The 57,671-nt window shown below is 46.0% G+C and carries 38 protein-coding genes and 1 riboswitch (2 of these 39 cut by a window edge); of the genes, 13 read left to right on the top strand and 25 right to left on the bottom strand.

Going from position 1 to position 57,671, the window contains the following annotated elements:
- The 6 genes from KTG12_RS08545 to KTG12_RS08520 form a co-directional block, all read right to left on the bottom strand.
- Window positions 1–697, bottom strand: partial view of a glycoside hydrolase family 16 protein gene (locus KTG12_RS08545; RefSeq protein WP_005637541.1) — the 5' portion only. It extends 92 nt beyond the left edge of the window; only the first 697 of its 789 coding nucleotides appear in the window; its start codon is at window positions 695–697; the stop codon falls past the left edge of the window.
- A gap of 109 nt (window positions 698–806) precedes the next feature.
- Window positions 807–3,467 carry a glycoside hydrolase family 2 TIM barrel-domain containing protein gene (locus tag KTG12_RS08540; protein ID WP_155143587.1) on the bottom strand — a complete coding sequence of 887 codons (2,661 nt, stop codon included), beginning with the start codon at window positions 3,465–3,467 and terminating at the stop codon, window positions 807–809.
- Window positions 3,468–3,794: 327 nt separating this feature from the next.
- On the bottom strand, window positions 3,795–5,846 hold the full coding sequence (locus tag KTG12_RS08535) for a family 20 glycosylhydrolase (protein ID WP_138272804.1): 2,052 nt from the start codon (window positions 5,844–5,846) through the stop codon (window positions 3,795–3,797).
- A 137-nt stretch (window positions 5,847–5,983) separates the two neighbouring features.
- The gene (locus KTG12_RS08530; RefSeq protein ID WP_005646977.1) at window positions 5,984–7,534 is read right to left on the bottom strand and encodes a RagB/SusD family nutrient uptake outer membrane protein; all 1,551 of its coding nucleotides are present in this window, start codon (window positions 7,532–7,534) and stop codon (window positions 5,984–5,986) included.
- Window positions 7,535–7,547: 13 nt separating this feature from the next.
- Window positions 7,548–10,838 carry a TonB-dependent receptor gene (locus tag KTG12_RS08525; protein ID WP_122116070.1) on the bottom strand — a complete coding sequence of 1,097 codons (3,291 nt, stop codon included), beginning with the start codon at window positions 10,836–10,838 and terminating at the stop codon, window positions 7,548–7,550.
- A 256-nt stretch (window positions 10,839–11,094) separates the two neighbouring features.
- On the bottom strand, window positions 11,095–12,042 hold the full coding sequence (locus KTG12_RS08520; RefSeq protein ID WP_046452228.1) for a FecR family protein: 948 nt from the start codon (window positions 12,040–12,042) through the stop codon (window positions 11,095–11,097).
- A 564-nt stretch (window positions 12,043–12,606) separates the two neighbouring features.
- On the opposite strand from KTG12_RS08520, the gene KTG12_RS08515 reads away from it, so the two are divergent.
- From KTG12_RS08515 to KTG12_RS08470, 10 genes are all read left to right on the top strand, one after another.
- Window positions 12,607–12,855 carry a hypothetical protein gene (locus tag KTG12_RS08515; RefSeq protein ID WP_138272803.1) on the top strand — a complete coding sequence of 83 codons (249 nt, stop codon included), beginning with the start codon at window positions 12,607–12,609 and terminating at the stop codon, window positions 12,853–12,855.
- 51 nt (window positions 12,856–12,906) lie between these two features.
- Window positions 12,907–13,491 carry an RNA polymerase sigma factor gene (locus tag KTG12_RS08510; protein ID WP_022322207.1) on the top strand — a complete coding sequence of 195 codons (585 nt, stop codon included), beginning with the start codon at window positions 12,907–12,909 and terminating at the stop codon, window positions 13,489–13,491.
- Between the two features lie 79 nt (window positions 13,492–13,570).
- A complete protein-coding gene (locus tag KTG12_RS08505; protein WP_122342789.1) occupies window positions 13,571–14,782 on the top strand; it encodes a FecR family protein in 1,212 nt (403 codons plus the stop codon).
- A gap of 167 nt (window positions 14,783–14,949) precedes the next feature.
- Window positions 14,950–18,264 carry a TonB-dependent receptor gene (locus KTG12_RS08500; RefSeq protein WP_227225755.1) on the top strand — a complete coding sequence of 1,105 codons (3,315 nt, stop codon included), beginning with the start codon at window positions 14,950–14,952 and terminating at the stop codon, window positions 18,262–18,264.
- Window positions 18,265–18,284: 20 nt separating this feature from the next.
- A complete protein-coding gene (locus KTG12_RS08495; protein ID WP_155143583.1) occupies window positions 18,285–19,757 on the top strand; it encodes a RagB/SusD family nutrient uptake outer membrane protein in 1,473 nt (490 codons plus the stop codon).
- Window positions 19,758–19,866: 109 nt separating this feature from the next.
- A complete protein-coding gene (locus KTG12_RS08490) occupies window positions 19,867–22,635 on the top strand; it encodes a glycoside hydrolase family 2 TIM barrel-domain containing protein (RefSeq protein ID WP_138272802.1) in 2,769 nt (922 codons plus the stop codon).
- Window positions 22,636–22,913: 278 nt separating this feature from the next.
- Window positions 22,914–26,114 carry a TonB-dependent receptor gene (locus KTG12_RS08485; RefSeq protein WP_122116073.1) on the top strand — a complete coding sequence of 1,067 codons (3,201 nt, stop codon included), beginning with the start codon at window positions 22,914–22,916 and terminating at the stop codon, window positions 26,112–26,114.
- 14 nt (window positions 26,115–26,128) lie between these two features.
- A complete protein-coding gene (locus tag KTG12_RS08480) occupies window positions 26,129–27,613 on the top strand; it encodes a RagB/SusD family nutrient uptake outer membrane protein (protein ID WP_122116074.1) in 1,485 nt (494 codons plus the stop codon).
- 141 nt (window positions 27,614–27,754) lie between these two features.
- Entirely contained in the window at window positions 27,755–30,040 is a 2,286-nt protein-coding gene (locus KTG12_RS08475; RefSeq protein WP_122116075.1) for a GH92 family glycosyl hydrolase, read from the top strand.
- Window positions 30,041–30,221: 181 nt separating this feature from the next.
- Window positions 30,222–30,788 (top strand): RNA polymerase sigma-70 factor, encoded by a 567-nt coding sequence (locus KTG12_RS08470; protein WP_005646953.1) that lies wholly within the window; start codon window positions 30,222–30,224, stop codon window positions 30,786–30,788.
- Between the two features lie 159 nt (window positions 30,789–30,947).
- Here the strand turns inward: KTG12_RS08470 and KTG12_RS08465 are convergent, their stop codons facing one another.
- From KTG12_RS08465 to rimP, 8 genes are all read right to left on the bottom strand, one after another.
- A complete protein-coding gene (locus KTG12_RS08465; RefSeq protein WP_005637574.1) occupies window positions 30,948–31,328 on the bottom strand; it encodes a VOC family protein in 381 nt (126 codons plus the stop codon).
- A 9-nt stretch (window positions 31,329–31,337) separates the two neighbouring features.
- Window positions 31,338–32,681 (bottom strand): Fe-S cluster assembly protein SufD, encoded by a 1,344-nt coding sequence (gene sufD, locus KTG12_RS08460; protein WP_046452220.1) that lies wholly within the window; start codon window positions 32,679–32,681, stop codon window positions 31,338–31,340.
- 62 nt (window positions 32,682–32,743) lie between these two features.
- Window positions 32,744–33,499: a Fe-S cluster assembly ATPase SufC gene (sufC, locus tag KTG12_RS08455; RefSeq protein ID WP_046452219.1), complete on the bottom strand. Its 756-nt coding sequence runs from the start codon at window positions 33,497–33,499 to the stop codon at window positions 32,744–32,746.
- 88 nt (window positions 33,500–33,587) lie between these two features.
- On the bottom strand, window positions 33,588–35,033 hold the full coding sequence (sufB, locus tag KTG12_RS08450) for a Fe-S cluster assembly protein SufB (protein WP_122116076.1): 1,446 nt from the start codon (window positions 35,031–35,033) through the stop codon (window positions 33,588–33,590).
- A 33-nt stretch (window positions 35,034–35,066) separates the two neighbouring features.
- A complete protein-coding gene (locus KTG12_RS08445) occupies window positions 35,067–35,558 on the bottom strand; it encodes a CvpA family protein (RefSeq protein ID WP_005637581.1) in 492 nt (163 codons plus the stop codon).
- A gap of 2 nt (window positions 35,559–35,560) precedes the next feature.
- Window positions 35,561–38,533 (bottom strand): translation initiation factor IF-2, encoded by a 2,973-nt coding sequence (gene infB, locus KTG12_RS08440; protein ID WP_005650621.1) that lies wholly within the window; start codon window positions 38,531–38,533, stop codon window positions 35,561–35,563.
- Between the two features lie 20 nt (window positions 38,534–38,553).
- The gene (gene nusA / locus KTG12_RS08435; protein ID WP_005637585.1) at window positions 38,554–39,828 is read right to left on the bottom strand and encodes a transcription termination factor NusA; all 1,275 of its coding nucleotides are present in this window, start codon (window positions 39,826–39,828) and stop codon (window positions 38,554–38,556) included.
- 7 nt (window positions 39,829–39,835) lie between these two features.
- Window positions 39,836–40,303: a ribosome assembly cofactor RimP gene (gene rimP, locus KTG12_RS08430; protein ID WP_173022981.1), complete on the bottom strand. Its 468-nt coding sequence runs from the start codon at window positions 40,301–40,303 to the stop codon at window positions 39,836–39,838.
- A gap of 215 nt (window positions 40,304–40,518) precedes the next feature.
- A riboswitch (TPP riboswitch) is annotated at window positions 40,519–40,634 on the top strand.
- Between the two features lie 58 nt (window positions 40,635–40,692).
- Between rimP and KTG12_RS08425 the strand changes: the two genes are divergently transcribed.
- The 3 genes from KTG12_RS08425 to KTG12_RS08415 are packed head-to-tail and all read left to right on the top strand — an operon-like array spanning window position 40,693 to window position 44,140.
- Complete coding sequence (locus KTG12_RS08425) at window positions 40,693–42,900, top strand: TonB-dependent receptor (protein ID WP_155143581.1); 2,208 nt, start codon at window positions 40,693–40,695, stop codon at window positions 42,898–42,900.
- Between the two features lie 3 nt (window positions 42,901–42,903).
- The gene (gene pnuC, locus KTG12_RS08420; protein WP_155143593.1) at window positions 42,904–43,518 is read left to right on the top strand and encodes a nicotinamide riboside transporter PnuC; all 615 of its coding nucleotides are present in this window, start codon (window positions 42,904–42,906) and stop codon (window positions 43,516–43,518) included.
- Window positions 43,502–44,140: a thiamine diphosphokinase gene (locus KTG12_RS08415; RefSeq protein ID WP_122116078.1), complete on the top strand. Its 639-nt coding sequence runs from the start codon at window positions 43,502–43,504 to the stop codon at window positions 44,138–44,140. The genes pnuC and KTG12_RS08415 overlap by 17 nt, the downstream gene beginning before the upstream one ends.
- 173 nt (window positions 44,141–44,313) lie before the next feature.
- On the opposite strand, the gene KTG12_RS08410 is transcribed toward KTG12_RS08415, so the two are convergent.
- The 11 genes from KTG12_RS08410 to KTG12_RS08360 all read right to left on the bottom strand — a co-directional run.
- Window positions 44,314–44,658, bottom strand: coding sequence for a hypothetical protein (locus KTG12_RS08410; RefSeq protein WP_005637594.1), 345 nt, complete (start codon window positions 44,656–44,658; stop codon window positions 44,314–44,316).
- 101 nt (window positions 44,659–44,759) lie between these two features.
- Entirely contained in the window at window positions 44,760–46,226 is a 1,467-nt protein-coding gene (locus KTG12_RS08405) for a DUF3868 domain-containing protein (protein WP_122299701.1), read from the bottom strand.
- A gap of 8 nt (window positions 46,227–46,234) precedes the next feature.
- Entirely contained in the window at window positions 46,235–46,792 is a 558-nt protein-coding gene (locus KTG12_RS08400; protein ID WP_005650631.1) for a DUF3575 domain-containing protein, read from the bottom strand.
- A 233-nt stretch (window positions 46,793–47,025) separates the two neighbouring features.
- Window positions 47,026–47,421, bottom strand: a complete 396-nt coding sequence (locus tag KTG12_RS08395) for a hypothetical protein (RefSeq protein ID WP_005637603.1) — start codon at window positions 47,419–47,421, stop codon at window positions 47,026–47,028.
- Between the two features lie 118 nt (window positions 47,422–47,539).
- Complete coding sequence (locus KTG12_RS08390; RefSeq protein ID WP_155143579.1) at window positions 47,540–49,651, bottom strand: VapE domain-containing protein; 2,112 nt, start codon at window positions 49,649–49,651, stop codon at window positions 47,540–47,542.
- A 484-nt stretch (window positions 49,652–50,135) separates the two neighbouring features.
- The gene (locus tag KTG12_RS08385; RefSeq protein WP_229092713.1) at window positions 50,136–51,644 is read right to left on the bottom strand and encodes a hypothetical protein; all 1,509 of its coding nucleotides are present in this window, start codon (window positions 51,642–51,644) and stop codon (window positions 50,136–50,138) included.
- Between the two features lie 53 nt (window positions 51,645–51,697).
- Window positions 51,698–52,786, bottom strand: coding sequence for a hypothetical protein (locus KTG12_RS08380; RefSeq protein ID WP_155143575.1), 1,089 nt, complete (start codon window positions 52,784–52,786; stop codon window positions 51,698–51,700).
- 222 nt (window positions 52,787–53,008) lie between these two features.
- Window positions 53,009–54,346: a fimbrial protein gene (locus KTG12_RS08375; RefSeq protein WP_155143573.1), complete on the bottom strand. Its 1,338-nt coding sequence runs from the start codon at window positions 54,344–54,346 to the stop codon at window positions 53,009–53,011.
- Between the two features lie 57 nt (window positions 54,347–54,403).
- The gene (locus KTG12_RS08370) at window positions 54,404–55,519 is read right to left on the bottom strand and encodes a fimbrial protein (RefSeq protein ID WP_046452211.1); all 1,116 of its coding nucleotides are present in this window, start codon (window positions 55,517–55,519) and stop codon (window positions 54,404–54,406) included.
- A gap of 18 nt (window positions 55,520–55,537) precedes the next feature.
- The gene (locus KTG12_RS08365) at window positions 55,538–57,520 is read right to left on the bottom strand and encodes a fimbrial protein (protein WP_173022980.1); all 1,983 of its coding nucleotides are present in this window, start codon (window positions 57,518–57,520) and stop codon (window positions 55,538–55,540) included.
- A 36-nt stretch (window positions 57,521–57,556) separates the two neighbouring features.
- A protein-coding gene (locus tag KTG12_RS08360; RefSeq protein WP_039849980.1) for a FimB/Mfa2 family fimbrial subunit crosses the window boundary here: on the bottom strand, window positions 57,557–57,671 show its 3' end. It continues 788 nt past the right edge of the window; the window shows 115 of its 903 coding nt (coding positions 789–903); its start codon lies off the right edge, out of view — the gene reads right to left on this strand; its stop codon occupies window positions 57,557–57,559.

The raw sequence follows: 57,671 nt of genomic DNA, 5'->3' as shown, positions 1-57,671 counted from the left end.
ACTGCATATCGAGCAACAGATAAAACTTTTTGTCTGTGAACGGGAACTGGCCTTCCTTGTCCGTCTCAATGCGAGGATAAGCGAAGGTGCGGGTTTCGTTGATAAAGAAAACGAGACTATCCTGATACATTTCTACACTATAGACATTATAATCATCGCGGTTGATAAAACCGATACCGCCCTGCTTCGGGTTATCTTTGATTCCCAAAGTGTACGTATAGGCAGAATGAACGGTCTGATAAGCAATCGTATCATTATTCAAGCGTTCCATGATGTCGATCTCGCCACCATTCGGCCAACCCTCATTTTCTGGCAACAACCAGAATGCTGGCCATGCGCCAGTTGCTCCATACAACTTGGCACGGATATCCAGGCGCCCGTCGGAAAAACCGACCTTGCCCTTCGTATAAACGCCCCCCGTGATAAAAGGAGCCGTGTCAGCCGGCAAACTGTAATTGACTAATCCACGCAAAACCAAATTGCCATCGCGCATAGTATAGCAGGAATCGAAGTCCGACATATAATTATTCCAGTCTGACTTTCCACGCGGTATCTTACTCCACGAAGCCTCATCGAAATGATCCTCCTGGTCGAAGTTTTCCTCCCAAACCAATTTCCACCCTTCCTGTTGCGACCGGCAACCTGCCATAATCGACAGAGCCACTGACAGTCCTAATGTGAATAATCCTTGCTTCAATATTATCAACCTATTTTTATTTTTTTGCAAAAATAGTTCTTTTCAACGCAAAGGTACAGAGAATCCTGTTCATTTTAAACATCCAACTCCATACCTCTGCATTTTATAACTACTCTTTTTCACCAAACTCCGACTGCTGCCGTTCCACCTCTTTAAGTTTCAAGGTGTTCAACTCCTTGCGCAGACGTTCCACTTCCCGTTCTGCATCCGTTTTGGAAGCGGTGTTCTGTCCGGCCGAAGCACTACCAAGCGGGATGCGGGCAGCATCCGCAGCATCATAGACCAACGGGAAAACAGACGGCTTCGATTCGAACTCAAGTTCACCACTTATCGGCATTTGCAAACCTTCGAACAGGACACTCGCCGTAATCCGTATCTTACCCGGTTTCAAGGTAGACTGAACCAAAACAGGCGCAGTTCCCCATTTTACGGGAACCGGATTTGCCAGTACTCCTGGACCACCTAACAAACGTCCTTCACCTTCAATAGAAAAACAGATATTATAGTTATTCAGCCGTTTGATATTCCCATTCTTATCAGCAACAGCTGCCACTACCGTAACGAAATCGGAACCATCGGCTTTCAGGTCCGTGCCTTCATTATCCATCCACAACAGGATTTTTTCGGGGCGACGGGCAGGTACGACTTTATGTGTAGCAACGACCTTGCCGTCGATCAAACCCTCGGCAAGCAGATAGACATCATCTTGTTTTTGAGTTCTTGAAAAAGCCTTGTCCACCATAAAATCATAGACATCCGGGAAAGTGATAACCGGAGAAGGCATTCCGGGACGATTCTTGTCTTTCTTATAAGTATAAGTCTTTCCACCCTTGTTGAACGTGAGACGAACCTCGTCACAATTGGAATAGACCGTTACATCCTTGCCGGAGAAAGGCGTCATCTCATGGGCGATATACACCATCGGCCCGCTTCCGGCATTCCGGTCATTCTTGACTGCCGGACGTTGCGCCATAAACATATAATATGAATATTTCGGCTGGCGGAAGACATCCATCAAACCACCATAGAAAGGATCAGGATGGTAACCGCGCTGATGGTCGAACGAATGCCAGAGACAACCGCCGACATGCTGCGGAGACTGCTTATAAAGAACATCGTAGCTGGTCACCGGATAATAAGGGCAGGCATAATGCTGTGCCTGTACGCGCATCGGCTGTTCTCCCCAGTTACGGGCTACACGACTCGGCGAATTGTGTGAGCTCCAATCATCCACATTGTCGCCCCATTCGCGGGTAAAGTAGGTCTTCGTCGGATCGATCTCTTTCGAAGCATCCTGCATATTGGCGGGATGGGCAAAATAGACCGGGAAATTCTCATGCCCGCGTGCTTCGCTGTCACTTCCGCTATAACAATAAGGATACGGATATTCGGCATCCACGATATCACGGGGGTTCTTGGCGAAATCAGCCGGATACCAAGTCTCGTTCAGGATCGGTTCCCACAGCCAGACCGAAGGGTGGTTGCGGTCGCGGCGCACGACATTGCGGATATCGCTATACACACGCTGTGCAAATTCGGGCGCGTCATTCCAGAACTGCCAGCCGGGCGTATTGACGATCACGAACAAGCCCAACTCATCGCAGGCGTCCATAAAAGCCGGATCTTGCGGACAGTGAGCATTACGGATGATCTCCATCCCGACATCTTTCAGTTTCTTGGCATCCCGCCAATGAATACTATTTGCGACAGCGTTTCCGACAACCGCAAAATCCTGGTGGCGGTTAGCTCCGATCAACGGTTTGCCGTACGGTCTGCCATTCAGGAAGAAGCCGTCTTTCCCTTTAAACTCAATGCTGCGGATTCCGATACGGCGGCGGTAACCGTCGATCACATTTCCTTCCTTATCAAGTACCCGCACCAGCAAGTTATACAAGGTCGGTGTCGAAGGGGTCCAAAGCATCGGCTGCTTCACCGGCATCCGGTCGGAAACAGTAGTTGCCCTACCCGCCTTCACCTGTATCTTGTCACTCAGCCGGGCGACTTCGGTGCCATCCGGCTGCAACAGCATATATTCCACCCGGCCGGAAAAAGGGTTCTTCGTAGCATTGCGCACATGTATCTTTAACTGAACTTCCGCCAAGGCATCCGAAACCTTTCCGAAAGCGACGAACAAGCCGCCTCCTGCTACCTCGTTTTCATAATTTGGATCGGTGATAAACACATTGTTATGCGCGATCAACCAGCAATCCCGGTAGATGCCGCCGAAATAGGTATAGTCCAACACATCCTGCGCCTTTCCGGGAGGATAGGAAGGATCGTCGCTGTTATCCGCCCAGACGGCAATCACATTATCGCCATTCCAATCCAGTACATCCGTCACATCGACTATGACAGGCAGGTAACCGCCGAAATGCTCCGTCAACAGTTTGCCGTTCACGAACACCTTACTTTTGCCCATAATGGCCTCGAAATGCAGAAAAAGTTTCTTCCCTTTCAGAGCGGCATCGGGCATAAAATGCTTACGATACCAGACCTCCCCTTGGTAATTGATACAACCACTCGCCTCGGTCGGCAAATATTCGATACCGTCCGGCAGGGAGACAACCGTCCAGTCTTTATCATTAAATTCTTTTGTTTCCGCACCTTCCATTGCACCTTTATGGAAGCGCCAGGCAGGATTCATCGAATAGACTTCCCGCCCGCTATTATCGAGGCGGAAAAAACCGGCTGTCGAAAACTCCGGCTGCCGGGCTGCCCACAGGGACAGGCTAAGCCAGACAAACAGGATACTGAATGTAATTTTCTTCATGATATGAATATTTATAATTTTTCATTAAGTGATATATTAATATAATGACGTACACATAAATGATGATTTATACCATTTTATTTTTATGCATCATTAGAACAGATCGTTTGTTCTTATTGTCGCCCGACAACGCCCCCGAAATCTCCAGTGAGGCCATTGAAGTACTTCAATGAGGCCAAAATATTTTTTTGAACGTTTTGAAGCTGTACAAAGTGTTCAAATTATTTTGAGGGGACGTTTTGTAAGCCACAAAGTGTCCAATTCATTTTTTGAAGGGTTTGAAGTCGTACAAAGTGTCCAAATTATTTTTTTGGTCATTCCGTACGACTATTTCATCCACGCGCGGACTTTCTTCACCATCGGAATCTCGTAATAATACCACCAATCGCTATTGTTCGTTTTAGAAGCCAGATGATTGTGATGGTTCAGATCAGAGATGAAACCTTCGGGCTGCTCCATGAAGCGAGTTTCGGAATAGACCGATTCCAGGTTGGAGCGCATGACATCGAAATAACTACACACCTCTGCGACTTTCTCCAAAGCCGCTTCCCGGGCTGCATCGTCCTTTGCCGTGTCATAAGCGTTCAAGGCCAGGATGAGGCGCACCGGATAGTTTTGCAGGTTATTCGTCTGTTCATAGACTTGCAGCGTATAGCGATTGCGTAATGCCTCCGCCTCTGCCGTTCTGATACCCTGGACTATCTTCTCGTAACGTCCGGCTTCAATCTTTGCCTGTGCAATTTTATCTTTATACAGTTCGCTCCATGCCCCCGGTTTCGTCTTGTCCGGCAACTCCATCAATGTGAAAGCAGTCGTGCCCCACGCCGGATTGCGGCGTCCGGAAGTCACCAACGCGCCATCGAAGAAAAAGACCGCCTTCTCCAGTTCATCCAGAAAGGCCATCCGGTTATCCTCCGGGCGAAAACCATATTCCCGCTGTGCATGTGCTTTTTTAAACGCTTCGATATCCCGTGCCGACGGATTCCAACCGAATTCTCCTTGTGCAATGAACCCCCTCCATACCGTTTCCAGATGCGGCGAACCGTCATCCCAAGCAGTCGCCAATATTCCTTCCAGTTGATTGTCGGCAACCAACTGGCTGAATCCTTTCACGTATTCCGAACGGGTATTCCGGCGCGGCATAAAAGGCGAGTCACCGGCAGAAGCAGCCGTCGCCCCCATCACCTTCAACCCCTTATCATGATACCATTCCAAAAGGCGCCGATGGGCAGGCGTCGTCGCATCCTCATATTTCCAACGCATATACACGCATTCTTTCGGAAACAAACCGATCGCCTCATCCAGTTTGTCGGTGTTCCAGACCTTCACCACTTCCTCTTCGGATTTATCGCTTAACGCAAGTTCCCATATACCGGCATATTTTAACGGCATATCATCCCAAAATATAGGAATACGACCATGGTCTACAGCAAACTGGCAGACATTCTTCAACCAGATCATCTGCAATTCGAAAGCAGTCTTGCCTGTAGCCTTGCAACGGTCATCGATTCCGATCGCCGTGATCTCATCCCCACCGACATGCAGGTATTTCCCGTACGGCATGGCTTCAAGCGCATCCAGATAAAGATCGAACTGCACCTCGTATGTACGCGGATCGGACGGACAGAATTCCCAATCGCTGTCCGGATTCTCACGCAGTTCCCAATGATGTTTCAATATAAAACCGGCATGGCCGAGTCCTTGCACAAGTGGGCAGATCTCGACATTCCGTTCCTTCGCATACCGGCAGAGTGCCTGCATCTCCTGCTTGCTGATCGCATTCGGAGCTGCGACTTCCGGCCGGCGAGTAAAGCGCAGTTTATCTTCCAGTTCCCAGATAATCGCATTCACTTTATAACGTGCCAACCTGTCGATCATCCGGTAATAATATTCCATCCGGTCCAGATGATGCTTCGTATCAAGATGGACGGCACGGTAGGCGATAGCCGGATAATCAGTTATCTTCATCTGCGGAATTTCCAGGTCAAAATCCCGGCTATCTTCCAACAACTGCTCCAACGTTTGGCAACCGTAAAACAGTCCGGCTTCCGTGCGGGCCATGACTGTCACACCTTTATCATTCACCTCCAAAACATATCCTTCGGGCGAATCAGGCACGTTCGATTCGGAAAGTTGTAAGAACAATCCCTTTCCCACATGTCCTGCACGGGGAAGGACATCCGTCAACGCTCCCAATATAGGGACAAGTGTGTCTGATGCGGCCGATACAAATTTAAGATCGGTATACATAATTCCTTTTCCCGGAAGCAGTTCGACAGATTGAGGTTGGGGCAGGAGCTGAAACGCCTTGTCCAAGCCACGGGCACAGAGGCCATTTGTCATAAACAACAGACTTATGATTAATAGTTGTATTTTCATGATATACGTTATTTTTATCAAAGATACGGGACTCAAAAAGAAAGTCCTAATAAATAAAAGAAGAAAAGGGCCAGCCATAACATGTTTTACACCATTACAACCGACCCTTAGAATAATACCTATTAAAAAACGGTCAATCACCAACCTTCATTCGGGGTACATAACGGATTTGTCTCCAACTCCTTGGATGGTATAGGATAATAATAATAACGATTCGTATCCCCGACCTTACCAGTCATTAATTGTTTATACCGAACTTCATTACAAGTCTGCATACGCTTTTCCAACAATCCCCAACGGCGAAGATCGTAAAAACGTTCCCCTTCCACAAAGAACTCGATGGCACGCTGACGCTCCAAATCATTAAAGACAGCCTCATACGTCTGTGCTCCGCTATAGGGGTTCAAATTAGCCCGTTCACGAATCTGATTCAAATACCCGATTGCCATCGGCAAATCCTGCTTTCCACGCAAATAAGACTCAGCAAGCAGAAGAAGCACATCTGCATACCGTATCGCCCGTTCATTGATGCAAGACATAGGCGGATCAGCCTCCGATTCGGCCGTATTCCAATTCTGATATTTCAAAATCCAATATGTATTCCATCTGTCTTCTGCAAACTTCTCCCGAAAAGGCTTCAAATAATACATACATCCTTCATAATCCCAAGCAACCGATGAACGTGCACGATAATCAAAATTTCCATCTTTATCTTTTTCTTCCAAGAAATAATCCATTATTTGCGGGGTCGGATTTGCCTCATACCAACCACTGGCTTCCGGTGCCGCATATTCTTTCGGACGTGTATTCGTTTGAGTCGAATTGATATTCTCTCCATCTCCCCAAATATCCGTTCCACCAACCGGCTCCATCAACAATTCGAAAATACTCTCTTCATTGTTTTCGTGTACATCATCAAAATTCCATGCAAAATCCTCCACCAAACGATACGTATAAGGTGATTTTGTCAAAGGTTCCAATATTTCAATTGCCTTATCAAAGTCTTCTTCATATACATATATTTTACCCAACACAGCATACGCTGCACCTTTTGTCGGTTTTCCGATAACATCATTCTTCACAGGCAACAAAGAAGCCGCAGTAAGCAAATCCTGTTCAGCCTGCGACCATATCTCGGCCTGAGAAGACTTTTCCAAAGGGAATGTAGAAGGAGACTGAGAAGCTGTCAGACGCAAAGGTGCATTTTTAAACTCTTTTCCTAATTGGAACAAATAGAACCCGCGAATAAACAAACACTCCGCCTTCACCTTATTGACGAAATCCTCTCCGAATTCTCCTTGCTTCTCTTCCAGCTTCTGCATGATTGAATTCGTTCTATACAATGCATTATAGAATTGATAAAACATCCCTTGTGAAAGAGAATTTCCATTTGTATTTGTAAAATAACAGGCTTGAAAGACATCGCTGATATCGTTTCTAAACTCCACTTCGTCCGCACGAGCAATACGCATCATTACACCACGAGTTCCATAATATCCCCCGTTTAGAGCATTTTTCAAAGGAGTATAGCATGAAGTCAAAGCCAATTCAAAATCAGCTTCGGTCTGCCAGAAAGTATCTTCGGTCGCCTTGTTCGGATTCATCTGCTCCAACTGAGCGTCGCACGAAGTACACAAACCTGTAACAACCATTATACAAGATATAAAATATAGATATATTCGTTTCATACTGTTATTTTATTTAAAATGTGACATTCAAACCAAACATAAATGTACGATTAGAAGGATATATAAATTCATCGAAACCACGAGAATATACATCTGAAGAATTCACGTCCGGCGTATACCCCGAATAAGAGGAGATCGTAAAGAGATTCTCCGCATTGACATACACACGAGCTTTCTGGACAAAGCCATGAAACCAAACCGTAGGCAAGGTATAACCTACCTGAAGATTTCTCAAGCGGAAATAAGAACCGCTCTCCAAGTAACGGTCGGATTCGGAACGGGCATTCCTATTCGGGTCGGTCCAAATCAGCCGAGGAGAGGACGCATTTTGATTTTCAGGCGTCCAATAATCCAAAGTACTTGCCAAATAGTTCGTACCACGGGTCACATCCGTCAATTCCAATTTCGTCGCATTATAAATTTTATTACCAGTGACACCTTGGAAACCAATCGAAAAATCAACATTCTTATACGTAATATTACCATTGATCGAATAGGTGAATTTCGGGAATGGGCTGCCACAATACACACGATCCTCATCATTAATCGTTCCGTCATTATTTGTATCCTTGAAACGAATATCGCCGGGTTCGGCACTCGGCTGAATCAGAACCCCATCTTTCTGATGAGCTTGCACCTCTTCCGTGCTATTAAAATAGCCGTCAGTAGGAATCAACCAAAAACCACCTATAGGATAACCGGCCAACGTTCTGCTCGTATAAGTTCCTCCATGAATCGTCCCACCGGTAATTACCTGCGATTCTGCCCCCATTTCCACCACTTCGTTTTTATTATAAGTTCCAAGGAAACTTACACCATAGGACAGATCCTTATTCAAAGACTCATTCCATCCCAAATTAAATTCAAATCCTTGATTACGGATCTTACCTGCATTACGAATCGGATCATTAGCACCTCCCGTAGAAATAGGAATAGGCACATTCAACAAGATATCTTTCGTATTCTTTACATACCAATCAGCAGTCAAAGTCAAACGATTACGCAGGGCCATAAAGTCAATACCGACATTCGTCATCGCCGTTTCTTCCCATTTGATATCCGGATTAGCAAACGTTTTTGGGAAAGCACCTTGTATCAGTCCACTCTTTCCATCCGGATAATTAATGCCGGTCGTAACAACAGACACATATTGATAGTTATCAATTTCCTGATTACCTAGCACCCCATATCCGCCTCTCAACTTCAACTGATCCAACCAAGATACGCTATTCTTTACAAAATCCTCTTCTGCAATATTCCAACCAACAGATACCGATGGGAAATTACCATACCGATAATTGGAACCGAACTTAGAAGAACCATCACGGCGAATGGTCGCAGTCAACAAATAGCGATTCTTATAAGAATAGAAAGCACGTCCTAAAATGGAAGTCAACACGCTGCGGCTTGAATTACCACTTACGGCCAATCCTTGAGATGCGGCATCTATTTCAGTAATTCCTGTCGGCATTCCTTGCCCGGAACCTTGCATATAACGATACCGGGAATCCTGATATGTATATCCGACAAGAGCCGACACCTTATGGTCTCCGAACGTACGATCAAAAGTCAGCAAGTTTTCGACCAAAATATTACGTGTACGGGTCTGCTGTTCCGTCACCGCTGTTATATCATGTTTTGCCAGCCCGAAATCAAACAGGCCTTCATAACTATTATAGCGATAAAATTGGAAATCCGGAGTCAGGTTTAACTTATATTTCAGACCTTTCATTAATTCTACGGAGACATAAGCATTTGCAAATATTTTTACATTATCACTATATCTCTTCATTAAATTATCGTCCACCATACCTAACGGATGAGTCAAATTCACAACGTCTCCGTACAAGCCACCATATCCACCTGTCCGGTTTTCATCATATTGTTCCCATGTCGGAATAGCCTGCAACGTATGTCCGACCATTCCCCCTCTAATGACCGAATATAAAGGATTGCTTTGATCATAAGTCAACACGACATTTGTCCCAGCCTGGAAAATACCCTTCTTGAAATCCTGTTTGCTCTGCAACGTGTAACGCTGGTAGTTCGTGCCTTTCATCACGCCGTCCTGATTCGTATACCCCACACTATTATAGTAGGTGGAATATTTACCTCCTCCCTTCACAGAAAGCGCATAGTTTTGCATCAATGCCGGACCAAACATCAAGTCCTGCCAGTCATTATCCGGTTTTGAAGCCAAATCCTGTGCCATTTCGAGCGGACTCAATCCGGCAGCCCTTCTGGAAACGGTCGTCACTTCCGCCCAGCCGGCAGCATCCAATAAATCCAGATATTTGGAAGGCGAACTGACGCCGACATTGGCCGATAGATCGATAATCGGTTTCCCTTCCGTATTGCTTCCCTCTTTTGTCGTTACTATAACGACGCCGTTAGCTGCACGTGAACCGTAAATCGCAGCCGAAGAAGCATCTTTCAACACATCGATACTGGCAATATCGTTCGGATTGATATGATCGATTCCACTCATATACATACCGTCCACGATATACAAAGGAGAAGAATTGTTCAACGTTCCGATACCACGGACCATGACACGGGTACTACCGCCCGGCGCACCACCCTGCGAAACGATATCCACACCGGCAATCTTACCTTGCAAGGCCTGCCCGATAGTAGTGTTGCTCTGTGTATTCAAATCATCTGTGCTCACGTTAGCTACAGAACCGGTCAAGTCCGCCTTTTTCTGCGTACCGTAACCGATCACGACAACTTCATCCAGCGTTTTCGTATCTTCCAATAATACGACATTGATTGTTTTTTGGTTACCGACAACGATCTCCTTTGACAGATAACCAATATAAGAAATATTCAAAACCGAATTAGGATCGGCCTCGATAGAGAAATTACCATCTATATCGGTAACCGTACCATTTGTAGTACCTTTCACCACCACGTTCGCTCCAATGATCGCTTCGCCGTTATTATCGACAATCCGACCGGTTAAGACATGTGTCTGCTGTTGAGTGGCAGCGATCGCATCCCGGCTTTTCGAAGACAAAATAATATGAGTTCCTTCCATTTCATATTCGATACCCGCATTCTTGAACAGGTTATCCAATACCTCTGAAACAGGTTTCGTTTTCGCCTTTACCGAAACTTTCCGGTTAACATCTACCTGGTTATTATAGATAAACAAATAATCTGTCTGACTTTCAATCTCATTTAGAATTTCCTCTAATTGAGAATTGTTCTTGTTAATACTAACCCGGGCATTCTGCGAATGTGAATCTTCAGCATACGAACAGAATACGCAGGCTCCCAAAAGGAATGTGGATATTCGCATAGTTCTCAAGATTTTTTTACCTGACGGAGTTTTCGGATAATATCCCCCCGACAAAAAGTTTTTTTTCATACCTTTGTAACTGATTTGAAGTTAATACAATGAATTAAAATTGTGTTGATTGGAATGCCGGTAAATGCCCCCCAGCGCTTGCCGGCATTTTTCTGTTATTGACTGCCTGTTTTCATGTTTCCTTCTTATTTTATAAGGTTAATACTAATTATTGTGTTTTTTATTTCTGTTCTTCTATTACTTGTGTTCACCTAATATAAATAATCTGATTTTCATCGTCCCGTTCATACTTGAAACGGATATCCCTCTGCAATACCCTCAACGCATAATCGATACCGTCTGCTTGCCTGAACTTTCCCGTGAAATAGTATTTCAATACATTCTTATTCTCAACAACTATGCTGACTCCGAAATATTTCTCCAGATCATTCATGATCGAGAGGAATGATTCGTTCCGAAAACATATCAGTCCTTCTTTCCAACGATAGGGATTGTAATCGTCAACCGGAATGACTTTCAGCCTGCCGTCCTTTTGCAGGCAAGCTTTGCTGTCCGGTTTCAACATCAATGTATCCCCCAGACCGATACGGGAGGCAACGCGCACACTTCCTTCCATCAACGTAACCTCAAAATCGTCTTTATCGGAATAGCCTTCCACATTAAATTTTGTTCCCAGTACTTCCATATTACATTTGCCCGTTTCCACGATAAAAGGCCTTTTCTTATCTTTGGCCACATCGAAATAGGCTTCTCCGTCTACCGCTACCTGGCGTACGGACTTGTCGAACACAGCCGGGTAAACGATCTTCGTCCGAGCATTCAGCCAGACATTCGTCCCGTCCGACAGCGTGATGTTCACCCGTTGTCCGGTGGGGACATAAATGGATTGCATCGGCACAACTCCATTTTTATCTGAAACAAATTGATATAATAAGCTAAGCCCCAATGTCACAGCGACAGCTGCCGCAATCTTGATTAACTCAGTTCCGAGAGAACTCAAGCTCCATGACTTGTGTCGCATCTTTTCTTCGATCGTTTTTTCATCGCCAAGAAGCAACATCGAGTCGAATATCTTTCTCTCTTTCAAGAATTCTCGTCTGTTTTCCGGGGAATGTTCCATCCATTGCCGGATCCGGACTTCTTCTTCATAAGAAGCGGCTCCTTCAAAGAACTTATATAACGTTTCCCTGTCCATTTTTCATCTTTTTACTTATGCTTACATAATACTAACAGTTCACAAGCCTATATCCCCAGTTGAAAATGGAAAAAATTTCATTTTTATATTTTTTCTTCCGGTATCGAATACCATAGTTCTCTCGGAACTACGTTCTTTTTCAAGAAATATCCGTTCCAACCAGAACCCCTGTTTGTCATCATTCACAGTCTTGGAAACCTGCAATAATAGCTCCTTCCAAGAAGGATCGGGAATATTTTAAAATACTCTCCTGAAAGATTCCGAAGCTCTGAACGAAGTTGTAGTGTAACCGCACCAAAATCATAAGGGACAATCAATCCTTGTCTTTAGTACGGGTATTTCTATATAAAGTTTTTTGAGCAAAACAACTATCATACTATCATAATCAAATTTATATAATTGTAAAACAGCATGTTACTCCATGATAGTTCCTGTTTTTAACTATCATTTATCTATCATAACTATCATGGGTAAAAATAATAAATCATTATATATCAGTATTTTATCAAATTTCAGATATATTCTGAAGCCAATACAAAACAGATTAAATAGGCTCGTTTTTTCATGAAAACAAGCTACTTTTTTACCAAAAACAACTTGAAAAGTTTCTTCAGACCCGGGTGGAAGGGCATGGGAGATCCGGGTGTGGAGGAGGTGGAGACCCGGATCTTCGTGAAACCGGAACGGGGATGTGGAGCTGTTTATCTGCCTTGTTTGAGGAGATTTTATGCACTGTTTCTGATTATAATCCAGTGGAATACCTGCTTTTTTAACCACGGTTTTGGTGAGGTTGCCCTAACGAAGTTGCGGTAAGTTTCCGTTATTCTAACAAAAATATTATATTTGCGACCATACAGCACAATTATGCAGGAAGATGAAAGCAAAATAAAATGGAGTCAGTTCCTAGCCGGCGATAATGAGGCTTATTGCTGGATATACAAAGTCTACATACAAATGCTGTTCCGTTACGGACACAGCTTTACCTCCGATACGGAACTTATAAAAGATTGCATCCAGGATGTTTTTACCGGATTATACAAAAACAGGAAACAACTGATCACACCTAAAAATATAAAAGTCTACTTACTTGTCTCCCTTAAGAATAGCCTGATCAATGCACTTTACCGAGAAGACCGCTACACATCTTACAATCATGAAACTGTTTCCTTTACCCTCGGACTAACGGTCGAAGAACAATATGTCACGGACGAACTGTACACCAACCAACAAAGGAAGATACAGGAAATTCTGAATGTACTGACTCCACGCCAAAAAGAGATCATTTACTATCGCTATATACAAGAACTTAGCTTCGATGAAATCTGCATCATGATGGACATGAATTATCAGTCCGCACAAAACCTTATCCAGCGCTCCCTAAAGAAAATACGCGACCTATACGGGCCAGCGGAAGTATTCCTCCTGCTCCTATCCATTTCCGTCCAATAAGAAAAATAAAAAAAGTTTACTTCCGGTGAGTATAAAATGGAAGCGACCTTGTCCTTTATATAGAATGCTCATCGGAAAAATGGATAAAGACTATACAACATACAGTGCAGACCAACTGCTGAACGACGACTTTTTCATTCAGTCGGAATTACACCCGACTGAAAAAAGCCGGGCTTTTTGGAGCGATCTTCAGATAAAAAGTGCCGCATTATCCCAAGAGATCGAAAATGCCCGTCTCTTCCTACACACTATTAAAATAGACAGAAATTGTTCATCCTTGGCAGCCAAGGATGAACATGCGTTATGGCAACGCATCGAATTAAAAAATAAAGAAACAGAGAGAAAAGCGAAGCGTAAACAATTCATCCGTCTTGCTATCAGCACGGTAGCCTCTCTTCTTTTGTTATCAGCAATCGGCTGGTATGCCACCCTACGGCCGAAAGATGCCGAAATAGACTATCTGGCAATCATCCAAGCCAATCCGGCACCAGACAGTACAAATGAAAAAGTGCAACTGGTCCTTTCCAACAACGAGAAGCTGACCATTGACGGGACGGAAACCCAACTCGAATATAAAAAGGAAGGAAAGGTAAATGTCAACTCCAAACAAGTGGACCTCAGTCCAAAAGGCAATCCGGCACAGGCACAGGAATTTAACCAACTGATCGTACCTGTCGGCCGGCGTTCGTCCATCACATTCGCCGATGGGACCCGGCTCTGGGTAAACTCCGGCTCGAAAGTCGTGTATCCAGTCAAATTCGCAAAAGAGAAAAGAGAAATATTCGTAGAAGGAGAAATATACCTGCACGTCAGCCGGGATGAACAAAAACCTTTCATCGTCAAAACACATCAGATGGATATAAAGGTATTAGGAACACAATTCAATGTCACGGCCTATGAAAACGAAGCGAATATGCAGGTGGTCCTAGTCAGTGGAAAAGTTGAAGTAAACCTCGACAAATGCAAGAATGTCCTGGCTCCTAACCAGATGTTTTCCTACGACAGCAAAATACATAAAGGGAAAATCACAACAGTCGATACCGACAATTATGTGGCTTGGAAAGACGGATATTACCAGTTCCACCAACAGCCGCTCAAAGAAATCGTGAAAAAGCTTTCCCGCTATTACGGAGTCCGTATCTATTGCAAAGAGCCGGCCGACAAATTGTCCTGCAGCGGAAAACTAGACCTGAAAGAGAGTCTGGACGAAATGATGAAAGCCTTGAAAGAAGCGGCCCCGATTCAAATAGAAAACAAATATGAGAGTATAGAAATAAAAGTCAAACATTAAAAACCATACAGTATGGATCCTTAAATCACAACGACACAGGAAGGGAACACACTTCCTTCCCACACAAAGATGAGAACTATAAAAACTCTTTACCAACTTAAATCATTACAAGCGATATGAAAAATAACACAAGGTTTAGTATTTGTCTACTTTTTTTGTGGATGAGTATGAGTTTCTGCCTAGCAGCAGAGACATACTCGCAAGAGACATTCTTCACCATCGAATCGAACAACCTCACGGTGAAAGAAGTATTTAATAAAATCGAGAAAGAGAGCGAATATATCTTTTTCTATCTGGACAACTCAGTCGACCTGAACCGAAAAGTATCCGTCAAGGCACGGAAAGAACAGGTAAGCAAGATTCTCGATCAGATATTCGAAGGAACCGACACACATTATTACATCTCCGACCGACAGATCATCATCTCGAAAGACGAAAAAGCCGCTCCGGTCAGTTTACAACAAAAAGGACAAACCATCACCGGTATCGTAAAAGATGCGACAGGCGAACCGGTCATCGGAGCCAATATCGTAGAAAAAGGAACGACCAACGGTACGATTACCGACATGAACGGACAGTTCACCCTCACCGTTAATCCGAAAGCCGTGTTGCAAATTTCCTATATCGGTTTCAACACGCTGGATATGCCGGTGGGAAACAAATCATCGCTGACGATCAAACTAACGGAAGACACAAAAGCGTTGGATGAAGTGGTCGTCGTAGGCTACGGTGTGATGCGTAAAAGCGACTTGACGGGTTCCGTCGGCTCCGTAAAGTCGGACGTAATCCAGAAACAGGCGATTTCATCTTTCGACCAGGGCTTACAAGGCAAAGTGGCCGGTGTGCAGGTTATGGCAACTTCCGGTTCTCCGGGCGGTGTTGTCGATATTCGCATTCGTGGCGGCAACTCATTGACTTCAGGTAACCAGCCTTTATACGTAATCGACGGTTATCCTGTTACGGCAGGCGGTTCGGCCGGTGGTTCCGGTGCCGGACAGAACCCGCTGGCGACTTTGAACCCTGGCGATATCGAAAGCATGGAAATCCTGAAAGACGCTTCCGCCACTTCCATCTATGGTTCACGTGGAGCCAATGGCGTTATCCTGATCACGACCAAAAGGGGTAAACAGGGGAAAACGACGGTTACTTATGACGGTTATGTCGGTTTTCAGCATGTTGCCAAGAAACTGGATATGATGAACGCTACAGAATGGGCTGAAATGGTAAACGAGGGAGCTGAAACCGATGGTCGTCCCATTTATTACTCAAATACATCTTCTGACCCTTTGTATCCTGCAATGAGTCAATTGGGCGAAGGGACAGATTGGCAAGATCAAATTTTCCGTACTGCTCCTATACATAGCCACAACGTTTCAGTAAACGGAGGAAGCGAAAACACAAAATTTGCTGTCGTTGCAAGTTACTTTGGACAAGAAGGTGTTGTTAAAAATCAAGATTTCAACCGTGTATCCTTGCGAAACAACATCGATACGAAAATCTCTAAAGTTGTCGACCTGTCCACCAGCCTTACGATCAGCCGTGTTTTTGCCAATACCGGGCGTGAAAACGGAGATGGAGGAGGAAACACTTCCATCATCAATGCATCACTCGTCATGCCGCCTACAGTTCCGATATACGATCCGACAACTGGAGAATACGTCCGTTTAAACTATCTGCCAGGATCTTCTACCGTTCCGAATCCGGTTCCCTACGTTAAACATCTTCAAGATAAAGGGACCATCGATCGTATATTGGCTTCTGCTGACCTGACATTCCACATCATCGACGGACTGACACTAAAAGTCAGTGGAGGAGCAGATATGTCAAACGCGTCACGTGAAGTGTACGAACCGAAAGAGACGTACAGAGGCTACAATGCTAATGGCATTGCAGAACAACAAAGCCGTAGAAGTAGTTCCTATTCAAATGAAAACGTATTGACTTATATCAAAAAAATCGGCCAACACTCTCTGAATGTCATGGTCGGTTCTTCTCTGTTGTACGAAGAAAACAAGACCGGTTCTATGACTGCACGTGATTTTATCAGTGACGTATACGGATATAACAATTTAGATGCCGGTGCACAATGGGACAAACCAAATACCGGAAGGAGTAAAAGCACATTATTATCTGGTTTCGGCCGTATCAATTATGTCCTAATGGACAAATATCTTTTCACTGTAACAGGACGAGCCGATGGAAGCTCCAAATTTGGTGCAAATAACAAATGGGCATTCTTCCCCTCATTCGCCGCTGCATGGCGTATCAATCAAGAAAAATTCATGAAAAATATTGATTGGATCAGCAATTTGAAAATCAGAGGTAGTTGGGGTGTGACAGGTAACCAAAATATTCCGGCTTATTCGTCTCCCGAAAAGATGAATACATATACATACCCAATCGGAGGGGTAACCAGTGTTGGTATCGGTGCCGGTAACATGCCAAATCCTGATTTGAAATGGGAAACCACTGCCATCACCGATATCGGGATCGACTTGGGAGTATTCAACAATCGCATCAATTTCACAGCAGACTATTACTATAAAAAGACAACCGATCTGTTATGGAACATTTCCGTTCCATTGACAACTGGTTTCGGTACTGTTTTGAAAAATATTGGCAGTTTGCAAAACAAAGGTCTTGAACTAAGTCTATCAGCCGATGTTCTGACAGGTCCATTCAAATGGAACACCATGCTTAACTGGTCAACCAACAAAAATAAAGTGCTGGAAATCCCCGGATATATCCCGACCCAGCAAGGTACGATCTCCGGACACCTGAAAGTAAACGGTAGCTGGCTTGAGCCAGGATTACCAGTCGGTGTATGGAACTTGTTGAAAACAAACGGTGTGATGCGTACGGAAAAAGAATGGCAAGACGCTGCTCGTGTTGCAGATTCCAACTTCGACAAAATAGGAGATATGAGTTTTGTGGATAAGAATGGAGATGGCAAAATCAGTTTTGGAGAAGACCGTCAGATCGTTGGCGACCCGAATCCGGATTTCATCTTTGGTTGGACCAACAATTTCTCTTATAAGAATTTTGATTTATCTGTTTATATCAATGGTTCCGTCGGTAATGACATTTATAATGTATTACGTGCAGAAACAAATATCGTCAGTGCATGGGGTAATCAGCGGGCAGAAGTGAAGGACCGTTGGACTGTCAACAACCCGAACGGTAAATACCCGCGTGCTCACGTGTTAGTAAACCAAAACTTGTTACAGTCCGACTATCTGATTGAGGACGGTTCCTTTTTACGCATACAAAATGTCACTTTAGGTTACACATTCCCCAAAGTTTCATTCCTTCGTTCTTTACGTATTTATGCAACCGCACAGAATTTACTGACTATCACCGGCTACTCCGGGTACAATCCAGAAGTAAATAGTCAAGGACAAAGCAATCTTCAGTTAGGTGTGGATTACAATGCCTACCCGACTGCTCGCTCTTTCATTCTTGGTGTAAACATTGGTTTTTAATCATTTAAAACGAATTGAATATGAAACTACATAAATTTATAATCGGATTAGCATTACTGGTGTCCTCTTCCTCTTGCAACTTTCTGGATGAAGAAGCATATGAATTCATCACACCCGACAATTTCTACAAAACGGAAGCCGATGCAAATGCTGCACTGACAGCTGTCTACAATACATTTGCCGATGAAAAAAGCTATAGGCGTTATATTTGGATGGGAGCTGATTTTCCCGGCGAAGCGGCCAATGCCAATGCAAGCGCTCCTTCGCGTGTAGAAATGGACAATTTAACTTGGACACCGACCACTGATTTTTGTAAAAACATTTGGCAAATCTCCTATTCTGCCATTCGGCGTGCAAACAATTTATTACTGAACATCGATAATATCACATTCAAATCAGAAGAGGTAAGAAAGCAGATTGTCGGACAAACAAAATTCTTACGCGCTTTAGCTTATTTTGATCTGATACGCTTTTATGACCATATTGTTGTCATCCGAGAAACCGACAACTTAAATGATGAAGCTCCTTCCAACCAAGGAACAGATGACGCAGCCTGGGCTTTAATTGAAGAAGACTTATTGTATGCAGGTTCTGCTCTACCGATAAAATGGGAAGATTCGAATGCCGGACGTGCAACAAAAGGTGCAGCAATGGCTATGTTGGCAAAAGTCTACCTGACACAAGCCGGATGGCCTTGGAACAAAAGCGGTTTTTGGGAAAAGGCAGCTTCTCAAACAACTGATATTATTAATAATGAAGGGACTTTTGGTTATGGATTGGAAGAAAATTTCCGACGAATTTTCGACGTGACAAACGAACATGGAAAAGAGTATATTTTTGATATCGAATTCCAAACAAACATCAATGGAAACGACTCACCTGCCATAACTGGAATGCGTGGTTATAACATAAAAAAAACGGACGGATGGTCTTCATTCATTTCTACCCCGGAATTTTATAAATCATATGAAGTGGAAGACAAACGAATCTCCACTACGTTTGTTACAGAATTTACCGATATAAATAATGGCAAACAATATGTTTATGACCCGGATAATATAGCAGAACCCTCTTTTCCTCTTTGCCACTTTGCTAAATATCTTGATCCGAACGACAATCAATCAACTTCGGCCGGAGACTATAGTTGCAACAGAAAAATCATACGCTACGCAGATGTTTTGTTAATGCAGTCCGAAGCCTATTGCGAAATGAATCGCATCGGAGATGCACTGACAGGTATCAATCGGGTACGGGCAAGAGCCGGACTCAATCCGATCCCTTCATCCATTTCACAGACAGATTTGCGGAAAGCAATCATACAGGAACGTACTTGGGAGTTCGCAGCCGAAGGACATTCCTTATTCGACATGAAACGGCAGCATTGCATGGCAGAGCGCTTGGGCAGAGCTGTAGATGATAAATATTATTCATTACCTTTGCCTCAGGACGAAACGGATAAAAATCCGAATCTGAAACAGCATCCGCTGTGGTAATTCGATAATTGATGATTTATCTGTTACTTTTGGCTTGACCCAAAAGTAACGGGTAAATCATCAATTACCATCCCTATTTTTTAGATAACCTTTTAATTCTTACTATATAATGAAATGTTTTTATTCTTTTTTATTTTTATTAGGTAGCCTGTTAGCAAGCGGGCAGACCACTGATGTAAAATACCTGTCAGGACAAGGCTCGGACGATGCGGTCGAATGGGACTTCTTCTGTACCGGTGGCAGGAAAAGCGGGGAATGGAATAAGATCAAAGTTCCCTCCTGCTGGGAAATGGAAGGATACGGAACCTTCAATTACGGACATGACAAGCCGAAAGCCGACGAATCCGGATTGTATAAAACAACATTCGAAGTACCGGCGACATGGAAAGGCAAACGTATATTTATCGTTTTCGAAGGTTCCATGACCGATACGGAGATTAAGGTAAACGGAAAACAGGCAGGTACTCCCCATCAGGGAGCTTTCTACCGATTCAAGCGAGAGATAACCAAACTGGTCCATATGAACAAGGAAAACCTTTTGGAAGTCAAAGTGAACAAAATGTCATCCAATACCAGTATCAACGAAGCAGAACGGCAATGTGATTTTTGGGTATTCGGAGGCATATTCCGTCCGGTTTACCTCGAAGCTGTTCCTAACAACTTCATCGAATATACGGCGATCGATGCCCGGCAACATGGCGAACTGAACGCAGATATATTTATAGACAAGAAACTTTCCGACATAAAAGCAGAAATAGAGATCAAAGATGTCCAGAACCAGACGATAGGGAAAATCACATCTGCTCCCATAAACGAAAAAACAGGCAAAATATCCCTCTCTGGCAAGATCGACAATATCAAACCCTGGTCAGCCGAAGACCCACAACTGTACACCGCCATAATCACCCTTCGCCAGAAAGACAAGGTACTGCATACCGTAACCGACCGGATCGGGTTCCGCACAGTCGAAGTGAAACCGAAAGACGGTGTCTATATCAACGGTGTGAAAATGCGCTTTAAAGGGGTGAACCGCCACTCTCACTGGCCCACTACGGGACGAACGACGAACAAGCAGCTTAGTATTAACGACGTCAAGCTGATGAAAGAAATGAACATGAATGCAGTCCGCATGTCACACTATCCACCTGACAAACATTTCCTGGAAGTTTGCGACTCTCTGGGGATGTATGTGATCGACGAACTGTGCGCCTGGCAATATCCTCCTTATGATACGAAAGTCGGGACCATTCTAGTTGGGGAAATGCTGAAACGGGATCTCAACCGTCCATCTATCATTTTTTGGGCAAACGGGAATGAGGGAGGCTTCAATTTTGACCTCGACCCGCTATTTCCACAATATGACCCGCAAAAACGAGCTGTCCTGCATCCCTGGGCGTTATCGGGAAATATCAATACGGTACATTACATCAAATATAATTCTGGAATCGGCAATATGTTCCACGGAAGGGATATCTTCATGCCGACAGAAATCCTGCACGGATTATACGACGGTGGACACGGAGCCGGACTCGACGACTACTGGGACCTGATGCTTTCCAATCCGCTTTCAGCCGGAATGTTCCTTTGGGACTTTACGGACCAGGCAGTTGTTCGCGAAGATAAAAACGGATTCTACGATACCGACAAGGATCACGGAGCCGATGGCATAGTAGGACCATATCGAGAAAAAGAAGGCAGCTTCTTTACAATCAAAGAAATATGGTCGCCTATCCATCTGCCGGAACACTATCTTACACCGGGATGGGATGGTCGTTTCGAAATAGAAAACAGATATGCGTTCACAAATGCGAACGCTTGTAACTACACATACCGGCTGGCTAAAATCAACTCGCTTGCGCAAAAGACCATACAATCGGTTTCCGGCAAGATCGCTTCCCCTGATATCCGTCCGGGAGAAAGAGGGTATTTGCAACTTGAACTTCCCTCCGGCTGGCAGGAATACGACTTTCTATATGTTACGGTAAAAGACCGTTACAACCAAGAGTTATTTACCTGGAGCTACGAGATCGGCACACCCGACCGTCTTGCCAACCGTCTGCTGCCACAGGAAGGTAGCACACCGGCTGTAAAAGAAAGCATCGATAACTGGTATTTTTCGGCTGCCGGTACGGAAGTAACGTTCGACAAACAAAACGGCCTGCTCCGGTCAGTCACTTCCGGAGGTAAAGCAATCCCGTTGAACAATGGGCCGGAACTGATATCCAATCAAGATATTATTTGTAAATCAGTAGAATATAAGCAAGTGGAAGGAAATCCTCAACTGATTGCCACTTATACGTCCCGAAACGGAAAAAATACAGTCTACACATTCACTTGGACCATACTCCCTTCCGGCATCGTAGAACTGGACTACAATTACCGCCCCCAGGACATGGTCAAGATGGCGGGTATCACGTTCGATTTCCCAGAAAAAGAGATCGCCGGAGCCACTTTGCTCGCCAACGGACCATACCGTGTATACAACAACCGGATGAAAGGCGGTTCGCTGAATATCTGGGAAAAGAAGTATAACAACACTATCACTGGTGAAAGTTGGGACTATCCGGAATTCAAAGGATACTATTCTTTATTCTACGGGATGAAGCTCGATTGCCCCACTCCATTCGAAGTTTACAGCGGAAAAGAAGATGTCACCTTGCATCTCTTTACCCCAGCCGTACAAGAACAATACGATCCGAAACGCAACCACACGATTGTCGACTATCCAAAAGGAAACCTCTCTTTCATGAATGCAATTCCGGCTGTCGGAACCAAATTCGGAAAAGCGGAAGATTTCGGTCCTCAATCTCAACCGCATCGTGCCAGAGGAAACGGACCGGAAAATAATGTCAGTGGAAAATTGTATTTCCGCTTCTGATAGAAGCAAAAACAATTGAAATAAATTAACAGTTATACTCGGAACACCCCGAAATAACTGTTAATTTTTTCTGTTTAATAATAACTTTATCTATATTTGCAGAATATTGAATGAAATCAGAGATCGTGAATAAACAGCATCTAATAAATATAAACCTAAATCAGTTATCCAATGGGACCATGAAGTCAAAGAATCTTTGCATATAGAGAATAACCACGGCTATTCTTAATATTTATACAGTTAACTTATTGAGTAGTAACTTAAATCACCATGTAAACATGAAAAATAACAAAATGGCAATAATTTGCCTGCTTTCTCTTTTGCCCAGCATCAGTGTTCTGGCAAATGAGAATTACATCACGGACCCTGCAACGAGCCTGCGGGGAAAATCGGACTCGGCAGTTCCTACACGTTTGCAACAAAACGGAAAGACCATCACAGGAATCGTACAAGACGCACTCGGCCCTATAGCCGGTGCCAACATTATCGTAAAAGGAACGACAAACGGGAACATTACGGACATGGATGGTAAATTCACGCTTGAGAATGTGCCCGCAAACGCTACTCTCGTTATCTCCTACATCGGATTTACTCCACAAGAAATACGCGTAGGGAATCAGACCACCTTTAATATTACTCTCCAGGAAGACTCCGAAGCACTGGACGAAGTTGTAGTAGTCGGCTACGGTGTCATGAAGAAAAAAGACTTGACAGGAGCCGTTTCACAATTGAGCAGCAGTTCGATGAAAGACCTCAAAGTGTCGCATCCGACAGAAGCTATGGCCGGAAAACTGGCCGGTGTACAGGTACAACAAGTCGGAGGGCAACCGGGACAAGCGGCCACAATCCGTGTGCGCGGGTCCGGCTCCATCACGGCATCCAGCGCCCCGTTGTATGTTGTCGACGGATATCCGCTGGGAGAACAAAACTTGAATGCGATCAACCCGAATGATATCGAATCTATCGAAGTATTGAAAGATGCTTCGGCAGCCGCTATCTACGGTTCGCGTGCAGCCAACGGTGTCGTATTGGTCACAACCAAGTCGGGAAAGACCGGCAAGGTCAGTGTAAGCTTGGATATCTATGCAGGTTTCCAGAACGTAACAAAGAAGATGGACCTGATGAACGCGCAGGAATTTGTCGAATTCAGCCGGGAAGCCTTCAATAACAACTACATCAGCAAGGTTCCTGGAGCATCCGCTAGCGATCCGCTGAGTATGCGTCCGTCCGGAAACCGTTATCGTTACCCGGCTATCTACGACGATGCCGCCTATATTGCCTCTTTAGGTGCCGGTACGGATTGGCAAGACGAAATTTTCCGCACTTCCCCCGTACAAAACTACCAGTTGACAGTAACTGGTGGCGATGAAAAGACTAAATATATGTTCTCTGCCGGCTATTTCAACCAGCAAGGTGTCGTTATCAACAGTGATTATGAACGATTCTCGGCAAGAGCCAAAATCGACAGCGAACTGAACAGTTGGTTGAAGCTGGGTGTCAATCTGGCTCCGACTTACATGAACGCGAACAAGACAACCCAAGGCCACTGGGCAAGTGACGGTGTCATCAATGCAGCTTTAGCGACATCTCCCGTAGTACCTGTATACAATGAAGACGGTACATGGGCTTCACAGTCCATGTACGCCGTCGCTAGCGACGGATTGACCGGTGTACCGAATGCTGTGGCCTTGACACATATCCACAACTACGACACAGATCTCCGCCTGTTCAGCAACGGTTATATCGAACTTTCCTTGTTGAAAAACCTGAAACTGAAATCTACCATCGGTGCCGATATCCGCGAATACAGAGGCGAATACTTCCGTCCGGCAACCATTCCTAATAACGGTAACGTGGCTCCTCTCCCTTCAACGGAAAGAAAAGCGACAGAGAAGTCAACCGAAGTTATCAACTGGCTGAACGAAAATACGATTACTTATTTCGAATCGTGGGGTAAGCACGAACTCGACGCTGTTGCCGGTGTCACTGCACAGAAAAACATCTACCGCTACACAGAGGCTACGGGTTCCGATTTCCCGAATGATAAAATACAGACACTCAACAATGCAACAGTAAAAAGCAGCAAGTCAGAACGCAAGACCTGGACATTACTCTCCTATCTGGCACGTGTCAACTATCGTTATAACAACAAATACTACCTGACCGCATCCATCCGTGCGGACGGTTCTTCCCGTTTCGGCAAAAACAACCGCTACGGTTATTTTCCTTCCGGATCAGTAGCATGGCGTCTGTCTCAGGAAGACTTTCTGAAAGATGTAAAATGGTTGTCGGACATGAAGATCCGCGCAAGCTACGGTATCACAGGTAACAATAATATCGGTGATTATGCGTCGATCGGTATCATGGAAAATGCTAACTATGTATTGGGAACGGGTACGGGTAATATCGTAAACGGTGCAGCCCAAAAGAGCTTCTCCAACGCTGACCTGACTTGGGAAAAGACACGCCAGACTGATCTCGGTTTCGAAATCTCCGTTTTGGACAGCCGTCTGTCTTTGTCTCTGGACCTATACTACCGTAAGACTACCGACCTGTTGATGGATGTAGATATTCCGACAATCACCGGATTCGAAAAGGCTATGCAGAATATCGGAAAAATGCGTAACAAAGGTCTTGAAATCACCCTTAGCGGTACTCCGTTCAGAGGCAAAGACTTTACTTGGGATGCAACCGGGAATATTTCTGTCAACCGTAACAAAGTATTGGCTTTAGGACCGACAGGAGATCCGATCTTCAGCGACGGCGGTGCCGGAACAACCCACGTCACAATGGTAGGCCAACCGATCGGTGCTTTCTACGGGTATAAAATGCTGGGAATCTTCAAAACGAAAGAAGAACTGGATTCATATCCTCATCTGGCCGACACGCAAGTGGGTGACGTCATGTTCGAAGACGTCAACGGAGATCATAAAATCGATGCCGACGACCGCACAATCATCGGTAACAATATGCCAGACTTTACCTGGGGTATGACACACTCCTTCACCTTCAAGAACTTCGATGCCAGTATATCCCTACAGGGGGTTGTCGGAAATGAAGTACTACACTTGGGTAGACGCTTCTACACACAGGGCGAAGGAAACCAGAATCAGCTGAAAGAGATGATGGGACGCTGGCAATCAGAATCAAACCCGGGTAACGGATGGATTCCGAGAGCCAACTCACAGCCGACCGGGCAGAACAATGCCATTTCCTCACGCTGGGTAGAGGACGGTTCTTTCCTCCGTGTAAACAACCTGACTGTCGGTTATACGCTGCCTGAAGCATTCACCAAGAAATGCAGCATCCAACGTGCCCGCGTATATGTTTCCACACAAAATCTGCTGACGATCACAAGTTATAGCGGCTACAACCCGGAAACAAGTTTCAAGGAAGACAACGTGACGGCTCCCGGTACCGACTACGGTATGTACCCGCTGTATCGCACCTGTACTTTCGGTATTAACGTAACCTTTTAAATAGCAGACAAATTATGAAACTAAAATATAATCTGATCGCAATAGCCCTTCTGGGATTTAGCTTCTCATCCTGCAGTGACTTCCTGGAACAGAATCCGCAAACGGATTTAAGTGAAAACGATTTCTACAAAACGGCCGACGACATCCTCTCGGCAGTAAACGGAGTCTACTCTTCTCTACAGGAAGGTGACATATACGGTAACTGGTATGTTTTCGGAGAAATCCCCTCCGACAATACCCGCAACCAACTCTCCGGTTCAGTAACCACTCAGAATGAGTTCGACCAGTTCTACATCGACACGCAGAACAGTATGATCGCCAATTTCTGGAAAGCAGCCTACAAAGTTATCAACCGTACCAATACGGTCTTAGGACGTATCGACGGAATCGAAATCAATACTGAATTGGCAAACCGGTATAAACTGGAATGCAAGTTTATCCGTGCCTTGATGTATTTTAACCTAGTACGCGTCTACGGTGATGTACCATTGGTACTGAAAGAGATCAGCATCTCGGAATCTTACGACATCCTGCGTGAACCAAAAGAAAATGTTTACAACCAAATCATCGCCGACCTGAAAGAGGCACAAGATCTCCCTGTTTCCTATTCGACAGCCGAAGACGGGCGTGCAACCCAAGGAGCAGCCAAAGCATTATTGGCAAACGTCTACATGACTTTGCACAAATATGCAGAAGCGGAAACTATCTTGGCTGAAATCATCAACAGCGGACGGTACAGTTTGTTGGAAAATACGCCGGGCAGCCTGAACATCGACGGCTACAAAAATGTGTTCAGCCCAGTTAACCACAACAGCAAGGAAGGCATTTTCGAAATCCAGTTCCTGAAAGGCGGCTATGGCGAAGGTTCCAACTATGCCAATAACTTCGCACCTGAAAACTCAGGAACGAATGTGGTGGCAGTCGGTGGTACAGGTGGTAATAATATCCCGGAAATGGACATCTACAATGCTTATGAAGAAGGCGACCTTCGCCGTGATTTCTCCATGTCCCTCGGATATTACGATAACCGCAAAAACAACGAATGGGTGGAATCCCGCTATGTCTGCAAGTTCATGGATGTTCCTTATCAGAACAATGATGCCAGCAACAACTATCCGGTAATCCGCTATGCCGATGTGATCCTGATGTATGCCGAAGCATTGAACCAGAACGGAAAGACGGCAGAAGCCTGCAAATATCTGAATATGACACGCCGGCGTGGTTTCGGTTATCAGACGACAGAGACCAGCCCGGTCGACCTGCAGACAACCGACAAGGCCCAGTTCGCCCTGATGGTAGAACAGGAACGCCGCGTGGAACTGGCATTCGAAAATCATCGCTGGTTCGACTTAATCCGCACCGGACGTGCTGTTGAAGTGATGAGAAGTAAAGGATTCTCCCTAAACGAAACAAACCTTATCTGCCCGATTCCGCAAAAGCAGATCGATGTCAATCCGAAACTGACACAGAACGACTATAGAATCGAATCCCGAAATTAATCGAAAAGAAAGTGTATCAAAATCCCCTTGTTCCCGCGCTTGATATAATGCGATCCCGCGTCAAGCGCGGGAACAAAGGATAGTTTTGATACACTTTTCTGCTTTTTTTCTATCTTTACAGCATACCTAAAATAATATAACATGAAGAGCTGGACAATTTTATTAAGTACGTTGTGTTTATTCTCATGCAACCAACAGGAAAATAAATTTGAAAAATATGTAGACCCGCTGATCGGTACAGATATCCGCATCGTACAAGGAAAAGACAAGAACTCGACGGAAGAACGCGGACAAATCATGCCGGCAGTCGGGGTTCCACACGGTATGACCAACTGGGTGGCACAGACACAGGCGACCGAACAGAAATGTCATCCTCCCTACTATTATTTCCAGGATGCAATCCAAGGATTCCGGGCCAGCCACTGGATGAACGGCTCCTGTACACAAGACTACGGCAGCGTCACAATTATGCCGCTCAGCAACAAGCTCGAAATAGACCCGGTCAAACGCGCCTCCACTTTCGACCACACTCAGGAAACAGCAACTCCCTCCTATTATTCGGTCGACTTGAACGACTATGACATCCATGCCGAATTGACCGGACTCTCCCGTGCAGGCATCATGCAATTCTGCTTCGAACAGGATGGCGACCACTATATCGTGATCGAACCCAATAGTGATGAAGGTGTCGCCTTCGTCGAAATCAATCCGGAGAAAAAAGAAATTACCGGTTACAACCCCGTACACCGCATCTACCAAGGATACGGTAAGGAAGCCGGATTCAGCGGACATTTCGTGATTCAGCTGAATGAAGAGATTGCCGACTATGGCGTTTGGGACAGCACCACGATCATCCCCGGACGAAAATCGGCAAAAGGACAAAAACATGCTGTCGGAGCTTGGATCAAGCTGGCTTCCGATAAGCCGGGGAAAATACTGGTCAAAGTTGCCACTTCCTTTACGAGCATCGACAATGCCCGCAAAAACTTGGCTGCCGAAATTCCGGGATGGAACTTCAACGAAGTGCGACAGGCATCCTCCGACATCTGGAACCAGGCATTGGGGCAAATCGCAGTAAAAGGAAACAACGAAAAAGAAAAGGTCAAATTCTATTCAGCTCTCTACAACGCACACTTCCTGCCCCGCACGTTCAGCGACGTGGACGGCTCCTATCCGAGATTCGACGGTGACGGACAGATTATGAAGATGGACCACGGAACCTACTATTGCGACTTCTCGCAATGGGATACCTACCGTGCCGTCCACCCTCTATTCTCCATCCTCACCCCTTCCCGCAACGGGGATATGGCACATTCGCTCGTGTTAAAAGGACAGCAAGGCGGTTGGTTGCCCATCTTCCCGTCCTGGAATAGCTACACGGCTGCCATGATCGGTGACCACTGCATCGCCATGATCGGAGACGCCATCGTCAAAGACACTCCGGGTTTTGACTATGAAGAAGCTTACACGCTGATGCGCAAAAACGCTTTCGAGGCCAATCCGGACTCCGCCAGCTATCGCGACGGGAAAGGCCGACGGGCAATAGAGTCTTACCTGAAATACAATTACGTGCCGTTAGAGGATCAAGTAACGGAAGCATTCCACCGTCGTGAACAAGTATCCCGCACACTGGAATATGCCTATGATGATTTTGTCCTTGCACAGGTTGCCAAGAAGTTAGGCAAGACAGACGATTATAAAGCACTCATCAAACGGGCGGAAAACTACCGGAACGTAATCGACCCCGAAACAGGCTATGCCCGTGGACGCCATGCCGATGGAACCTGGATCGAGCCGTTCGATCCGTTTGCCTCCACTTCGTTCATCTGTGAAGGGACTCCTTACCACTACACCTGGTATGCTCCCCAGGACATAGCCGGACTGATCCGGCACATGGGCGGAAAAGAACGTTTCATCAACCGTCTGGACAACTTCTTCGAAGGAAACTATTACTGGCATGGCAACGAGCCGGGACACCACATCGCCTATCTTTTCGCTTATGCCGGTGAACCTTGGAAAACACAAAAATGGGTACATGATATCATCAACCGCGAGTATTTCACGACTCCCGACGGACTATCCGGCAACGACGATGCCGGGCAGATGTCATCCTGGCTGGTCTTCAGCATGGTCGGCTTCTATCCGGTCTGTCCGGGCATGCCCTACTACGTGATCGGCAGCCCGTCATTCGAAGAGAGCGTTATCACACTTGAAAACGGCAAGAAGTTCACGATCGAAGCCCCAGGAGCATCGGACAAGAATATCTACATCCAGTCCGCTACCCTCAACGGACAGCCGTACGACAAGAGCTATATCCTCCATACAGACATTATGAACGGAGGCAAACTCTCGTTCGTCATGGGAGATAGCCCCAATAAAGAATGGGCTTCTTCCGCCGGATCGCTTCCACCTTCAATGGGGTTATAAAGAACGACGCATAAAAAAATCATTTACATATTCCTGCTCTGCCTCACCGTCCTACCAGACACAGGGCAGGAATTTTCAATATAGAGAAGAAAGCGGTAAAAACCGGAAAGGTAATCTACGTAGAATAAATATAGCTTTTCTTTTAAATTTTATTATATTTACGCGCTAATCGATAGGGTATATGGAATATTCAGCAGATTTAAAGGCCTTCAATCAATTATTCGCAGATTATCAAGGACGGTTCATCCGCTTTGCGAATATATATGTGAGGGATATAGCTGTTGCCGAAGATTTCACTATAGAAGCGCTGATGCAATACTGGGAAAACCGGAACACGCTGAAGGCCGATTCCAATGTTCCGGCCTATATACTCACGATCATCAAAAACAAATGTATCAACTACCTGCAACATATACAAGTCAGGGAAGATGCCAGCGAACACCTGAAGAATCATGCCGAATGGGAACTGAACACCCGCATCTCCACCCTCGAAGCCTGCAACCCGGAAGAACTGTTTACAGCCGAGGCACAGGAGATCGTAAACAAAACACTGGCCACCCTCCCTGAACAGACCCGCCGTATCTTCATCATGAGTCGCTACGAAAACAAACCTTACAAAGAGATCGCAGAAACGCTCGGCATGACAACCAAAGGCGTGGAATACCATATATCCCAGGCCCTGAAAAAGCTACATGCCAATCTGAAAGACTACATACCTCTATTGGTATTCTTATCCTATATGAACTGATCCGGCCTTTCCGCCCATACACGGCTGTCTGGCTTTACTGAGTACCGAAAACAAAAGAGCGCAGAATCATGCGGACTCATCTTACCAATGATGTCCGCATAACTCAGCGCCCTTCCGTATTTATCTGCGTCTGGTAATATCAATCCCGGTACGTTTCCGTCAAGCGATCACCTCAACAATGTTACCATCCGGATCCAAAACAGCTCCTTCATAATAACCGTCACCAGTAATACGCGGCTCGCCTACGATCTTGTAACCGTCCGAACGGAACTGTTCGATCATGGCATCCACCTTCTCTTTCGATCCGGTAGAAAAGGCAAAATGGGCAAGTCCGATGAAGACATCTGCCGTTTCTTTGGTAATATCGGTCCGCTGCATAATTTCAAGCGAAGCCCCTCCCTCGAAAGTGACGAAATAAGAGGCAAAGCCTTTCTTCGGATTCACATACTTCTCGTTGCTTTTCCCGTTGAAATACTTGATATAAAAATCACGCGAACGTTCCAGTTCATTCGTCCAGATAGCGATATGAGTCAATTGCATATGTTATTCTTATTTACAAATCCGGCAACCGGCGCATCTCGCCAGTTCTCCACGAAAACGTTTTTCTACTAATTTGTGCAAACGGTCTTTCAAGGCATCCAGACGTACGTAATCGATCACGTCCGCGGTGAAAGCTACGCTTAACAACATGCGTGCCTCGTCACGAGGAATGCCGCGGCTCTGCATATAGAACAAAGCAGTTTCGTCCAACTGTCCGGTGGTCATACCATGCGAACATTTCACATCGTCGGCATAGATTTCCAACTGGGGCTTGCTGTACATGCGGGCTTCACGGGTCGCGCAAAGATTGCGATTCGTCTGATAGGCCGCTGTCTTCTGTGCATCTTCCTTCACTAATATACGGCCGCTGAACGCACCGACCGCATGATCGTCCAAAACATTCTTGAACAGTTCGTTGCTAGTACAATGAGGTACGGCATGCGTAATATGGCTGTAGGTATCAAGCTGCTGTTCTTTGTCCAGGATCGACATACCGCACAAAGTCGCTTCAGCCTGTTCGCCGTTCAGTTCGATATAATAGTTGTTACGGGTAAGGCCGTTATTCAGCGTGATACCATTCACCAAAACATTACTTCCCGCTTCCTGCTTCACATGCACGGAGGCAAAACGAGTAGTCGACATGCTGCTCTCTTCGAGGTCGTAATAATCGAAGAAGGCACCTTCACCCGCAAAGATCTCGACAACCTGCGTGGCTAAGAACTTGACATCGTCGATGCTATGATCGCACACCAACAGCTTGGCTTCCGAACGAGGCTCCATAATCACCAGGATACGGCGGTTCGCCATCGTGTCTACATCGCTGCGGAAGATATTCACCAACTGGATCGGACGCTCCACTACGACACCTTCCGGCACATAGACCACAAAACCATCCTGGGCCAGCATAGTGTTCAAGGCAACAATACCATCCTTACCGGTTGGTGCCGCCTTGCCATAATAGCGGGATGCCACTTCGGGATACTTTTCCATGAAAGTACGCATTCCCCCGGCATAAACACCTTCGGGAAGATGGGCTTTCGGTAACATCTTGTCATAGAAAGTATCATTCACCACAAAATAAAGCGAGGTACTCAGGTTGGGGACATCACAACGGAACACGTCGTACGGATTGACCGGGATATCAAGACGATTGATATTCACCCCGTAATCCGGAGCAAAAGCCTGCGCCACATCTGTATATTTATAATCTTCACTCTTCACCGTCGGAAAGCCCAACCGTTCCAAATCAGCCAAAGCCTCTGCACGCGGCAAATTCATCAACCCCGCCGCATGCCGGCAAATCAGATCCTCATAATGGGTGAAAAGATCGATATATTGTTGTTCTGCTTTCATTACTATCTAATTTTTTGGCATGGATTACACGGATTTCGCGTGTAATCCGTGCCTAATTATTCTTATTCTTCTCCCATCTCTTTCTTGATCCAGTCGTAGCCTTTTTCTTCGAGTTCGAGAGCCAGTTCGGGACCGGCGGTTTTGACAATACGTCCTTTGTAGAGGACATGGACCACGTCGGGCTTGATATAATCCAGCAGACGTTGGTAGTGCGTGATCACGATAGCCGCATTCTCTGGCGTACGAAGTTGGTTGACACCATTTGCCACGATGCGGAGGGCATCGATATCCAGACCGCTATCCGTCTCATCGAGAATCGCCAGCTTCGGTTCGAGCATTGCCATCTGGAAGATTTCGTTCCGCTTCTTCTCACCACCCGAAAAACCTTCGTTCACGCTGCGGCTCGCCAGCTTATTGTCCAATTCCACAATCGCACGCTTCTCGCGCATCAGCTTCAGGAAGTCGGTAGCCGAAACAGGTTCCAGCCCTTTATATTTACGATGTTCGTTCAAGGCGGCACGCATGAAGTTCACCATGCTGACTCCCGGAATCTCCACCGGATACTGGAAACTCAGGAAAATACCTTCACGGCTACGGTCTTCCGGTTCAAGATCCAACAGGTTCTTACCGTTGAAGATCACCTCCCCTTCCGTTACTTCGAATGCCGGATTACCGACCAACACACTGCTCAAGGTACTTTTTCCGGAACCGTTCGGCCCCATGATGGCGTGTACCTCACCCGCCTTGACAGAAAGGTTGATCCCTTTCAATATCTCTTTGCCATTGATATTGGCATGTAAGTTCTTTATCTCTAACATGACTTTATAATTTATGATTTATGCGATTTATGATTTATGATTTATGATTTATCATCGACGCATAAATCATAAATCATAAATCATAAAATCATCCTACGCTTCCTTCTAAAGAAATAGTCAGCAGCTTCTGTGCCTCCACGGCAAACTCCATAGGGAGCTTGTTCATTACCTCGCGGGCATACCCGTTGACGATCAGACCGACAGCTTCCTCGACCGAGATACCGCGCTGCTGGCAATAGAACAACTGTTCTTCGCTGATCTTGCTCGTCGTCGCTTCGTGTTCCACTACCGCCGTCTCGTTCTGGATATCGGCATAGGGGAAGGTATGGGCACCGCAAGTCGAACTAAGCAACAGGCTGTCGCACTGGCTATGATTACGGGCGCCTTCGGCACGGGGAGAAACTTTCACCAAGCCGCGATAGCTGTTCTGACTATGCCCGGCGGAGATACCTTTCGAGACGATCGTACTGCGAGTATTCCGTCCAAGGTGGATCATCTTCGTACCGGTGTCGGCCTGCTGGTAATTGTTGGTGACGGCCACCGAGTAAAACTCGCCTACCGAATTATCACCGGCCAGAATACAGCTTGGGTATTTCCAGGTAATAGCGGAACCAGTCTCCACCTGTGTCCAAGAGATCTTGCTCCCTTCGCCCTTGCACAGTCCGCGTTTAGTCACGAAGTTGTAGATACCTCCCTTTCCATCCTTGTCACCCGGATACCAGTTCTGGACGGTGGAATATTTCACTTCGGCCCGTTCATGCGCTACGATTTCGACGATAGCCGCATGAAGCTGGTTCTCATCGCGCATCGGGGCGGTACAACCTTCAAGGTAACTGACATAGGCTTCATCATCCGCCACAATCAATGTACGTTCGAACTGTCCGGTATTGGCCGCATTGATACGGAAATAGGTAGAAAGCTCCATCGGACAACGCACGCCTTTCGGGATATAGACAAACGAACCGTCCGAGAACACCGCCGAATTCAATGCGGCAAAGAAATTATCACGATAACTGACCACGCTTCCCAGATACTTCTGGACCAAATCGGGATGATGCTGGACGGCTTCGCTGAAAGAACAGAAGATAATGCCCTTCTCAGCAAGCGTCTCCTTGAATGTTGTCTTTACGGAGACGCTGTCCATCACTGCATCGACCGCCATCCCGCTAAGCTGCGCACGTTCGTGCAAAGGAATACCCAGTTTGTCGAAAGTCTTCATCAGTTCCGGATCGACCTCATCCAGGCTCTTCGGGCCTTCCTTCTTCTTCGGAGCGGCATAGTAGATGATATCCTGATAGTCGATCGGCGGGATATTCAGGTGAGGCCATGTCGGCATCTCCAGTGTCTGCCAATGGCGGAAGGCTTTCAAGCGGAACTCAAGCAGCCATTCCGGTTCATTCTTCTTGGCGGAAATAATACGAACAGTCTCTTCATCCAATCCGCGATGAATCACCTCCGTATCTATATCGGTAACGAATCCGTACTTATAATCACCGGTCGTCACCTCATTTAGTATGTCGTTTGAATCTTCCATTATACATTAAATATATTGTTCAAATTATGAAACCTATTCCTCCTTAAAAAACAAATTTTGGAAGTAAATGGTTGGGATTATTTCTTTGACTGAATTATAAAAACGGGATTCGACCTTTGCCTGGCGCGGGATCAGGACCGATCCCTTGTCTATCATCTCCATACTGTTCAGCAGAAGGCTGACAAACGCCATCATAAAACAAAGCCCCAAGACACCACCCACCAAATGGTTCAGGACGCTCAACGGCGTCGCTCCCACGACACGAGTCAGAATCTCACCCGCCAGCAATATGACACCCACGATCAACAGGAAACCCGCCACGTAGCTGAGCACCGTCACTCCTTGTTCGGGAAACCAGCCCAATGCCAATATATATCCACGCAGCCAAAGTGCCGCCTTCGTACAAAAAAAGATCCCGACCAAAAGGGCTATAAGCGAAACAACCTGTTTGATGACTCCATCAAACAGGCCTTTCACAAATCCTATTCCTGCCAGACATAGCAATGTAATGTCCAACCAGTTCATGTTTACAATGTCTTCTTGATTTCCGTTTCTTCGTATGCCTCGATGATATCACCAACCTGAATATCATTGTAGTTGACAATGTTCAAACCACAATCCAAACCGGCAACCACTTCCTTCACATCATCCTTGAAACGTTTCAAAGATTCCAACTCTCCGGAATGAACCACGATACCGTCACGGATCACGCGCACCTTGTTCGAACGCTTGATCTTACCTTCACGTACCATACACCCGGCAATCGTACCCACTTTCGTGATCTTGAAGACCTGAAGCACTTCCACGTTCGCAGTGATCTCTTCCTTGATTTCCGGTGAAAGCATACCTTCCATAGCGCTCTTCACTTCTTCGATCGCATCATAGATAATCGAGTACAGACGGATTTCAACTCCCTCTTTCTCTGCCAGGCGGCGTGCAGGCAATGCCGGGCGCACCTGGAATCCGATGATAATCGCATCAGAAGCGGCAGCCAGTACGACATCCGATTCGGAGATCTGACCGACAGCCTTGTGGATCACGTTCACTTGAATTTCCTCTGTAGACAGACGGATCAGGGAGTCCGACAACGCTTCTACGGAACCGTCCACGTCACCCTTCACAATCACGTTCAGTTCTTGGAAGTTTCCGACTGCGATACGGCGACCGATATCATCCAGCGTAAGCATCTTCTGCGTACGTAGGCCCAACTCACGCTGCAACTGTTCGCGACGGTTGGCAATTTCGCGGGCTTCCTGGTCTGTTTCCAGTACGTTGAACGTATCGCCAGCCTGCGGAGCACCGTTCAGACCGAGGATCAGAGCCGGTTCGGAAGGACCAGCCTTTTCGATACGCTGGTTACGTTCGTTGAACATCGCTTTTACGCGACCGAAATGGGTTCCGGCCAGTACGATGTCACCGACCTTCAGCGTTCCGTTTTCAACCAACACGGTAGAAACATATCCACGTCCTTTGTCAAGTGAAGATTCGATGATGGAACCAACAGCACGTCTCTTCGGATTAGCCTTCAAGTCGAGCAAATCGGCTTCCAACAATACTTTTTCCAACAAGTCCTCCACACCGATACCTTTCTTGGCTGAAATTTCCTGGCTCTGGTACTTACCTCCCCAGTCTTCAACCAAATAATTCATGTTAGCCAATTCCTCCTTGATCTTGTCAGGATTGGCATGAGGCTTGTCGATCTTATTGATAGCAAATACGATAGGTACACCAGCAGCCGAAGCATGGTTGATCGCTTCGACAGTCTGTGGCATGACATTATCGTCGGCAGCCACAATGATAATCGCGATATCCGTCACCTTGGCACCACGGGCACGCATGGCGGTAAAAGCCTCATGGCCCGGCGTATCCAGGAACGTGATACGACGCCCGCTCTGCAACTTCACGTTGTAAGCACCGATGTGCTGCGTGATACCTCCTGCCTCACCGGCAATTACGTTTGCATTACGGATATTATCCAACAAAGAGGTCTTACCGTGGTCAACGTGTCCCATCACAGTCACGATAGGAGGACGCGCCACCCAGTCTTCTTCGTTGTCGTCTTCTTCGTCGGCCTTGATGGCTTCCACCACTTCGGCACTTACATATTCGGTCTGGAAACCGAATTCTTCAGCTACGATATTAATTGTTTCCGCATCCAGACGCTGGTTAATGGAAACCATGATACCGATACTCATACAAGTACCGATAACCTGCGTCACAGGAACGTCCATCATGTTGGCAAGGTCATTGGCAGTCACAAACTCCGTCAGCTTCAACACCTTGCTTTCCATTTCTTCCTGTTCCATCAGTTCGTGTTCACGCTTCTGGATGGCATCGCGTTTGTCGCGACGGTACTTGGCACCTTTATTATTCTTATTTCCCTTGTTGGTCAGACGGGCCAAGGTTTCCTTTACCTGCTTCTGTACATCTTCCTCGCTGATTTCCGCCTTCACCGGCTTGCGTAGGCGCGGCTTGCGATCATCGTTCGGACGTGACGGGCGTGCATTAGTTCCCGGCGTATTGTTCACATCTACGCGGTCTTTCTTGATACGGTTACGTTTTTTCTTTGCATCCGTACCGCCTTCTCCCGGTTTGACAGGAGCACCTGGTCTTGCCGTTCCGTCTTTCGGTCCTTTATTGAAAAGCCCGTTACCCGACTGTTGCCCCGCTTTGTTACCGGCGAACTTCTCGCGCTTGTCTTCCCGCTCTTTCTTGCGTTCCTCCTTCGTCTTTTTCTTCGGACGGGTAGACTGATTCAACGCGTTCAGATCTATCTTCCCTGTCACCTTGATTTTCGACTCGAACTTCGGAGTATTCAACCGGAATAATCCCTCGTCAGAATCGTTGCCGGCAGATGCCGCCGGTTCTGCAGTCGCAGTCGTTGACTCTACATTTGCAGTTTTCGGCTCCTGTACAGGCTCCGGTTTCATCACTTCTGCTGGTTCCTTTTCCACTACTATAACTTTTTCTTCTTTTATCTCCTCAGGCTGCTGTTTCATTTCCGGGATTTTCACTTCAGGTATTTCCACCTCAGGTGCCTTTACTTCGGGGGTTTTCACCTCCTCAACCGGAGCATCAGCAGTTTTTGCAGCAGTGGCCGCCTCCACAGGCTTCTCCACTTTCTTTTCCACAGGAACGGAAACAGGCTGATGCTGCACCTCCTGCACTTTTTTATGCGGTCTGTCCAGATCGATCCGACCCTTCGTCACAATTTTGGGTCTGAATTCTTCCGGTATTACAGTCTTTATTTCCGAACTCTTTTCTTCTTTCACAGAAGAAGCTTCCCTGTGAGAGCGTTCGGGCACGACCCGTTCACGCTCACGTCCGCCGTTCGGTAAATCTTTTCCAAACTCTTTTACGAGCAAAGCATACTGTTCATCACCGATTCGCGTGTTGGGATTGTTATCCTCAACCTCGAACCCTTTCTTGCGTAGAAACTCAACAACCGTGTTGATTCCTACATTTAATTTTCTCTGTACTTGTATTAATTTTATGGGCATATCAAACTTTGTCGTAATACTTATTCTTGAGGTTCTCCCTCTTCTTCTTCAAATTCGGCAGATAAGATAGCAAGTACCTCGTCAACAGTCTGTTCTTCGAGGTCGGCACGTTCTACAATCTCTTCGCGGTTCATAGCCAATACGCTCTTCGCCGTGTAGCACCCGATATTCTTCAGTGCTTCGATTACCCAGCTGTCAATTTCGTCCGAGAATTCATCCAAATAGATATCCTCTTCATCTGCACCTTCCACATCGCGGAAGACATCGATGGCGTATTCGGTCAGCATACAAGCAAGCTTGATATTCAAACCACCTTTACCGATAGCCAATGAAACTTCTTCAGGACGAAGATAAACCTCTGCCTTATGTTCTTCTTCGTTCACTCGTATAGAGGAAATTTTTGCCGGGCTTAATGCACGCTGGATAAACAGCGATATATTGGATGTATAGTTAATAACATCGATGTTCTCGTTTCTCAGCTCGCGAACGATACCATGAATACGGGAACCTTTCATTCCGACGCAGGCGCCGACCGGGTCGATACGGTCATCGTACGACTCAACGGCCACTTTTGCTCTCTCTCCCGGAATACGGGCAATCGCCTTGATGGTGATCAGACCATCGTTGATTTCCGGAACTTCAAGTTCGAACAAACGCTGCAGGAACAATTTGTCTGTACGGGAAAGGATGATCTTCGGATTGTTGTTGTAGTTATCCACCCGCTGTACGATAGCACGCACGGTTTCACCTTTACGGTAAAAATCAGTCGGGATCTGTTCTGTTTTCGGGAGCAGCAACTCATTACCCTCGTCATCCAACAACAGGATCTCCTTCTTCCATACCTGGTAAACATCGGCTGCGATGATATTGCCGATTTTATCCTTATACTTAGCAAACAAACTGTCTTTCTGCAATTCAAGTATTTTTGAAGCCAACGTCTGGCGCAGGTTCAGGATGGCACGACGTCCGAAATCGGCAAAATGTACTTCATCAGTCACCTCTTCGCCCACTTCACAGTCGGCATCGATCTTACGGGCCTCGGTCAGTGTCAGCTGAAGATTCTCGTCCTCCAGTTCGTCATCGGCGACAACCGTACGGTTTCTCCAGATTTCGAAGTCACCTTTTTCCGGGTTGATAATTACATCGTAATTTTCATCCGTACCGAACATTTTAGCGATCACGTTGCGGAATGAGTCTTCCAACACGCTGATCATCGTATCTTTATCTATATTTTTCAACTCCTTGAACTCAGCAAGTGTGTCAATCATACTGATTGTTTCCTCTTTCTTGGCCATAATCTTTTTACTTGAATCTTATTAGGTATTTTGTATATTTTATTTCATCGAATGTATATGACTGGTCTTCCCGGACAGTCACTTTACGCTTGGCTCCTTCGGGCTTCACTTGTTTTTCAACAGTGACCACCACCCCGTTTTCGTCGGCCGATTTCAATACGCCGGTCAACTTCGTACCGCTTTTAAGCAGCATTTCCACTTCGTTACCCATATTTTTCACATACTGGCGAAGCACTTTAAACGGAGATGTTATCCCTGCGGAACCGACTTCCAGTTCAAAGTCTTCCACATCACGGTCCAGGTGACCTTCCACATAGCGGCTCAACTCAGCGCAATCGTCGATACAAACACCCTCATCATTGTCTATTTCTATGATAATCAGGTTACCTGGTTTTATTACTACATCCACTAAATAATTGCCGGAAGAAGCTAATTTCTCTTCTACCAACTGACTTATCACGTCCTTTTCAATCATATACATACAGTTAAGAACAAAAGAAGGGGACTGCCCGCCCCCTCCTCATCTTCGCTTAATCGTCTGCAAATATACAAATAATCAGTGAGTTTTCAAATAAATATATATTTTTTCTGCATGTTAAGAGATTTATCGCGTACATTTATACTTAATATATCAAAAGTAAGCATATATCAGAACATTTGGTCATTACCCGTTTTTTTCGTTCCTTTGCCCTCGAATATAAGGGGTGCTTGCCGGAATGACACCCAAAAACAGGAAGGCAGGCTGAGATTATACCCATTGAACCTGTACGGGTAATGCCGACGAAGGGAAAAAAGTGTATCTTCAGTAAAAACAGTCCACCTCTGCTATTCCTTTTAAAATTCAGGTTATCAAAAAGAAAAAGGATGAAAAGTGTTCTTATTATTGCCTCAACATTAATGGCATTGTCGGCGGAAGGCAAAACGACCGTACCTGCCGATTCTCTGAAAATCTCAAAAGACATCTCGCTGGACGAAGTGGTCGTCACCGCGACCAAAGTAGCCAAAGGGACACCGGTTGCCTACAGCGAACTGACAAAGGACGAGCTGAATCGCCGGAACGACGGACAAGGCATCCCCTTCCTGATCCTCCAATCGCCGTCCGTAATCATGACGTCAGATGCAGGGACAGGTATCGGCTATTCCGGTTTCCGCATCCGGGGGACGGATGCCAACCGTATCAACATCACAGTCAACGGAGTACCGGTAAACGACTCCGAGTCACACACGGTCTTCTGGGTGAACATGCCAGACTTTGCCTCTTCGGTCGATAATATCCAGATACAACGCGGAGCCGGGACCTCGACCAACGGGGCAGCCGCCTTCGGAGCAACCGTCGCCATGCAGACGCAGAAATCGGAGTTGAAACCTTATGCCGAATATTCGGTCTCGGCCGGATCGTTCGGGACAGTCAAGAACACTGTCAAGCTCGGAACCGGGCTTCTACAGGACCATTTCGTTTTCGATGCCCGCTATTCCAATATCCAGAGCGACGGATACATCGATCGGGCCAAGGCCAACATGCACTCTTACTTTGCTTCGGCGGCTTACTACGGGGACAACACGCTGATTCGCTTCCAGACTTTCGGCAGCATCGAGAAGACCTACCAGGCATGGACCGGCGTCCCTTCCTATCTGCTGGATTCAGACCGCACCTACAACCCTTGCGGGGAATATAAAGAAGACGGGGTCACCAAATATTACAAGAACCAGACAGACAATTACCGGCAGCAGAACTACCACCTGACAGCCAGCCAGCGCCTGAGCGATCTGTGGAACATGAACCTGACACTCCATTACACACATGGGGCAGGCTATTATGAAGATTATAAAGGAGGAGCCAAAGTCAAGGACTACAAACTGCCCCCATATATCGACAGCCAGGGAGACACCATCGCCAAGACGGACCTCGTCCGCCGCAAGTGGCTGGAAAACGACTTCTACGGAGCGATCTACAGCGCCAACTATCGGGGAGAGCGTTTGCAATTCTCAGCCGGAGCCGCCATCAACCGTTACGACGGCGACCACTTCGGGCGTGTCATGTGGGCGAAACAATCGAACAACCTTCCCGAACCGGACTACGAATATTACCGTAACACGGGTGACAAGCTGGATTACAATATGTACGCCAAAGCCAATTACCAGTTCCATCCCAACTTGAACGGTTATCTGGACATGCAGTACCGGGGCATCCACTACACGATCGAAGGCAGCGACGACAAAGCCGGCGACCACGTGAATGTCGACAAGCACTGGAACTTCTTCAACCCCAAGGCGGGCATTAACTTCCAGAAGGACGGCCACAACGCGTTCGTCTCGTTCTCGGTAGCCAACCGCGAACCGAACCGTGACAACTTCACCGAGGCCGGCCGGGACGAACGCCCGCAGCACGAGACGCTCTACGACTATGAAGCGGGTTACGGTTTCGGAAACTCCCGTTTCCATGTCGGCGCCAATCTTTACTTCATGGATTACAGCAACCAGCTGATCCTGACCGGCAAGATCAGCGAAATCGGCGAAGCCCTCACTTCCAATATCAAAGACAGCTACCGGATGGGAATAGAACTCACGGGAGGCGTGGAAATCGCCCGCTGGCTGGACTGGAGCGGAAACCTGACACTCAGCCGGAACAAGATCAAGAACTTCACCGAAAGCATCGAGGTTTACGATGCCGACTGGAACTTCCTGCGTGAGGACCACAACGACTTAGGGACGACCGACATCGCCTTTTCGCCAGACATCATCGCCAACAGCATGTTCAATTTCAACTGGAAACAATTCAGCGCAAGTTTCAACTCCCAGTTTGTCGGCCGCCAGTATATCGACAACACCTCTTGCAAAGACCGTTCCATCGATCCCTATTTCGTCAGCAACCTGCGTGTCGGCTACGTTTTCAAACCGAAGTTTATGAAGGAGATCGCCCTCGATGTCACGATCAACAATTTGTTCAACGAGCAATACGAAACCAATGCATGGGTATACTCGGCAATGGTCGACGGCGAACGTTACAAAGAAGACGGCTATTTCACCCAGGCGGGAACAAACGCAATGGCACGGGTAACATTCAAATTCTAAATGATGGAACAATTACTGGAATATTTCGGAGTACTGACCGGTCTGCTTTATCTCTTTCTGGAGATAAGGCAGCATCGTGCCATGTGGGTTATCGGCTTCCTGACTTCCCTTGTCTATGTTTTTGTCTTTTTCTTTTCAAAGATATATGCGGATATGGGACTGAACATCTATTATGTAGCCATCAGCATATACGGTTTCTGGCAATGGACACGCAGCAAGGGCAGGCAAGAACAAACAGCAGAAGACATAGAGACAGCTCCTCAGGAGGTAATCCTCTACCGCAATATGACACTCCGTCTTTTTGCCGGGATCAGCTTTTCCATCGTTGCCCTGTTTGCGTTACTCTATTATGTCCTGCATTATTTCACCGATTCGCCGATACCGGCAGGCGATGCTTTTACCACCGCCGTCGGAATCGTCGCCACCTGGATGCTGGCACGCCGGATCGTCGAGCACTGGATCTTCTGGATCGTCGTCAACTGCGTGTCCGTCTATCTTTATTACCTGCGTGGGCTCTATCCCACAATGTTTCTCTATATTTGCTACGCCATACTGGCGGCAGCCGGATTATACACTTGGAAAAAGAAAGGAATAAGAACAAATGATAGCACCTTATAATTGCGTAGTCGTAGCAAACGGCCGTTTTCCGCAAACAGCTTTACCGCTTCATCTTCTGCATCAAGCCTCCGTCGTCATCGCTTGTGACGGAGCCGTCGAGGCGTTGGATAAAGCAGGCATCACTCCGACAGCGATTGTCGGAGACCTCGACAGTATCCCATCCCGTTTTCGTGAACAGTATGCCGACCGCATCCATATCGTAGAGGACCAGGAAATAAACGACCTGACGAAATCCGTCCGCTTCGCCCATCGGTCCGGGCAGCAGGAAATTCTGATATTAGGAGCTACCGGGCTGCGCGAAGACCATACGTTAGGCAATATCTCGTTGCTGATGGACTACGCCCCGCTGTTCCAACGGATAGAGATGCTTTCAGACTATGGGATCTTCACTCCTATCCTTCAAACGACAACACTGGAAAGTAAACCCGGAACCCAAGTGTCCCTTTTCTCGCTCGCCCCTTCCGGCACGATTTCCACCACCGGGCTGCGCTGGCCCATCCGCAACCGCCGGCTGACAGCCTGGTGGCAAGGCACGTTAAACGAGGCAACCGGTAACAACTTCACCGTCACCCTCTCAGCGGATGCCCGGATCATAGTTTACCGCACCCTCCAAATAATGTAGTTCAATTTTGGCAGATGTAAATCATCATTTGTATGTTTCAAATATTCTTATAATAAAAAGTCCCGAAGGGGATCTTTCGATCAGCCTTCGGGACAAAATACACCCTCAATTTTACAACTTAGTATTTATTCAAGCCTCACGGCTGTTTAATAAAAATGCTATTCAACAACCTGTCACGCAGGCAGCTTATTCAATTGAGAAGCTTTCCATTCGGGAAAACCATCAATATCGTCATACATGTGGAACTGCAACTTGTCATCCGCCACCCTCTTCAACTCCATTTTAGGAGCCAGTGGCAAACACATGTCATCCACTGCAAACAGTGCTTTCAACAAAACCACATCGTACCCCTCGCGGATTACTTCTTTCTGTAGTATCACCGGCACATTCAACTTGGCCAGATAATAAGCAGAACGTTCATACGCGCACCATGAATCGCCTTCGAGATATAAGTAGACACCATGCAGGTTGTCTATCTCGTTCATCAGAACCTTTTCGACATCCACTATACGTTCCATAATCTTAATAATTTAAATTCTCAATCTCCTATATGCAAACTCTATATTACAAAGATATGGGTTAATGCCGCAAAGGTTGCACTGTAAAAGTCTCAATCTTACTACTCAAAGCTATCAAAGAGCTGATTATCGGCCTCTTTCTTACGCAACTCGTCCAAATTGGCCGCTGCTTCCTTCACACCGGCAGCTTTTGCCTGTTCCAGCAGTTTTCCTGCCTCATCCAAATTCCCATCCAGCAGGTTCAGGACACCACGCGCATGGATGGCTTCGGGGCTATTGCCGGCCTTAGCCAGATAAGTACGGGCCGCATCCAGATCGTTCTTCGACAATGCGATATTGGCGGCGTTCAGATTGGCGACAGGATCGTCGCTGTACATGCGGACCGCAATCTCGAACACTTCATTATATTCCTTGCTTCCGATCTCGTAGCTGTTGGCCACCGCGAACATTTCGCTCAAACTCAACTGCTGCGGACGCGTCTTGATAATCTCGCGTCCTTCTTCGACCGTAAAGAAACGCACCTGATAAGCGACACGGTAATCGGAACGGCGCAACGAAGGATAGATATTCTTCAATACATAACGGTAAGGAGCCCCTCCGTCCAAAGCAGCCAGCCTGGCGTCTTTCTTGTCCGGCTCGTCATTGCTGTTGATGATAGCCAGCACAGCCTCACGCGAAGGAACGCTCCGGTCAGCTTCGACTTTCGCTTTCAAACCTTCCCAATCTTCTGAACCGTTATCTAACGTAAACAGTTCCGGTTTGAAGTCGTGTTTCTTCCGTATATATTCGGCAAGCGCTTTCACACGATTGCCGGCCAGGACCGTATTGGACTTGTAGCTGCCTTCGGGCGACGCAAAACCTTTCAGGATAATGCCTTCAAGCGTGATGTTCTTATCGTTTACGACCGTACTGACCGTATTGTCGATCTTCGCCAGTTCCAGCGCATTGTTACGGAAATCCGGCAGGATCGCATATTTTCCCACCTGGAAGTCCAAATAAGCAGTCCCCACCTCGGCACGATGTTTTACCGTTTCCGCTTCCGGAGAGATATAAGCCAGGGTAGGCTGCACCTCATACCGCTTGTCGGGACGGGTCAGGACCTTGTCGGCCATCACGAGCGGAGCACCCTGTTCCTCTTTTCCACAACCGCACATGTTCGGGATCAGCACGAAGCGAGCGTCTTTCATCCACGGCTCAAACGGGATTACCGTCTTATAGTTGATGACGCTTTCGCTCTTTCCGGCCTGCACGACCAAAAAGCGGGGTTCATCCTGCAAGTTGTTCAAAGCGATCTCGCGGTCATACACTTTCTGACTGATCCGTCCGTTCAGCAGGATGGAAGGCAGCCCTTCCTTCTGCGAAGCCGATTCCAAGACCGGTGTCAGGGAGAGGTTCTCGCGAGATTTGATCCGGCTACCGTCGACCGTGATCACGGCGTCGATCACCAATTCGTTCCCTTTTTGTTTCAGTTCGTTACAAACCACTTTTACCGGGGCCTGAGCCAGGATAGCCGGCGAAACGACAGCCAGCAAAGCTGCTGCCATATATATTTTCATTGTTTTCTTCATCGCTCCGATTATTTAATAAAGTAAATAATAGAAAGAGCAGCCTTCGTCACTCCGAAATAGTCTTTCGTTTCGCTCTTCTGAACCGTACCGCACGATGCGCACGGATATTTATCATAGTCCAGATGTGCCCATCCGACACCGATCACAGCCTCCATGCTCCAACGGTTGCTCAGCAGCCATTGGTAACCATAGGACAGACCGGCTCCGTAGAGGTTGCCCTGATAACGATAATTCTCCATATTTTTACTCAGGAATTTGATCCCGCCGACATTATAATCGGCATAATGGGCATGCACTCCGAGAAAATGGCCGTTAAACTTCTCACATAACCAATAACGCGCTTCCGGCTGAACCATCCAATGTTTCCAACGCATGTCGTCGCCAAACTTCCATCCGTTGTAGTTACCGGACAAGTCCAGTGTCCACTTCTTGCTCAATCCCATTTCAACACCGAGGTTGATCGTTGCAGTCGCGTCGTACAGCAAGTTTGACTTTACCGCAAACTTCTGCCCATAGACATTCGTCATGCCGGCTAGAAGCAAAAAGAGGAAAAGTACTTTTTTCATACACTTCATTTTTAATTATCTTTCGTTTTTCTATCCCATGTTAAACAGCAAAGGGGATAATACAGTTTATCCCGACACAAAAATAGAATAAGTCTTTACCACGCGCGGTAGGTGCTCGTTTCAAGTTTCACGGGCAAAGCTACCAAGAACGGACCGCGTGATATAAATACCGACGAAAAAAGGACAAGACGATAGAAATACCGATTAACACACGGAAATATTATCATATCGATTCATTTCTCCGACTCCCTCTCGAAACGCGCCCATTTGAGTTTTTTATTGACGACCTCCGAAGTGCGGACATGCATGCCCTTTACGAAAATGGATTCGGCTCGGATTTCGTTGATGCGGTCTACACGACGGTATTTGGCGGAGATACCGAAAGTGCAAAAATCGTTCAGGCAGACATCGTAACCATCTTTCAACCGATCTATGATATAGTCTTCCATCAGCATCCACGAACGTGCCAGTTCCGAACGGAGGGAAGACGAACCGTGCGATATTTCTTCAAACATCCGCTCTTTGTTTATTGTGCCACGGCTGACTACTTTGGGATAAAAACCCGTTACTTTCTCGCTGTCCTCATTCAGGTTATCATAAATGGGGACAAATCTGTATTGTATACTCATACTATATTATTTTTATAAATGATTATCATGCTACACATCGACACCTTTCAACCCAACCACCTGATTATTTATCTATTATCAGGTGTCGATGTTGGTGTCGATACAGATGTCGATGTACTCACCCGACCGGTACATCGGCACCCGGTTCTTCTGTTTCCGGTATGACATAATAGTATTTCCGGTCTTTTTTCATCTTCTTCCGTACATTATATTTTTGCATTAATTGTCCGAACAACCTCAGCTTTGTTTCCGTAAGGTCTATTTTGCTCTGTTTGCTGATTGTCATCAATATTTCGGGTGCTGACAACGGCTCACAAACCTCCTCTTCCTCCGGAATACGGAAATAATGGAGGAACAACTCTTCCAGCAAAGGCCGCTTTTCGAACATCCGGTTATTCCGGTTCAAAAGCACCTCCTCTTCCGGGGTAAACCAATAGCGTTCACCTTCCCTCAAGGCACTGACCGCCTGGGCGTAGAGTTGAGGATAATCGATGGGTTCTATCCGGATCATCCCCTTCACCTCCACCCCGATAAAACGGCGGCTGCCGGTGGTATCGGTCAGCAAAGAGAACGTATTGGAGGTTGCGATAAACGAAGCGAACCGCCTCATCTCCTCCATGCTCTCGCCATAAGGCTTACGCAACGTCACTTTCGCCTTCTGAAGCAGGTTTTTCAAATAAGGCTGACGGGAAGCAGGTATCGAGTCGAACTCATCCAGGTTGATCAGCGCGAAACGGTTCAACGCCATCTCCGCATCCTTCCGGCTTCCCAAGTCGATCCCATCGACATAGTAAGACCGCAGTTCGGGTGGCAGAAGACTCTGGCAAAAAGAACTCTTACGGCAACCCTGCGGCCCGACCAACAGGGGTGACGTGCTATTGGCATGTTCCCTGTCCATCTGCAACCAGTGTGCCACCATACTGAGGAACCAAATATAAAAGAAATCCCTCCACTCCTTGTTTTCGCATGGCACACAATCGGCAAGGGCACGGATGCGGTCCTGCCCGTCCCAATGCGGCAGATCGAAAAGGAACTCCTCGATCGGCCAGTAATGGGAAACACGCCGGGAGTCCACGTAACGCTGCACGTCATATTCGATTGCCGATATCCCTTCCAACTGCGCCTCGAAACAGATGCTTTTAACCGCCTCGGCCGTCACCGGGCGATAGTCCGTAAACAGCGAATGTCGTTCGCGATACTCCTTGCATCCCTTCATCCGGTTGAACCTCAACTCATAACGCCTTGTCATAAACTCTTCCATCTGCATCGCCACCAGCATCCGCCGGGGCATACAGGGCCGTACGCTGCAATGTTTTTCTTTCCTGTAGACGTTCCCGAACGTCGCCCTCAACTCCATCTCCTGCTCCCTGCCGAACGGGTGTATCAGGGCAAAACGGACGGCATCTTCCTCCGGGATGGCGGATTGCCGGCATTTACGCGCCAGATGCACGATGAACTTTTTCCGTCCTTCATCGCCACCGTCTTCCGGCCCGACCTGCCGAAAGGTGTCGGTAAGGCTGGTTTCATAAAGGAGCGATATGCGTTTGTAGCGTTCATAGCCGGGCGCCATGCGCAACAGAGGGTCCGTCTCGGCATCGTGTGCCTCGCGTGTCGTCACAGGAGCAGGCATCTGCAAAGGTTGTTCCAGGCGGATCGGCAAGGCATCCGGATTATAATACAGGTCGGGATCATACGACACACGGCATCCTTGTTCCGGCGTCGGGCATCCTTCTTCTTTCCATTCGACGGGCAACTGGAGCTGTGCTTCGTAATAGCGTCCTGCACGAAGGCAGGCATGGGCGTGAAAAAGGCGCATATGCCTTTCCGTCTTTGGCAGCGAACCGTCCGACAAGGTAAAAGGAACCACGATTTTAACGCTCCGTCCGCTCGATCCTACAAACGAAGCGAGTGTCTGCGGAAATCCCGCTGCCCGGTCCCGTATGGCAGCCGCCTCCGCATAATCGATCAGGTTGCCGATACTGAGCAGCACCAATCCTGCATAGGTGGCCACACCGATCCTCTCATCATCCCGCTTCAGCGTAACGCCAAACAAAACTACAGGTATCTTTTCTGCTGCAAGGCTTTTTATCCCGGGAGTCAGATAAGGAATGTTCTGCCGCAAGGTGGTCACCGGCTTCCGGCTATTTTCCGTTTTCATGGCGTTCAAGACAATGCTTAGTTCAAGGTTACGGAAAGCCGCCAGGTCCCCGCGAAGTTGCGTTATTTTCATATTAGCATTAGTTTTTAAATTTCCTGCAAGGTAAGGTTTATATTTCGGATATTCTATGTTTTTCAATTATTTTATGCACAAACTAATACAAAACATACCGGAAACTAACTCGAACCATACCATAAACTAATCCGGGACATACAGGAAAGTTGGGATAGGTAGTACTATGTATAAGGTATAGGTAGTACTATGAATTGCTAATAGGTAGTACTACCTATCGGTGTTATGTCGTACTATCTATCGAGAGTATGTAATATGCTATGAATTAGTTTATGGCATGGTTTGAGTTAGTTTGTGGGGAGATTCGGGATAGTTTGCGGGGAGATAGAGGTTTAAACTGCTGAAAAACGGGGGGGATACCGATATTGGCACACCTCCATCAAAATTCAAGGGCTATGCCGAAACAGCCTTGTCTCCACACGCTTGGCGCGGGAACAAAGCTGTTTCGGCATAGCCCTTGAAAGACTAATAATCGCTTTGGTAATTAATTGAAGCCGAAATTGATCTCGCCTCCAGACTGAATATTTTCTATCACTATATTTAAAGAGCCTGTAGCCGGAACACTCTGTATCAATGCAGATGCTTCATACATATTGCCGACTTGAAAACCGCCTTCGGGTTTCAGGGTTACGCTGCCGGAGGAATACGCTTTAGGTTCACCTTCAAGTACAGGCTCACCTGTAATCTCCTCATCTACTGCTGTCCAAGCATCTTGATTACAGAGCAATACGCCTGTAGCAGCATTTCCCCATCCACTTCCTCCAGCAAATGTCAAAACTTCACCATCCTCGACGTCACCCTTATTAATTTTCTTAACTAACGCAAGGTCTTTATCATTCACAAACATCGCATTATCTAATGTTCCCATTTGCGAAACCGAATACTCAGCCTTCTGAAGCTCACCTGACAAACTTATTGTCAAATCATCTTTGGTATATGTATAAAATTTAAACAAATAAGTTGTACTGATCTCATCTGCCAACGGATTAAACACACTACTACCAAGTTGTTGGTCAACTACTACAGATAAAGGGTCCAATTCACTTTTGATACGTATATTATCTACTGTCAGCTTTATGTTATCCAATAAATAACCACTATACGTAGTCTGCTTAGTAACCTTCAATGCGTTATCAACCCTAATAGCTTTTACTTTTGAGCCACCAGAAATTGTTACAGGATGTCCAAAATAAGTATAAAGATAGTTGTCATTGCCATCTTTTCGTTGCAAGTTGCTATTAATTACATCCTCGTTACGTATATGCGACCCTGTCAATTTATCAATTTCTGCATTAGTAAGTACTCCATTTGCATTAGGGAAAACCTCATACACATATTCTCCACCTTTCAATTGTCTCGGAATATCCACCCGCACTTTCAGTTCCACCCGTGCAGCCAACTGTGTTAACGGGATCTGGATTGGAGAAGCGACAGTCGTCAAGTTAAATGTTGCGGATTTGTTACCGACTTTCACCAACTGGTCAGCTTTCTCTGCAAATGCAGTTTGATATGAATCGCCACCTTCAATAATCTCCTTCAATGCATCCAGAGATTGACAAGATTTATAAGCTTCATTAGCCTCTGTCGTATTGGCTACGACCCAAAAGTCATAAGTACCATAATCCAAACCGGTTAAAGTGATTGTATATCCTTTTTTATACATCTGGCTACCTCCATTTGGAGCGGGGGTATCTACATATTCATTCTCAGTTTCCGATAAAGCATCGCCAGAAAAATACTGAGACGTAATATATTTTTCATTTTCACCGAACACGAATATCCAGCAATCCTCTACATTCAATTCTTCCTCTGTCGCATACACATATCCTTCGTTTGTTGCAGCAGCTTTTGTGATGACGGAAGAGGGAGATAGTTCGATGACGAGATCGCCTTTGCCGGAAACGCCCGGCTCGTCTATTATTTTTTCTTCAGTACATGCTGCAAAGATGAACAATGCAGATATAGCTGTCAGGAATATATTTTTCGTTTTCATAATTGTGTGTATTTTACCTGTCGATACTTTCATTTTTATACTCTCCTATTTAATCACAATACAATTTCCGGGATGGAATTATGAACCCAGTCTCTCGTATAGAATTCGATTGTGGAATCTCCCCAGTCCGGAGTGATCGTCCAACGCACTTTTATGTCGTAAAGGTAGCCGCCTTTGATACCGTTATGATCGACTTCCTTCGTTATACCAGCCGGATTGATCGGGTATGTTTTCTCAAATGTTCTGCCGTCAACTGTGAACTTCACATACAAGGCTGTATTCATTTCAGAATCTTGTCTATATTGGTTAGCATAGCCATAGGCTGTTCCCATGTCAGTCCATCTCGTTCCAATTCGGTTACTACGGTTCAAAAAAGCGCCATCTTTAACATTGACACTCGCATCCCCTTCAACAATCTTGCCATTTTGTTGCAAGTTCACGAATTTAGCTTCATCAAAAACAACAGTCGGATCCCCTTCAAAACCTTTAAGTGTCACATCAAACTGAGAGAAGTCAAGTCGTGCAGCCACATGGGATACCTTCACAAGAATGGTCGTAGAATTATTTTCCGCAACAGACGGAGATGGATAAGAATTAGTTATATCTTTTCCAAAAACAATGCGCGTAGAACCATATTTGATTAGTTGATCCGCAGAAAGACATCCGGATATTTGTTGATTCAAAGCACTTTGTGCATCTCCAATATTGATATTTTTCAAAAATTGATTACCATTTATAACAACATGGGCCTCCAATGTACGATTAGTTTTGTACTTCGTCACAAACTTCAGATCCTTCAAAGTGATAGAACCATCACTATTAGAACTTACCTGATTCCTATTTTGGGGGATTAAAATACCTATTACCTTTCCATCTTCCAATAAGAATACAGATACTTCAGATATCTTTTTTTCGTCATTGTTCTCATCACCTGTTGCAGGTCTGTCTTCACCGGGAACAACAGTTGTTGAAGCTTTTGTAGCCATTTCATTAAAAGCGACACCGAAGTCCAATACTGTATAAGCTTCCGTGGCTTCTTCAATACCCTTCTCTACATCATTCATGATAGCATCATCTTCCATGGAGCAGGAAAAACCGGCAAGAACCAATATTGCTGCGAAAAATATATTCTTAATTTTCATAATCCTATGTATTTTCTCATTTGACTTACGGTGCAAATGTACAGGGAATGCCGACAGGAGGCGATAGGCGAAACTTTCAAGATTAAGTGGTAAAAATACCAAAAGGCAAATTGAGAGGTACACCCTTTAATTGCGATAGAAACGATAAGCTTCTTTTAATAGACAAAAAATAAGGGGGCGTTTTGAAACGTCCCCTTTGGTTATTGTGAATCAATGATTTTATTAATTCGTATCATCTTCTGTTTGCTCGACCACATTCCACGGTGCCACTTCTATACTGAAATTGATACAAGCATTTTCCAAGATTTCATCCGGATTCGGGCTACCTTCACCGGTGATAGTTGCCGAGACCTTGAAAAACTTGTTGCTTGCAACATTACCGGCATCACCAACCAACTTCAAAGGGATATGGAAGTATCTTGTTCCTTTACTTTGATTCCCATCATAATAGTTGCCGGCAATAATCAAACGGGTCTGGTAAGCGCCACCCTCTTCTTTCGAATAAGACCCATCACCATTAGCAGTGAATGGAATACCCATAATGCTTTCCGGGCTATTTGCATTGATATATTTGTCAAAATCCCATCCTGTCAAAGCGTTTCCAGCCGTAGTCAATGACCTGTCGGAATATGTAGCCACCAATGCTTCATCTACAGTACTATTCAATGCAATCAAAAACTGATGTTCATCAAACGATTCAGGGGCTCCTCTGTAGAAACCGGCTCCCGTATTTTCTTCGCCCATAACCGATGCGTTAGCACGGACATTGGCCAAGAACACAGACGTAACATCAAATCTTATCGTTTTACCATCAGATTCCAATGCGCTGAAGTCAGCCTTCAAAGAAACCAATTGCACACGCGCGATGGAGCGAGTCATTATTACTTTAGTCGCACCTGCTGCTGGAATACTTCCTGTATGGTCGTCCTTTGCTGTTACTTTTTCCGGTGTACAAGAAGAAGCACCATTATACCAGTTTATGAAATGTTCCGTGTCGGAAGAAGGCTTTAAACCTCCAACAGTCAACTCTGGACTGTGCATTGGCAAATAAGATTTTCCTACTCCTACAGCATTTAATGATCTGATGTCTTTCGTTGTCTTTCCCTCCAAATCCACTAACTTGGTAACATCATTATAATGCTCCGTATTGGCCAACAAAACAACTTTAAAGGTTGTAGAAGAATTTCCCCCTTCTGTAGTCGGTTTTGCCACTTTCACATGGATAGCCTTGATTGAGGTGATGGACTGATTTTCGCCTTCTCCAGTAACATTATAGTCCTCACCTACCATACCGGAACCATTCAAACTGACATGCTTACTGATCACATACTTTCCGGCTTCGTCAAAGACATAAGCCGTCAAAGACTGGATCTTGGCTTCTTTGCCGTTGCCGGCATCATCGTCACCTTCGGTCGATGCCTTCGTCATGACATCGGTTGTGGAGGCGAAAGAGAGATAAGCGTCTACCTCCTGCGGGCCGGATATTCCGTCATCGTCTTTTGAGCAGGATGCCATTGTGCAAACTGCCAAAGAGGCTAAAAATAAATTTCTTAATTTCATAATTATAATACGTTTAATTTGTTCTATTTTAAATATTTACCCTATGTGTTGCCATCATCAGATTTCAACATCCTGGCTCACTTGTCCCCAATTGACCACTTCGACTTGTACATCCAGGTCTCCGGTAGTCGGCCGTGGCGGAATCGGTATATTGGGATCTTTTTCGTGGTCGCCATCGAAGCTGGTATCTCCGAAGGTGACATTCAGGCGATATACATAGTTGCGTTTAACGTAGTTGTGATTATATCCTCTGTCCAGACCGTTCCGATTGATTACGGCGGTGAATATTTTTGTTTCCGCCTCATACGTGTCCGTTTCAAGCAAAGTTGCTCTGACCTGTATTTCTGTCGGGGCTTCAGAGCCATCGTTTTCCATCACGTAATGCACATAAGGTGTGTCGTTTATCGGAGAACCGTTGGCGATATCGCGATTCAATGCTGTCGCATCGCTGTTGCCGAGGTGTCCGGTTGCCATCACCACTCCCCAATAATCACGGCTGAAAAAACGTGAAGCCGTGCTCTGGTTCAATATCGTGACTTCTTCCACTCTCACCGTACGATTGCGCAGAAGTGTTTTTGTAAAATCGGTCTTGACATTGACCAAGTCGAGACGGGCGGCAAGACGAGTGATTTCGACTGGTTCGGCGATACCGTTGATATTTTCACTGCCCATCGATGCGTATCCCAGATAGTTGTCTCCCTTGACAAGAGGCGCTTGGGTCGTAATGACCGGACTGCTCATGACCAGATTGCTCTGAGACTGGTCGGCAAGTTGTGCCAGCTTGGATTCGAAATCGGAATAGCTCGTAACACCGGCAAGCGAATTTTCCGGCGTATTGGAAACGATCACGATCTGCGCCCGCATGGTCATAGCAGGCACGTTCAGGATAGAGGCCTCGCCTTCCGAGTTGGTTGCCTGCCAGCCATAGCCAATCAGTTGTGCACCGCTTTCGTCGAAAACGAGCACCGAAAGGTTATTTACTTTGGCCTCTCCGGCCAACTCATTCTCATCATTCGGGTGAACCCCTTTCGTTACGGCCGACCCCACCGCCTTGACCGCAATGCTCAACGAAGCATCCGCATCCTTCCCCTTAAATGATTCTTCATCCTTGGAGCAAGCAGTACAGCATAGGAGTACTGCCAGGGTCGAGAGGAATATGTTTGATAGTTTCATAATCATAATGTTTATTAATTAAAGAGGTCTTGCCACACAACGAATATATCCTTCACCATTGCCAGAAACAATCTGCTTAGTCGTAACATCATACAATCCATCCATCGTCCAATATTTTGCTTCTTTCAACGGATTTGCTTTCTCCAACTCAATAATTTTATCTATTTCTGCTTTTGTCGGCAAGAAAGATTTTAAATAATTACCAATACTTGTCGCTGCATATGGGTTTTGATAATCACCTGTTCCCATACAAATTCGCTGCGCTCTAATTTTATCCGTAGTCCTACTAAAATATTCATTACGAGAACCATCCGAATATCCACCTTCAACTTCTTTAGGATGTAAATATGCACCATCAACACGACGGGCATAAACGGTTGATTTATCGGATGGACTATAAGTATTTGTTAACAACAACAAAGGAAGTTCCTTTACCATCAATACTGATGTTTTTGTTTCCTCATTGGTTATAAAAGTCATCTTATACTCACGCGTATTATAAATATCCCCTTTCGCAACTTCATCTCTCCTATTTAAATTATCTGCAGAAGAAAAACTTCCCTGATTATAATTACGCCCTTCACCAAGAATACCGACATCATTCGGTGCAATAGCAAACTCAGTCAACGAATTTGCAGTAATTTTAAAATTGCCAAAATCAGCTGCAGAAGAACCACTCCAATATCCATTTTGATTAAAGTACATATTCATATCAGCCGACGAAACACCAGTAGTTGTCAACGTAATGCTCCCTGATGTTCCATTAGACACATAAAAAGGGACATAACCAAGACTCTGCGGATAACCGTCAATCACTAAATCTCCTTCCGGCAGGAAAGTCGCTTCATCTAATTTTGCATGTACGCGCCACTCATGTTTCAGCTCGCCATATCCGGCTTCTTGGCTGAAATCCAATGTCACTATATAACTTTTATTTCTACAGATATTAAAGTCTGAAGTAATATCTTCACCCAAAAAGAAACGATAATTAATATCACCGGCATCAACTGTTGTTGAAGAAGAAGTCTGGCTTTTCACAATAGAATACTTACCCTTTACTTCAATGTAAGTACAAGCCAGATCATCCCATTTCTTAAACCAAGTATCATAATCTACCACATCTGCATTTTCAGGCACGTCTATACCCGGACTTTTATAAGCGGCTCCTTTTTCATTGGGATAAACACCTTGTTTATTTTCATACATATGAAAATAAGAACCTTTATCACTTTGAACCTCGTCAATATCAAACTCAATATCAGCAGCAACTGTTTGCTTCGGTGTCAACTTATTGTCACCTTCACCAGAAAATGGCATAAGGGTATAGACACTTGGCAACTTACGGACTTTTACACTATGTATATTTAGATAAACCTTATCCATATCCGGCAAATTTTTCGTAATTCTGAATGTCACCTTTGAATAAGGTGGTACGACCCGTGCACAATAAGAAGCGCCATCCGTTGTTACATTGACACCTGTATTTATTCCTTCTTCGTACATTTCGCTACTCTTAGACGCATCTGTTCCCTCTGCAACAAATCCTAACATCATCTCCTTACCTGTCGGTCCCTGACTTGCTTGAAATTGTGCGGTCAACAAATCCGCTTCAGTGGCATATTCGGCCGCTACACTTTGGGAGCCGGTATTCGTCAATACATATATCTTATGTCGACCTGTTTTTGTTGAAAATTCCACTGTCCGTTGGTCAGCCTCATCATTCCATTTTCCCCAATAAGCAACAGTTCCATTCCCCCCTGCCTCGTTATACACAAGTACCGCCAAATCATCTATTTGTCCGAATGTTTCACCATTATCTAAGGCTTTAGTTTCAACTACCGTAACATCAGGTGCTCCGATATTCAGTTTCAAGGTCACCGGCAGACCTTCGGGGACATCCGGACCGTTGTTGCCTTTATCGAAATCTTCGTTGGTACACGAAGCAACTGTCAGCACACACCAAAGGAGGGCTGACAGCTTTATTATATTTTTATGTAACATACTCATTCGTCTTTATATATTAGCATTCGTTTCTTATTACCATTCAATATCATCATCGACAACACCCCAAGGAGTCACTTTGATCCTTGCGCCTAAGAAGGCGCCGTCTTCGCCCCATGCGAATAGTACCAATGTACGCTGGAACGGATGG

Source organism: Parabacteroides sp. MSK.9.14 (assembly GCF_019041495.1).
GTDB lineage: Bacteria > Bacteroidota > Bacteroidia > Bacteroidales > Tannerellaceae > Parabacteroides > Parabacteroides merdae.
The sequence above is the reverse complement of the archived record's forward strand: the minus strand, read 5'-3'. Positions and strand labels throughout refer to the sequence as shown.

Coding starts and splice junctions, on each gene's coding strand:
- KTG12_RS08365 (WP_173022980.1), bottom strand. CDS start 57,520: ATGTTACATAAAAATATAATAAAGCTGTCAGCCCTCCTTTGGTGTGTG.
- KTG12_RS08505 (WP_122342789.1), top strand. CDS start 13,571: ATGGATAAAGACTATACAACATACAGTGCAGACCAACTGCTGAACGAC.
- KTG12_RS08370 (WP_046452211.1), bottom strand. CDS start 55,519: ATGAAACTATCAAACATATTCCTCTCGACCCTGGCAGTACTCCTATGC.
- KTG12_RS08465 (WP_005637574.1), bottom strand. CDS start 31,328: ATGCAATTGACTCATATCGCTATCTGGACGAATGAACTGGAACGTTCG.
- KTG12_RS08485 (WP_122116073.1), top strand. CDS start 22,914: ATGAAAAATAACAAAATGGCAATAATTTGCCTGCTTTCTCTTTTGCCC.
- KTG12_RS08475 (WP_122116075.1), top strand. CDS start 27,755: ATGAAGAGCTGGACAATTTTATTAAGTACGTTGTGTTTATTCTCATGC.
- KTG12_RS08515 (WP_138272803.1), top strand. CDS start 12,607: ATGAAAACAAGCTACTTTTTTACCAAAAACAACTTGAAAAGTTTCTTC.
- KTG12_RS08405 (WP_122299701.1), bottom strand. CDS start 46,226: ATGAAGAAAACAATGAAAATATATATGGCAGCAGCTTTGCTGGCTGTC.
- KTG12_RS08525 (WP_122116070.1), bottom strand. CDS start 10,838: ATGCGAATATCCACATTCCTTTTGGGAGCCTGCGTATTCTGTTCGTAT.
- KTG12_RS08530 (WP_005646977.1), bottom strand. CDS start 7,534: ATGAAACGAATATATCTATATTTTATATCTTGTATAATGGTTGTTACA.
- sufD (WP_046452220.1), bottom strand. CDS start 32,681: ATGAAAGCAGAACAACAATATATCGATCTTTTCACCCATTATGAGGAT.
- KTG12_RS08535 (WP_138272804.1), bottom strand. CDS start 5,846: ATGAAAATACAACTATTAATCATAAGTCTGTTGTTTATGACAAATGGC.
- KTG12_RS08385 (WP_229092713.1), bottom strand. CDS start 51,644: ATGAAAACGAAAAATATATTCCTGACAGCTATATCTGCATTGTTCATC.
- KTG12_RS08390 (WP_155143579.1), bottom strand. CDS start 49,651: ATGAAAATAACGCAACTTCGCGGGGACCTGGCGGCTTTCCGTAACCTT.
- nusA (WP_005637585.1), bottom strand. CDS start 39,828: ATGGCCAAGAAAGAGGAAACAATCAGTATGATTGACACACTTGCTGAG.
- KTG12_RS08410 (WP_005637594.1), bottom strand. CDS start 44,658: ATGGAACGTATAGTGGATGTCGAAAAGGTTCTGATGAACGAGATAGAC.
- KTG12_RS08425 (WP_155143581.1), top strand. CDS start 40,693: ATGAAAAGTGTTCTTATTATTGCCTCAACATTAATGGCATTGTCGGCG.
- KTG12_RS08480 (WP_122116074.1), top strand. CDS start 26,129: ATGAAACTAAAATATAATCTGATCGCAATAGCCCTTCTGGGATTTAGC.
- KTG12_RS08395 (WP_005637603.1), bottom strand. CDS start 47,421: ATGAGTATACAATACAGATTTGTCCCCATTTATGATAACCTGAATGAG.
- infB (WP_005650621.1), bottom strand. CDS start 38,533: ATGCCCATAAAATTAATACAAGTACAGAGAAAATTAAATGTAGGAATC.
- sufC (WP_046452219.1), bottom strand. CDS start 33,499: ATGTTAGAGATAAAGAACTTACATGCCAATATCAATGGCAAAGAGATA.
- KTG12_RS08500 (WP_227225755.1), top strand. CDS start 14,950: ATGAGTTTCTGCCTAGCAGCAGAGACATACTCGCAAGAGACATTCTTC.
- KTG12_RS08495 (WP_155143583.1), top strand. CDS start 18,285: ATGAAACTACATAAATTTATAATCGGATTAGCATTACTGGTGTCCTCT.
- KTG12_RS08375 (WP_155143573.1), bottom strand. CDS start 54,346: ATGAAATTAAGAAATTTATTTTTAGCCTCTTTGGCAGTTTGCACAATG.
- rimP (WP_173022981.1), bottom strand. CDS start 40,303: ATGATTGAAAAGGACGTGATAAGTCAGTTGGTAGAAGAGAAATTAGCT.
- KTG12_RS08415 (WP_122116078.1), top strand. CDS start 43,502: ATGATAGCACCTTATAATTGCGTAGTCGTAGCAAACGGCCGTTTTCCG.
- KTG12_RS08470 (WP_005646953.1), top strand. CDS start 30,222: ATGGAATATTCAGCAGATTTAAAGGCCTTCAATCAATTATTCGCAGAT.
- KTG12_RS08540 (WP_155143587.1), bottom strand. CDS start 3,467: ATGAAGAAAATTACATTCAGTATCCTGTTTGTCTGGCTTAGCCTGTCC.
- pnuC (WP_155143593.1), top strand. CDS start 42,904: ATGGAACAATTACTGGAATATTTCGGAGTACTGACCGGTCTGCTTTAT.
- KTG12_RS08380 (WP_155143575.1), bottom strand. CDS start 52,786: ATGAAAATTAAGAATATATTTTTCGCAGCAATATTGGTTCTTGCCGGT.
- KTG12_RS08490 (WP_138272802.1), top strand. CDS start 19,867: ATGAAATGTTTTTATTCTTTTTTATTTTTATTAGGTAGCCTGTTAGCA.
- KTG12_RS08520 (WP_046452228.1), bottom strand. CDS start 12,042: ATGGACAGGGAAACGTTATATAAGTTCTTTGAAGGAGCCGCTTCTTAT.
- sufB (WP_122116076.1), bottom strand. CDS start 35,033: ATGGAAGATTCAAACGACATACTAAATGAGGTGACGACCGGTGATTAT.
- KTG12_RS08510 (WP_022322207.1), top strand. CDS start 12,907: ATGCAGGAAGATGAAAGCAAAATAAAATGGAGTCAGTTCCTAGCCGGC.
- KTG12_RS08445 (WP_005637581.1), bottom strand. CDS start 35,558: ATGAACTGGTTGGACATTACATTGCTATGTCTGGCAGGAATAGGATTT.
- KTG12_RS08400 (WP_005650631.1), bottom strand. CDS start 46,792: ATGAAAAAAGTACTTTTCCTCTTTTTGCTTCTAGCCGGCATGACGAAT.